This window comes from Novacetimonas pomaceti, from assembly GCF_003207955.1.
Lineage (GTDB): Bacteria > Pseudomonadota > Alphaproteobacteria > Acetobacterales > Acetobacteraceae > Novacetimonas > Novacetimonas pomaceti.
In genome coordinates this window covers 57,672-115,000 of sequence record NZ_NOXG01000006.1, presented here as the reverse complement: position 1 = coordinate 115,000, position 57,329 = coordinate 57,672, and the positions used below count along the sequence as shown (strand labels likewise).

Genomic DNA, 57,329 nt, shown 5'->3' with positions numbered 1-57,329 from the left:
GGTGTCACGTGGGCCGCGGCATGCGCGGCCGGGTCACGGGACAGCACATGCCGGCGCGTGGCGGACACGGCCTGCCGGGGCAGCATCGCCGCCATGGCGATTCCCGCCAGCAGCACGCGCCGGCGCACCGCGTCAGGCGGGGTCAGCGGCCCGGCGTCATCGCGCCCCGCGCCCGCCGGTCGTGACATGGGGGACGTGGATGATACGGCGGCCACCGGTCCGGCCGCCCGGTCGCCGGCGTGAATATCCGTGGAATATCCGGTACGCATGCTGCGATGTCGCCTCAAGTGGGATGAAAACCGTACGGTCGGCTGTGCATATCATCATATACACGCGCGCGTCAGCGGCATAAATATTCGCAAGGCTTGCAGGACGGACGCGCTTGCGCCATGGTGCGTAATAGTGATGGGCGCGCGACGTCCGGACGTCAGGCTGTCGGGATACCGCGCGTATCCGGCACCGCGTCCGATGGCGCAAATCCATCCGGCAGCCATCAGGCACGCGCCCGCAGCCTTTTCCGCCATGACCGATGTCACGGAAATGTCGCCCGGCGGATCATGCGCGCGGCCCAAGGCCACCGCACCGGCGCCCCCGATCGACAGGGGGCCGGATGACACGGACCCGTCGATATTTTCCACGAAGGCCCCGCCTGCCCTGGACGGGCGGGACAGGACCTTCCCCAAGATGACCGAGGATGGATTGATGACCACGGTGGACATATCCGCCGACGCAACAGGCACATGCATGTCATGGAACGGCGCGACGCCGGGCCACGATGCCACGCATGCCGTTGCCGTCGCGCGTGACGGCCACCAGGGGATCAACGCCGGATACGATCGTACCTTCATTGATGTTCCTGTCCGTTCCCATTCCCGTTCCCGCCGCCCATGGGGCGTTGCGCGGGGCGGACGCACGAACCGGACATACCGGAGTTTCCCTTTTAATGACCAAACGCATGCTGATCGACACGACCCACGCGGAAGAAACCCGCGTGGTCGTGATGGATGGTAACAGGCTTGAAGACTACGATGTCGAGGCATCGGCGAAAAAGCAGCTCAAGGGCAATATCTACCTCGCCAAGGTGATCCGGGTCGAACCCAGCCTGCAGGCCGCCTTTGTCGATTATGGCGGCAATCGCCACGGCTTCCTCGCCTTCAGCGAAATCCACCCCGATTATTACCAGATCCCCGTCGCCGACCGTGAAAAGCTGCTGGCGCTGCAGGAAGAAGAGCGCCGCGCGGAGGAAGCCCGCAACGCGCGCGAGGATGACGAGAAGACCGAGGGCGAGGACGACGCCACGGAAGAGGCCAGCCTGCGCGCGGACGACGCCGAGGGCGAGGATGCCGAACCCGAGACCGTGGGCGGCGAGAACGACACCGGCGACGAGCCCGAGGCCCAGCGCCGCATCGCGCGTTTCCTGCGTAATTACAAGATCCAGGAAGTCATCCGCCGCCGCCAGATCCTGCTGGTGCAGGTCGTCAAGGAAGAGCGCGGCAACAAGGGCGCGGCCCTGACCACCTATGTCTCGCTCGCCGGGCGTTACTGCGTGCTGATGCCCAACTCGCTGCGTGGCGGCGGGGTGTCGCGCAAGATCACGTCGGTGGCCGACCGCCGCCGCCTGCGTGACATCATCGCGGAACTGCAGATCCCCCACGGCATGGCGATGATCGTGCGCACCGCCGGGGCGCAGCGCCCCCGCGCCGAAATCATGCGCGACTGCGAATACCTGCTTCGGCTGTGGGACGACATTCGCGAACACACCCTCAAATCCGTGGCTCCGGCCCTGATTTACGAGGAAGCAAGCCTGATCAAGCGCGCGATCCGCGACATCTACACCCGCGAGATCAGCGAAATCCTGATCGATGGCGAGGCCGGATGGAAATCCGCGCGCGAATTCATGCGCATGCTCATGCCCCAGAACGCGCAGAAGGTGCGCCTGTGGCACGACCATGGGCAGACGCTGTTCTCCCACTACCGGGTGGAGGGACTGCTGGATTCGATGCTGTCGCCTTCGGTGCAGCTGCGTTCGGGCGGGTACCTCGTCATCAACCAGACCGAGGCCCTCGTTGCCATCGACGTGAACTCCGGCCGCGCGACGCGGGAACGCAATATCGAGGAAACGGCCCTTCGCACGAACCTCGAAGCCGCCGACGAAGTGGCGCGGCAGCTGCGCCTGCGTGACCTTGCCGGGCTGATCGTGATCGATTTCATCGACATGGAAAGCCGCAAGCATAACGGCATGGTCGAACGCCGCCTCAAGGAAGCGCTGCGCAACGACCGCGCGCGTATCCAGGTGGGCCATATCTCGCACTTCGGCCTGCTGGAAATGTCACGCCAGCGCCTGCGTCCCTCCATCGCGGAATCGACCTTTACCCCCTGCCCCCATTGCGAAGGCACCGGCATCATCCGCGGGGTGGAAAGTTCCGCGCTGCATGTCCTGCGCGCCATCGAGGACGAGGGGATGCAGCGCCGCGCCGCCGAAATCACGGTGCATGTCGCCCCGGAAATCGCGCTCTACATCTTCAACAACAAGCGCGACTGGCTGCATGAGATCGCGGAACGCCACAAGATGCACGTGGTGTTCACGACCGATTCCACGCTGCACGCGGCGGAATCGCGGATCGAGCGCACGCGTCCGCAGACGGCGCAGTTCGAGCCCGCCCCCGCCATCACGGCGGACCCCGAAAGCAGCCGGGCGGATACGGTCAGCGTACGCGAAATCCCGATCCACAACGAACCCCCCGCCGCCACTGCGGAGACCGAAGGCGAAGCCGCCGCGCCGGATGCCGGCGCGATGACGGACGAGGATACGGCATCTGGAACCGACCATCGCCGCCGTCGCCGTCGCCGTCGCCGTCGTGGCGGCGCGAACCGCGAGGCCACGACACAGCAGGGCATCGATACGGTGGAAGGCGAAGCCGCCGCCGCGCCGGAACCCGAACCCGTGGTCGAGGTGGGTTACAAGGGGCCGACGCCTGCCGATCCGTTTGGCGATGCGATCATCGACATCTTCGATGTGATCGAACAGACGACGACGCCCGCCGTCGAACCGGTGATCGAACCCGAAGCCCCTGTTGTGGTCATCGAGGCCGAAACGGTGGACGAACCGGCGGTCGAGGAAGAAAAGCCCCGGGAAGAAAAACCCCGGAGCACGCCGCGTCGCCGGACCCGTCGCGCCAGCCGCCCCGCCACGGCGGCACAGGCGGCCGTCACGGCGGAAACCCCGGTCGAAGCCGAAGCCCCGGCAGGGGAAGTCCCGACTGGGGAAGTCCCGGCCAAGGCGGAATCCGAAACCCCGGAACCCGTCGTAAAGGCGCAGCCCGAAGCGGAACCGACCCCGGCAGAGCCGGAAGCCGAGGCTGAGAAAAAGCCGCGCCGTCGTCGCACGACAACGCGCAAGGCCGCCACGACCACCCGCAGCCGCGCCAGGAAGGCGGAAGCCACCGAAGCCGGGCCGGCGGAAGCGGCTGCAGACGCGGCACCGGCGGAAACGCCGGCGGCAGAGCCCGCAGGGGACGCCGTGGTGGAAGAGGAAAAGCCTAGGCGCAGGCGGACCACCACGACGCGCACGGCCGCGACCAAGGCCCCCACGCGTCGTCGCGCCAGCACGGCCAAAACCGCGAAGGCAGCAGCGGACAGCGAGCCCGGAAGCGAAGAGGCCACGGCTGATGCGACAGCCCCCGTAGCGGAGGAAAAGCCCAAGGCCCGTCGCGTCACGCGCCGCAAGAAAGCCGAGGCCGAGACGCCAGCGGCCGAGCCTGTGGCGGAGGAAAAGGCACCGGTGCGCAAGGCCACGCGCACGCGCCGCAAGAAGGTGGAAACACCCGAAGCCGAAGCCCCCGCCGACAGCACCGTCACCGGCCTGCCGCCGCAGCCGGTGGATGTCGATCAGGCCCCGGCCCCGAAACGGCGCACCGGGTGGTGGAAGCGGTAATCGCCGCCCGCCACTTCAGGCTTCCATAACAGGACAGGCCCCGCACCTTCTGGCGCGGGGCCTGTTTTTTTATGTCGCGCGAAGCTGTTCATGCGTCCTGAAAACCGGCCTGTGGCATGGCGCAAGCGGTTATATTGATCGCCGGGACCATACCCACCTCTTCTCCATAACAATATACTTTGAATTTAAAAGTTATCTGTGATTGAGTGTTTCTGGTCATGGAATCGCCTTTCCACCTGTCCCGGCGCATGTCGGAACAGGCTTTCGGGGCAATGCGGATCCCGTTCGACATACCCATCCGCCCGGGCATGCAATCGCCCCTGCGTGGCGCCCTTGTTCAACCGGCTTTGGAGACAGGCCATGGAAATACCGCACAAGACCTCTCCCTCCGACGATCTTGCCTTCCTGCGCGCACTTGCGGAGGCAGGCCGTGACGTCCCCCTGACATGTGGTCCCTATTTCCTTGCCGCCGGCCTTGTCTTCGGCGCGGCCAGTTTCGTGGCATGGGGGATTTCACAGGCTTCCACGCATTTCGCGGCGATGGCGATCCAGCTGGTCTGGATGATCGCGGGCCTTGCCTATGTCCCCATCGTGTGGGTCCTGAACCGGCGCACCGATGCGGTGGCGGGGTCCACGGCAACCATCAACCGGGCAGTCGCCACCATATGGACGGGACTGAGCTGGGGCATCGTCACGATGTTCGTATGCAGCATGATCCTTTGCTGGCGTTACGATTCGCCCATGATCTGGGCGGCGTTCCCATCGACCATGCTTGCCCTTTATGGCGCGGGATGGGGGGCGACGGCCTTCATTTCACGCCAGGGATGGCTGAAACTGGTCACCGCCGGGTCCTTCCTTGCGGCCATCACGGTCGCGGCAGCCACGGGCAGCAGTTATACATTCCTGATTTACGGGGTGCTGCTGGTGGTCCTGATCGCCATTCCCGGCTGGGTCCTGATCCAGCGGAGGACACAGACAGCATGACCATGGAGGCCCCTTCCTTCGATATCGCGCGCATTGACGAGGTGATCCACGGACGTGTCCGGCTGGGGATCATGACCCTGCTCGTCACGCGCGGCGGGGTCGAATTCAAGGTCATGCGGCAACATCTGAACGTGACGGACGGCAACCTCTCGACACATCTGCGCAAGCTGGAGGAGGCCGGGTACGTGGCGCAGGAAAAGACCTTCGTCAACAGGCGTCCCCTGACCCGCATCGAACTGACCGCGAAGGGGCGCGACGCATTCATCCGCTATCTCGACGAAATGCGCGCCCTGCTCGGCACCGACAGCGTCACGACATGAGAACGCATCCGCTCCGGGAGACGACGCCGGATAGAACGGCATTCGTAACGGAACATTGACCGGAACATCTGCCGATCCCACTCTCCGGATCGGGGAAAACAGGTGCGCGGCCCGTCATGCGTCATCATAATGACAGACCAAGTAATACACTGAAATTATGAAAAGTTTTTGGTGAAGCTTTTTATAAAAATCTTCGAAAGACGTCACTTTTTAAACAAAAGGCAACACCCAAAAAAAAACTTCTGTTATTTTTACCTACAGATTATTTTCATCCCCGAACCGATTGGTCCATGGAGCACGCCAACATGTCAGCCCAGTCACAAAAAGCCTGGTTCGCCCCGAAAAGCTACGGATATGGCTCCGGCCTGCCCATCAGCTGGGAGGGATGGGTGGTATTCACGCTGTTCCTTGCCGTCACCATCCTTCCGTGGTTCGCCCTGTCGGTGATCCATCCCGACAATACGCATGCCATGGAATTCACGGTATGCCTGTCGCTGATCGATATCCTGGCCACGGTTGCTTTTGGCTATCTGTGCAAATCCAGGACCGCAGGCGGATGGAAATGGCGGTGGGGAAAGGACGCCCACTGACCGCGCCTTCCCGGCGGCTCAACGCGCGGGCGCGTCAGGCAGGGCGGGCGCCGTTTCCCAGCCAAGCCCGACGATCACCGCGCTGCGGCGGCCCATCCCGTCGAGGCGCAGGACAATGACATTCTGTTCCTCCAGATAGGTCAGCTGCCGCCGCGCCCGCCCCAGCGAATGGGTGCCATAGGCGCGCGCGATCGTCGCATCCGACGGGCAGGGCAGTTTTTCCAGCGCGCTGCGGGCGATCAGCAGGAAAATCCCCTGCACGTCCTCGGGCAGGGCCGATGCCATCTGTTCGGCCTGCATCCATGTCTCGGTCTGTGCCATGCGGGCATCCACACCGGCGCGCGCGGTCGCCAGGGCGCGGCGGAAGCGCGGCATGTCCAGCGCCTGACGGCCCATCCCCTCGATCCGGCAGCGGACGAGAAAATCCTGATACAACACATGGACCGGGCGGAAACCCGCTTCCTCATCCTGCAGGATGTCGGAAAGGATGGCGGCAAAACGCTCCTTCTGCTCCCTGGGGTCGATGTCAGGGGCGCTCTGGGCCTCGACCTCCGCCTCCGTGCGGGCCACGTCGGCATGCGCGGCCAGTTGGGCAAGGATGTCGGGCGGGGGCGTTGCGGGGCGCGGCGCGCGCGCGGGCAGTTCACGCTCCGGCACGGGGGTAAGGATCAGTTCGCGGATTTCCTCCGTCGGGACGGTGGGTTCGAACGGCATCAGGGCGGGACCGGCCGAGCGGCTTTCGGTTTCCACCGCCCCGATCCGCACCGCAAGCGGCCGTCGGCTGATGGCGGGGCCAAGGGCCACGAAACAGCCACGTTCCAGATCGCGGAAGCTTTCCGCCTGCCTGCGTTCCATGCCCAGCAGGTCGGCGGCGCGCATCATGTCGATATCCAGAAAGGTGCGCCCCATCAGGAAGTTGGAGGCCTCCGCCGCGACATTCTTGGCCAGCTTCGCCAGGCGCTGGGTTGCGATCACCCCGGCCAGCCCACGCTTGCGCCCACGACACATCAGGTTGGTCATCGCGCCGAGCGAGGCACGCCGCGCCTCGTCCGAGACTTCGCCAGCGGCGGCGGGCGCGAACATCTGCGCCTCGTCCACCACGACCACCACGGGATACCAGTATTCGCGCGGCACCTCGAACATGCCGCCAAGGAAGGCGGCGGCGCGACGCATCTGCACCTCGGCATCCACGCCCTCAAGGTTCAGCACGACGGAGGCACGATGCACGCGCATGCGTTCGCCCGCCGCCTGCAGCGCGGCCTCGGTATGTTCGGCGGCGTCGATGACCAGATGGCCGTAACGTTCGGCCAGGCTTACGAAATCCCCTTCCGGGTCGATGATCGCCTGCTGCACGAGGCGCGCGGACTGTTCCAGAAGGCGCCGCAGCAGGTGTGACTTTCCCGATCCTGAATTGCCCTGCACCAGCAGGCGCGTGGACAACAGTTCAGCAAGGTCCATCGTGACCGGGGCATCACCCGTGGTGGCCCCCCGTCGTTCCCCAATCGTGATCGCTACCGTCATGAGGCAGACGGATACAGCCCCTTGCGGGTATCCTGCAACCATTGCACCACGCCATGGGCCGCCAGGCGCCCCATCGCAATGCAGGCCTGCAGCAGGTAGCCGCCGGTCGGCGCCTCCCAGTCCACCATTTCCCCCGCGACGAACACGCCGGGCAGCCGGCGCAGCATCAGGCGGTCATCGACCCCGTCCCAGCGCACGCCACCCGCCACCGAAATCGCGCGGTCGATGTCATCGGTCCCCGTCAGGACCAGCGGCACGTCCTTTACCAGTCGCGCCAGCGCCGCCGGATCGCGCGGCAGGTCAACCCCGCCCCCCTCGCGCAGCAGGGCCACCGCCACCGGCGGCAGGCGCAGGGCCTTGCGCAGCAGGTTCGATACGCTTTCGCGCCCCCTTACCCGCGCCAGCCGCCGCGTCACCTGCGCGATATCCATTTCGGGACGCAGGTCGATGTGAAGGACCGCGCGTCCATGCGCCGCGATTTCGTCGCGCAGGGAAGCCGAGCACGCATACACCGCCCCTCCCTCGATCCCGTCACGCGTGATGACCGCCTCGCCCCGGGCGATGGTCCCCGTGCGCGTATGCAGCGCGATTGCATGCAGGGGACATCCCTCGAAGCGGGTGCGCATCATTTCCGACCAGGAAACGCGAAACCCGCAATTGGCGGGCCGGAACGCCGCGACATCGACGCCACGGGCCGCGACGATATCGCGCCATGCGCCATCCGCGCCCAGCCGCGCCCAGCTTGCCCCGCCTGTCGCCAGCACCAGCGCATCGGCGGGCAGGCGATCTTCCACGCCATCCGGACCGCACACGCGGACGCGGCCTTCGGCATCCCAGCCCAGCCAGCGGTGGCGCGTCATGATCCGCACGCCCATCCGTTCCAGCCGCGCCACCCACGCGCGCAGCAGGGGCGATGCCTTCATGGCCGTGGGAAAGACCCGGCCGCTGCTGCCGACGTAACAGGGCTGCCCCAGCCCGGCGGCCCAGCGACGCATGTCGTCGGGACCAAATACCGCAAGGGCGGCGGCAAGACGGGGCTGCGCCATGCCGTAACGCGTCATGAACCGCGCCATGGGTTCCGAATGCGTCAGGTTCAGCCCGCCCCGGCCCGCCATCATGAACTTGCGCCCCACGGTGGGACGCTGTTCCAGCACCCGCACCCGGCATCCCGCGGCGGCAAGCCCTTCGGCGGCGGCAAGCCCGGCCGGGCCGCCGCCGACCACGATCACCCGTGGCCCGTCGCCCCCGTGCGCCGGCATGATGTCAGATGATGTAGTCAAGCGGCGGCAACATCTGGTCCATCGTGAAGGCCGGCAGGGAGGAATGGCGCGTGCCCACCGCGCGCGCCGGGTTGCCCACGACGGTGGTATAGGGGGCGACCGATTCCAGCACGATGGACCCCGCGCCGATCTTGGCCCCTTCGCCGATTTCGATATTCCCCAGTATCTTGGCCCCCGCCCCGATCAGGACACCGCGACGGACCTTGGGATGCCGGTCGCCCACGTTCTTGCCCGTGCCGCCCAGCGTGACCCCCTGCAGGAGGGAGACATCATCCTCCAGCACCGAGGTCTCGCCGATCACGATGCCCGTGCCATGGTCGAACAGGATGCGCCGTCCCAGCCGCGCCGCCGGGTGGATGTCAACCGCGAACAGTTCCGAAGACCGGCTCTGCAGGTGCAGGGCAAGGTATTCGCGCCCGTTGTTCCACAGCCAGTGCGCGACGCGGTACCCCTGCACCGCGTGATACCCCTTGAAGAACAGGAAAGGCGTCGCGTAATTGCCCGTGGCGGGATCGCGTTCGCGGATGGCCACAAGATCGGCGGCGGCGGCGGCCACGATATCCGGATCGGCGGCAAAGACCTCCATCACCAGTTCCGCCAGCGCGTCGTCCGCCACGGAACGATCGCCCAGCTTGCGCCCGATCAGGGCCGCAAGGGCCGCCCCGAACGAGGCATGGTTGCGGATTCCCGTCGCCAGAAGCCCCTTGACCAGCGGATCGCAGCATCCGCACGCCCCTTCGACGATGTCGCGCCACAGGGCGTCGATATCGATCCCCGACAGCGTGGGCGGCATGACGGGCGGGCGGGCGGACTGGGTAAGGGAAGCGCCTGGAGGCTGACGTTCAGACATGTCGGAGCGTCCGGTTATGAAAAAATCAGGATGAAGGCACGATACGCGATAAGGCGGGCGCGTTACAGGCCCATGGCGTGCCGTGCAAAGGCCCGGCGCAGCGGCGTGATGCGGTTCACCCCCGCCAGCCCGACGTCACGCGCCAGGCGCAGCACGGGATTGTCGTTGCCGAACAGGCGTTCCAGCATGTCGGTCGCCGCCAGCATCAGCATGTTGGCCGGACGGCAGCGCGCCTGGTAATCGCGCAGCACCGATGCCTCGCCCACGTCGCCACCGCGCGCATGCACGCCCGCCAGCAGGTCCGACAGCGCGATCACGTCACGGAAGCCGAGGTTCAGCCCCTGCCCCGCGATGGGATGGATGCCATGGGCGGAATCCCCCACCAGCACCAGCCGCGTGTCGATATAACGCTGCGCGTACTGCGCCGACAGGGGATAGACCCAGCGTCGTCCCACCGGCGTCACCTCGCCCAGCCAGTCGCCCATGCGGCGGCGGATTTCATGGGCGAACGCCTCCGCCGGAAGCTCCGCCAGGCGATGGGCCAGCTTTTCCTCGTCCGTCCAGACCAGCGCGGACAGGTTGGGATGTTCCGCCGTCCCGGCCATCGGCAGCTGCGCGAAGGGGCCGGCAGGCAGGAAATGTTCCAGCGCGCGTCCTTCATGGGGGCGCTCATGCGCCACGGCGCACACGATTCCGCACTGGTGATACGGCAGGCGCGTCACCACGATCCCGGCCTGCGTGCGCAGGGGGCTGCGCCGTCCCTCCGCCGCGACGACCAGACGCGCCGAAATGGTGCGTCCGCTGCGCGTGGTGATGACCGCGCCCTCGGGCCTGCGCACGACCGTCGCCTCGTCCGGGGCAAGGACCGTAATGCCGGGCGTTGCATGCAGCGAGGCGTTGAGCGCGACGCGCAGCGCCCGCGCCTCGATCATGGAGCCGAAGGGTTCGGGCGCGTCGTCGCGCCCGAATTCAAGGAACAGGGGCGAAGGCCGCTGTCCCGGCCGACCGTCGGTGACGCGGATTTCGCGGATGTCGCACGCGGGCATCGGCAGGCGCGCCCATACGCCCGCCGCATCCAGCAGGCGGCGCGAACCCGCCGCGATGGCATAGGCGCGGCCGTCAAAGGCAGGATGTTCCATCGGCGGCAGGGCGGCACGGTCGATGATGACCACGCGCATCCCCTCCACCGCCAGCCGGCACGCCAGGGTCGCGCCCACGGGGCCCGCCCCCACAATGCAGACATCCGCCTCCATCGCGTCGCCCGGAATGGACGGGGTGGCTGTCATGTGTTCGCTCATCGTCTTCTTTGTCCTGTCAGTGGCCGCCGCGTGGGAACCGCCCGGTGCTGTGGCGTGTTCACGGGCAATGCAACGCAGATATGGCATGCAACGTATCAGGTGTCCAAACGCCGCGCGCCGGACCTTCGCCAGATCCCGGCGCAAGATGGCGACAGCGCGTAATCACGGATGACATGCTTCATGCACTCGCGGTATAAGAGGCGTGTCATCCGATGCCTGATGACGGTTGCACGGCCCGCAGACACAGGATTGGAGATACGGTGAGATGAAGCTTGTCACTGCCATCATCAAGCCATTCAAGCTCGACGACGTGCGCGAGGCGCTGACCCCGCTCGGGATTCAGGGACTCACCGTCTCCGAGGTCAAGGGATTCGGGCGGCAGAAGGGCCAGACCGAAATCTATCGCGGGGCGGAATACCACGTCAGCTTCCTGCCCAAGATCAAGATAGAGGTCGCGGTGTCGGACGACCTTGTCGAACAGACGGTGGAAACCATCGTGCAGGCCGCCCATACCGGCAAGATCGGCGATGGCAAGATTTTCATCATCCCGCTTGAAAGCGTGGTGCGCATCCGCACCCGTGAAACCGGCGACAGCGCGTTGTAGCGCATGACGCGCGGACCTTTGTATTTCAGTCAAAACCGGAGGACCATTTTTTCATGATTTTTTCCCGCCGTCATTACCTGGCCGCTGTCATGGCCATCGGCCTTCCCGCCGCCCTCGCCTTCTCGCCCGCCACCGGACATGCCCGTGAAACGTCCAAGGCCTGCCACCAGAAATTCGTGGCCGCCCGCACCGCAGGCACCCTGAACGGACAGACCTACAAGGCGTTCAAGGCCGCGCAGTGCGATGACACCGCCGCCACCCCCGCTGCCGCCGCCCCCGCCGAAGCGGCAAAGCCCCCCGTGGCGGCCACGGCCGCCGCAGCGCCAGCCGCACCCGCCGCCGCCAAGGTCGCGCCGGTTGCGACGAACGCCACCCTGCCCAGCGCCGTTTCCGCGAAATATGCCAAGGAAAGCGCGGGCAAGGCCCGGCTGCACACCTGCCTTGACCAGTATAATGCCAACAAGGCGACCAATGCGAATGGCGGCCTGCGCTGGATCGAGCGTGGGGGCGGGTACTACAGCGTGTGCAATACCCACCTGAAGGGCTGACACCTGTTGTCCAGCCAGCCCCTGCATGGCCCGCATCACCGGCAGGCAGGGGCTGGCGTGTCATGAAGACAACCTGAAGGACTGCCTGAAAAACAATAGAAGTTTTTGGGTGTCGCCTTTTTCAAAAAGGCGACGTCCTTTCGAAGCTTTTTGCAAAAAGCTTCACCAAAAACTTTCCTGACTTCAGGGGATTGCACGGACAGTATCCAGAACGTTGTTTCTATCGGTCCGGATATTTCCTGGCCGGGGACAAAGGGACATGCGGTTTCGCCCGCGTCCCGTGCGCGGAATCCTGGGCAGGGACCGCAGGCCGGACAAAGGCCTGTCCCGTGGCATAGGAAATCCAGACCCGATGGAGCGCGAACCAGTCGGAACCAAGCAGCATTTCCAGTCCCTCGCGCAGGGGGGCCACCGTCATGACGGTATTGCGTTCCAGTTCATGGCCGATCTGCAGGCTGCTGAAGCGATGCCAGTGATAGACATCCTCGTGCCCGTCAATGCCGCTGGTGATCCCGCCGGGATCGGTTTCAAGCTGTTCCGCGCGGACGCCAAGGCGCGCCGCCACTTCGGGCGAGACAATGCGTGAGCGCGCGCCGCTGTCAAGCAGCGCCTTCACCGGCTGTCCGTTAAGGCGGATATCCAGCATGAAGCGGTTTTCCTGCCGTTGCAGGGGAAGCGTATCGTACCATCCGGCCCATGCCGGGGGCTGCGCACAGGCGACGGAACCCGCATGCACTTCCCACAGACCCATCTGTCCGTTGGGGACATCCATGTCGAGGTCGAAATGCGACAGCACGTCCCCCCCGATCAGCCCGCCCACGGGCGGGGTTATCATGGGTTGTCCGGGCAGTACGCCCACAGGCGCGGACATGGCGCCGAAATCCACCCCGCCGATTCGCAGGTCCGGCACGATGGCGTTGGGCGTTGCATGGACTGTGCCGCCCGTTCCGTGCACCACCGTCTGTTGCGCCGGATCAAGGCCGAGGCGCAGGCGATGCACCATTTCGGGCGTCAGCAGGCCACCATCCGATCCCGTATCCACCAGCAGACTGAGTTCACGGCCCGCCACCTCCGCGACAATCGAAAGGTAACCGCCATCGTTGCGCAACGGGATCTGCGCGATATGCCTGCGTGAACATACGCGCCCTTCGTCCTGCGCCCATGCCGGATGCGCGGACACCGCCTGCGTGCCAGACAGCACGGCGGCGCACAGCGCGATGCCCCACGACCGGGCGCGGGGTCCAGGGGAACGCGACATCGCCATGCCTTACAGGCGGGTGGCGAACGAATCCGTCGCGTCCAGCAGGGCCGAGAGGATTCCGGGTTCGGACATGGCATGTCCCGCCGCGTCAACCAGCTGGAACGTGGCTTCGGGCCAGGCACGATGCAGGTCCCACGCGGTGCGCATGGGCGTGGCGATGTCATAGCGTCCCTGCACGATCACGGCCGGGATATGGCGGATCAGCCCGACATCACGGATCAGCTGTCCCTCCTCCAGCCATCCGCCATGGACGAAATAATGATTCTCGATCCGCGAAAATGCCGTGGCATAGCGGATGTCGGCATGCTGGCTGGCAATGTCGGGCATCGGCAGCAGGGTCAGGGTTTCGCCTTCCCACAGGCTCCATGCCAGGGCGGCGCGCGTGCGTTCCTCGCCATCGGGGCCGGTCAGGCGCCGGTGATAGGCCGCGATCATGTCGCCACGTTCCTGGGGCGGGATGGGGGCGATGAAACGTTCCCATTTGTCAGGGAACAGCCATGACGCCCCTTCCTGATAGTACCACTCGACCTCGGCGCGGCGCAGGGTGAAAATCCCGCGCAGCACCAGCGCCGTGACCCGGTCGGGATGCGTCTGGGCATAGGACAGCGCCAGCGTCGATCCCCAGGATCCGCCAAACACCATCCATGCCGGCGCGCCCGTCATTTCACGCAGGCGCTCGATATCGCCGACAAGGTGCCATGTCGTATTGTTTTCGAGCGAGGCATGCGGCTTGGAACGTCCGCATCCCCGCTGATCGAACAGCAGGATGCGGTAGCGCGCCGGGTCGAACATGCGGCGTTGCAGCGCCGAGCACCCGCCCCCCGGCCCCCCATGAAGGAATACGACAGGAATCCCGTCGGGATTGCCGCAAAGCTCCCAATAGACCCGGTGGCCATCCCCGGTATCGAGGTATCCATGGTCATACGGATCAATGGGCGGATAGGGCTGGCGGGGGAGCTGGCTCATGTCTTGAAAAACTCCGTTTTCCTGTGGCGGTAGCCTATATCCGCGCGCGGGGATGCGCACGCGTCCAGACGTCAAGCAGCCGTGACTCATCCGCAAGGGTATAGCGCTGCGTCGTGGACAGGCTGGCATGGCCCAGAAGTTCCTGGATCACGCGCAGATCGGCCCCGCCTTCCATCAGGTGGGTTGCAAATGAATGGCGCAGCGCGTGGGGGGTTGCATGTTCCGGCAGGCCCGCCATGTGCCGCCATGTCCGCATCGCGCGCTGCGCCACGGCAGGCTGCAGGCGGCCGCCCCGCACGCCGGGAAACAGCGGCGCATCGGGAAATGGCGCGGGGTGATGGCGCCGCCATTCCATCAGGCTGCGCCCCACCACGGGCAGGATCGGCACCATGCGTTCCTTGCCCCCCTTGCCCCGGATGCGCAGCACGCCCTCGTCCGCCCCGTCGCCCAGCGCCATGGCCCGGTCAAGGTCCGCGATATCAAGCGACAGAGCCTCCGAAATGCGCAGGCCGCAGCCATACAGCAGCAGGAACAGCGTCCCGTCGCGCACGCGCGCCATGGGCGTGTGCGCGATGTCGCCCACGCCCTGCGGTACCTCCAGCGCGTCTTCATGGTTCAGGGGCCGGGGCAGGGTCTTTTTCACGCGCGGGGCCGCCAGCAGGCCGGGCGCCGGGTTGTCCACGCCGTGATGCCGCGCGAGATAGCGGAAGAAGGAACGCAGTGCCGACACCCGGCGTGCGCGCGTGCGCGCGGCGCGGTCGCGGGTCGTGACGCGATGCCCCGGTCGCGGACGCAGGGCCTGGTCATGTTCGAACGCCAGCCATGCCCGCAGGTCGGCAAGGCTGATGCGGTCAAGCGCGGCGATATCCACCTCGCCCCCCAGATGGTTGCCGGCAAACGCGATGAAGCGTTGCAGGTCGCCGCGATATGCCTCGATCGTGCGGGGGGAGGCGCGGCGTTCGTCAGCCATCCAGTCCAGAAAACATGCACATGCCTGCGTGGCCATCATGTTGCGTCATCCTCCCCTGCCACGAACAGCCGCCCCCTGCCCTGCAACCTGCCAGCCCGGCGGCCCGTCGCGCCACCACCATGGCGTTCATGTTCCCATGTGCATCCCCATGCAACAGCAGACAAGACATCCGTGCCCCGCGACGCTAGAAAACCGCATGCCGCGCCGCAACCACACGCCTGACCTGATGGAGTCGCAACCGGGTTCGCCCGCCCCGTCGCCCACGGCGCGGCGGGTGCGGGTCATGCTGCCCCTGCCATTCGCGGGCGCGCTGGATTACCGCGCGCCAGCAGGCCTTGACCTGCAACCGGGCGATATCGTCAGCGTGCCGCTGGGCCGCCGTACCGAAACGGGCGTGGTGTGGGACATGGAACTGCGCCTGCCGCCCGAATTCATGCCGCCCCCCATGCCCCCGGTCGCAGCGGGCCGCCTGCGCGCGGTTGGCGGCCGCCTGGACCTGCCACCCATGCCCGCCCCCCTGCGACGCTTCATCGACTGGGTCGCGGCCTATACGCTGTCGCCGCCGGGCATGGTCCTGGCGATGGCGCTGCGCACCAGCACCACGGCGGCCGCCCCGCGCCCGGCGGCGGGGTGGAAGGTGGCCGGTGAAATCCCGCCCGGCCTGCGCCTGACGCCCGCGCGGCAGAAGGTCCTCGACATCGCGCGGGCCGGAACTCCCATGTCCACCACCGACCTGGCCACCCGCGCCGGGGTGGGCGCCAGCGTCGTGCGTGGCCTTGCGCAGGCGGGATGCCTGCATGAAGTGGTCCTTCCGGCGCCATGGGCGTTCGCGACGCCGGATCCCGCCCATGCCCCGCCGGTGCTGGAGGGGGAACAGGCCGACGTCGCCCGCGCCCTGCGCGATACGGTGGCGGAAGACCGCTTTTCGATCACGCTGCTCGAAGGGGTGACCGGATCGGGCAAGACGGAAATCTATATGGAGGCCATTGCCGCATGCCTTGAAAAGGGGCTGCAGGTGCTTGTGCTGCTGCCTGAAATCGCCCTGTCATCGCAGTGGACCGAACGTTTCGAACGGCGTTTCGGCACCGCGCCCGCGCTGTGGCATTCGGATCTGGGTCCGCGCCTGCGCCGGGTCACGTGGCGCGCCGTGGCCGATGGCGAGGCACACGTGGTTGTGGGCGCGCGGTCCGCCCTGTTCCTGCCGTTCGTGCGCCTTGGCCTTATCATCGTGGACGAGGAACACGAGACCTCCTTCAAGCAGGAAGAAGGCGTCACCTACAACGCCCGCGACATGGCGGTGGTGCGCGCGCGCATGGACAACGCGCCCATCATGCTGGTTTCCGCGACACCCAGCCTCGAGACACTGGCGAATGTCGGGGCCGGACGCTACCGCCACCTGCGCCTGGGCGCGCGACATGGCAATGCCTCCATGCCGCAGGTACGTACGCTCGACATGCGCGCCAGTCCGCCCGAACGCGGGCTGTTCCTGTCGCCTGTCCTGACCGACGCCATCGCCCGGACCATCGGGCGGCAGGAACAGGCGATGCTGTTCCTCAACCGGCGCGGGTACGCGCCGCTGACGCTGTGCCGCACCTGCGGGCACCGGATGCAGTGCCCGAACTGTACCGCGTGGCTGGTGGAACATCGCGCGCGGCGCATCCTGACATGCCATCACTGCGGCCATCACGAAGCGATGCCCCCCGCCTGCCCCTCGTGCAATGCCGAAGATAGCCTGACGCCCATCGGCCCCGGCGTCGAACGCATTACGGAAGAGGCGCGCGCGACCTTTCCCGACGCCCGCATCCTTGTGATGGCCAGCGACACGCTGCATGGTCCGGCGGCCACGGCCGAAGCGGTCGACCGCATTTCCCGGCGCGAGGTGGACCTGGTGATCGGCACGCAGATCGTCGCCAAGGGATGGCATTTCCCGCACCTGACGCTGGTGGGGATCGTCGATGCCGACCTCGGCCTTGGCGGTGGCGACCTGCGCGCGGCGGAACGCACGGTGCAGCTGCTGCATCAGGTGGCCGGCCGCGCCGGCCGGGCGGAGGCGCAGGGCCATGTCCTGCTGCAGAGCTATGTCCCGGACCACCCGGTGATGGAGGCCCTCGTCTCCGGCGATTTCGCAAGTTTCATGGAACAGGAAGCCGAACAGCGCAGGCCCGGATTCTGGCCGCCGTTCGGTCGCCTCGTCGCCCTGATCGTCAGCGCCGACACGCCGGAGGCCGCCGACATGACCGCCCGCGCGCTGGGGCACGAGGCCCCGCGCCTTGATGGTGTTCAGGTCCTTGGCCCCGCCCCGGCCCCGCTGGCGATCCTGCGCGGTCGCCATCGCCAGCGCCTTCTGCTGCGCGCGCGGCGCAATATCCCGGTCCAGCCGATCATGCGCGAATGGCTGTCGCGGGTGAAACCCGAACGCGGCGCGCGGGTGGACGTGGATATCGACCCGATTTCATTCCTGTAGCCGCGCCCCAGGGGGCCGCCTGAAAAGACAGACCAGAAAATACCCTGAAATCATAAAAGTTTTTGGTGAAGCTTTTTGCAAAAAGCTTCGAAAGACGTCGCCTTTTTAGATAAAAGGCGACACCCAAAAACTTTTGTTTTTAATCAAGGGACAGTTCTTCAGACAGCCGGTTAGCGCGCGTCCGACGCCTGCGTCATCCCCTTGCGCACCAGCCCGTCCACCGGACGCCCCGCCAGCGACAAGGCCACGGCTTCGGCCATGCGGATGCCATCGATGCCCGCCGAAAGGATGCCCCCGGCATATCCGGCGCCCTCGCCCGCCGGATAAAGCCCGTGCGTATTGATGCTCTGCCCGTCCGGACCGCGCGGGATGCGCAGGGGGGAGGACGTCCGGGTTTCAACCCCGGTCATCACCGCGTCGTTCATCGCGAATTCCGCCAGCTTGCGGTCAAAGGCAGGCAGCGCCTCGCGCAGGGCGGTGATCGCGAATTCCGGCAGGCAGGCGGACAGGTCGGTCGGCGTGACACCGGGCCGATAGGATGGCGTGACATCGCCAAGCGAGGTCGAAGGCCGGCCGGCAAGGAAATCCCCCACCGTCTGCGCCGGGGCGAAATAACGCCCCCCGCCCGCAAGGAACGCCTGGCGTTCCCAGTGCCGCTGGAACGCGATCCCCGCCAGCGGGCCACCGGGATAATCCACCTGCGGGCTGACCCCCACCACGATCCCGGCATTGGCGTTGCGTTCGGCGCGGGAATACTGGCTCATCCCGTTGGTGACGACCTGCCCTTCCTCCGACGTGGCGGCGACCACGGTGCCGCCGGGACACATGCAGAAGGAATAGACCGCGCGTCCGTTGGAGGCATGATGCACCAGCCGGTAATCTGCCGCCCCCAGCAGCGGATCTGGCGTGCGGGTGCCATAGCGCGCGACGTCGATGACCGATTGCGGGTGTTCGATGCGCACGCCGATGGAAAAGGGCTTGGCCTCCATCGCGACGCCCGAGGCATGCAGGCTGGTGAACGTGTCGCGGGCGCTGTGACCGATGGCGAGGATGACATGCGTGGATTCGATGACGTCACCATTGGTCAGGCGCACGCCTTTCACCCGGCGGACGCCGTCATGCGTTGCGACCAGCAGTTCGTCCACATGCGCGCCGAAATGGTATTCACCGCCCAGCGCCTCGATCTCCGCGCGGATATGCTCCACCATGGAGACGAGGCGGAACGTGCCGACATGCGGGTGGGAGATATAGAGGATCTCCTCCGGCGCACCGGCGCGCACGAACTCCTCCAGCACCTTGCGCCCGTAATGGCGGGGATCGCTGACCTGGCTGTACAGCTTGCCGTCGGAAAACGTGCCCGCGCCGCCTTCACCGAACTGCACGTTGCTTTCGGGATTGAGGATGGATTTACGCCACAGGGCGAACGTATCGACGGTGCGTTCGCGCACGACCTTGCCCCGTTCGACGATGATGGGACGCAATCCCATCTGCGCCATGACCAGCGCCGCCATCAGGCCACATGGCCCCGCCCCGATCACGACGGGGCGGCTGTATCCGGGGCGTGAGGCAAGGTCCGCCCCGTTTTCGATGCCGAAACGGTAGCGCGTATCCGGCGTGGCCGTGATGTCGCGCGCATCCGCGTGCGCCGCCAGCACCGCATCCGCGTCGCGCACGCGGCAGTCCACGGTATAGACCAGCATGATCCGTCCGCGCCGGCGCGCATCATGCCCACGGCGGAAGATCCGTACTTCCTCCAGCGCGTCGGGGGCGATGCCCAGGCGTGTCACGATGGCCTGTTCCAGCGCCGCGCGGTCATGGCCAAGGGGAAGGCGCAGTTCGGTAAGTCTGATCATCGGCAAGGGTCCATCGACAGGATGACGGTCCGGCAGGACGGGCGGACAAGATATGGCAAGGGCATATTATGACAGGGGCATATAACGGCAGGGGGCAAACACGCCGCGCCGCATGCAGATCGCCCATTGCCCATATGCGGCGCGCCTGCCATATCATGCCGACCCGGATGGGGCGAGAGTGCCCTGTCGCATTCGGGCATGACATGGCAATGCCGTTTCACATGCCCGATATGGTCCCATCCCCCCCGCGAGTTCCCGTTCCGCAGTCCGACCGCTGCCGGGGCAGAGCCTGAGGAAAGACCGTGCCAATGGGCGATAACCACCACGACGATTCGCACCATGACCACCACCATGACCACGCGTCCGGGGCAACGGCGTGCCAGCACGACCATGACGGACATGACCATGACGGGCACGAAGGACACGACCATGCCCACCATGGTTTCGGCCACCATCACGTCCATGCCCCCGCGTCGTACGGCCGGGCGTTTGCGCTGGGAATCGGGCTGAACCTTGTCTATGTCATCGCGGAGGCGATCTGGGGCATCGCATCGCACGCGCTGGCCCTGCTGGCGGACGCGGGGCACAACCTGTCGGACGTGCTGGCGCTGGGTGCGGCATGGCTTGCAGAAGTCCTGTCGCGGCGGTCCCCCACCTCCAATTTCACCTATGGGCTGCGGCGGTCGTCCATCCTCGCGGCACTTGGAAATGCCGTCGCCCTGCTTCTGGTGACGGGGGGCATCATCTGGGAATCGGTGCTGCGGCTGGTCCATCCCCACCCGGTCGCGGGCATGACGGTCATGGTCGTCGCGGCCATCGGCATTGCCGTCAACGGCCTGACGGCAATGCTGTTCGCCCGCAGCGGCAAGGGGGACCTGAACCTGCGCGCCGCCTTCGTGCACATGGCGTCCGACGCGCTGATGTCGCTGGCGGTCGTGGTGTCGGGCGGCCTTATCCTTATGACCGGCTGGCTGCGGATCGACCCGGTGGTCAGCCTGCTGGTGTCGGTTTCCATCGTGGCGGCGACATGGTCCCTGCTGCGCGATTCGCTGGACATGGCACTGGACCGGGTGCCACGGTCCATCGACCGCATGATGGTGGAATCCTACCTGCGTGGCCTGCCCGACATCGTGGACCTGCATGACCTGCACATCTGGCCCATCAGCACGACGGAAACCGCGCTGACGGTGCATCTGGTGCGCGACGAACATGCCCCGGCCATGAACAGCCGCATGCTGCATGACATCGCACGCGAACTGAAGACGCGCTTTGCGATCGTCCACCCCACCCTGCAGATGGAAACCCGCCACGACGCGACGCTGTGCGTCCTTGCGGAGGCGCACAGCGTATGAGCGAAGCCACGGCCACTACCGCCACGCCGTCGGCGGGTGGCGCATCACGCAACATGATCGCCTGGGTCACTCTGGGCGTCAGCATCGTCGCGCTGGCGATGAAATACGCCGCATGGCGCGCGACCGGCAGCGTGGCGCTGTATTCCGACACGCTGGAGACGATCATCAATGTCGTCGCCGCCGTGACGGGGCTGTGGGCGCTGCATGTCGCAAGCCTCCCGCCGGACGCCAACCACACCTATGGCCATTACAAGGCGGAATACCTGTCAGCCGTCGCCGAAGGGGTGCTGGTGGTCATGACCGCCATCACCATCGGGCACGAGGCATGGAAGGGATGGTTTTCGCCCCACCTTCCGACCAATTCCCTGATGGGCGTCCTTTTCAATGGCGGGGCGGGGGTGCTCAACCTCGCATGGGGGACGGTCATGATGGCGGCGGGACGGCGGCACCAGTCGCCCACCCTGATCGCGGGGGGGCAGCATGTGCTGTCCGACGTGTGGGCATCCGCGGCACTGGTCGCGGGCTTCATCCTGATCCCGCTGACGGGATGGGACCGGCTGGACAGCATCCTGGCGGGACTGATCGCGCTGAACGTCCTGCGCACGGGATGGGACATGATGCGCACGTCGATTTCCGGCCTGATGGACGCAGCCCCCGACCCGGAAACGTTGGCACGGATCCGCCAGATCATTTCGGCCAACGCCTCCGGCGCGATCGAGGCGCACGATATCCGCGCGCGCACCGTGGGCGCGATGACCTTCATCGAATTCCACCTTGTCGTCGCAAGCGACATGACGGTGGAAGACGCGCACCAGATCTGTGACCGGATCGAGGAAGCCCTGCGCGGCGACCTGGGCAGCGCGCTCATCAACATTCATGTTGAACCCGAGCGCAAGGCCAAGCATAACGGCGTCGTCGTCCTGCCCTGACGGCCCCCGGCCGTGGGAAAATCCCCCGCCGGCACGACGATGTGATACCGAAACCCTGCGACCGCACGGCGGTTCAGGGTCATTATGACGGCCATTCGCAACACCACCAGCCCCATGGATTCAGTCCCATGGATTTACAGGGGAAACCGATGTCCGGCGGGTGGCCCCCGCGCGGATCATCCGCGCCGGAAGGCGCCCGACAGACAGTAACGACCGGCGACCTCCGCCCTCCTGCCCGTCAGGATGGTTCCGGTTCCACGCATGACCTGAAAGCCCTGACCGGCGATGAAACCTGACCTTACCCCCGCCCGCAGGCGTCACCTGCGGCGTTCCGCACGGATCACCACGGAACAGTGGCGACGCAAGCTGGCATGCTGGAGCGCTGCCGTCATGGTGGGGATGGTGGCGGTCGGATTCGCCCTTGCGGCGGATACGGCGGCCAGCATCCGCACCCACCTGATCACATGGAACCCGTGGATCATGCTGGTTGTCACCCCCGGCGGCCTGGCGCTGTCGTCATGGCTGACACGGACATGGTTCCGGGGCGCGCAGGGCAGCGGCATCCCCCAGACCATCGCCACGCTGAACCTGACGAATTTCGCCGTCGTGGACCGGCTGCTGACGCTGCGCGTGGCGTTTGGCAAGATCGCGCTGACGACGCTCGGCCTGCTGGCGGGGGCGTCGATCGGCCGCGAAGGCCCCACGGTGCAGGTCGGCGCGGCCATCATGCATACCTGCGGGCGGTGGCTGAACCTGTCGACCGTCAGCATGCGTCGCGGCCTGATCCTTGCGGGCGGGGCATCGGGCGTGGCGGCCGCGTTCAACACGCCGCTGGCGGGCATCGTCTTCGCCATCGAGGAACTGAGCCATTCGTTCGAGCAGCGCACCAGCGGCACCATGCTGACCGGGGTGATCCTGTCGGGCGTGACCGCCATCGCGCTGGTGGGCAACTATACCTATTTCGGGCATACCGACGTCAGCGTGCCCATCGGCATAAGCTGGATCGCGGTGCTGACGTGCGGGATCCTTGGCGGTGTGGGCGGCGGGGTGTTTTCCGCCATCCTGATCCGCGCCACGGCGGGGCTTCCCGGTGCGCTGGGACGTTTCGCCAAGGGGCATCCCGTCGCCTTTGCCGCCGCATGCGGGCTGGCGCTGGCGATCCTGGGCATCGCGTCAGGCGGCATCACCTATGGCACGGGGTACTATCAGGCGCGCTCCGTCATCGACGGGCAGGCGCACTATCCCGCATCCTTCTTCATCCTGAAGTTCATCGCCACCATCATCTCCTACTGCTCCGGCATACCGGGGGGGCTGTTCGCGCCCTCGCTTGCCATCGGGGCCGGATTTGGCGGCTGGGTGGCGCAGTTCCTGCCCCATACCACGCCCGGGGCGGTCGTCCTGCTGGGCATGGTCGGGTATTTTTCAGCGGTGGTGCAGTCCCCGCTGACCGCGTCGGTCATCGTGATGGAAATGTGTGACAATCAGGAGGTGACGCTGGCGCTGCTGGCCACATCCTTCCTCGCCTATGGCGTATCGCGCATGATCTGCCACCACTCGCTCTACAGCGCGCTGGCGGAATCCTTCCTCGGCGGTGTTGCGAAACAGCAGCCCACGCCGCCGCGCAGGCCCGCTACGGGGCCTGGCATCGATGTCCCGCCCGTTCAGCAGGCGGAAATCCGGCGGTAATATTCAAGCCAGCGCCGCGTCACCGCCGCACGGGTATAGCTGGCCTCGTAATCCGCGTATCCCCCGGCAATGATGCGCGCGCGAAGGGACGCGTCGTCAAGGACGGCGCGCAGTGCGCCGCGCAATGCCCCGACATCGTCGATCGGCACCAGCATGCCATTTTCGCCATTGCGCACATGCGCGCGCGGCCCGGCGCTGGCGCACGCGACCAGCGGCGCGCGCGCCGACCAGGCATCAAGGATCACCGTCCCGAACGGTTCATAGCGGGAGGGCAGGACACACACATCCGCCGCCGCCAGCAGCGCGCCGCGATCCGTCCGCCACCCAAGGAAGCGGACACGCGATTCCACCCCCAGCCGCCGCGCCAGTTCCCCCAGCGCGTTGCGCAGCGGCCCTGTCCCGGCCATCCACAGGTAACAGTCCGGCAGGTCACGCAGGGCATGCAGCAGGGTTTCCAGTCCCTTGGCCTCATGCAGGCGCGACAGGCTCAGCAGCACGCGCGCATCCGCCGGCGTGTCCAGCGTCTGGCGTGACAGCGGGGCTGCGACCTCCACCGAGGGGAAGGTCGGGATATAGGCGACATGATCGTCCGCGATCCCGCGCGCGCGCATCGACCGCGCCATGTCGGGGGTGCATCCCACGAACCAGCGACAGTGCGAAAACGCGCGCAGGTCCTTGTAATTCCCGAACCAGCCGATGACCTGCGCCGCGGCACCCGCATCGCGAGGGGTCAGTTCGGCGGCGCGACGCAGCCAGCAATGCACGATATCGGGACGGTACCGCGCGATCACCCCGCCCATGCGGCGACGCTGCATCAGGGCAAAAGGCGGGCGCATGACATCGGTGATGACATCCACCCCCGCCGCACGCAGTTCGCGCACGCGCGGCGCGTCGGGACGCATCACCACGCATTGCGCCAGACCTGCCTGCTGCAGGCTGAGGATCACGTCCGTCGAATACAGCTCCGCCCCGCCATTTCCCCGGCCCGCCATGACATGCAGGACACGCACGGGGGGCACCACAGCGCCCGTGGCGTCCGTGGCGTCGTCCGGGCGCGCCATGTCGTTCAACGCGCGGACAGGTCCACGATCGCGATGCGTCCTTCCTCCGTCCCGAAGGCAAGGGCGCAGCCATCGTCGCTGAAGGCCAGCGCGGAAATGGGGCCGCCACCCGCCGTGCAGACCGGCAGGATCTTCTGCGCCGTGGTATCGGCCAGCAGCACGGTCCCGTCGGCAAAGCCCGCCGCGACGATATCATGGACGGGATGGGTCGCCACGCGGGTGCAGATCACGCCCGGCACACCACCCAGTTCCGCCGGCGCCTTGCCCATCGGGCCACCGCCAAAGAACGGCCACATCACCACGACGTCCGCGCCACTGGTCACAAGCCATTTGCCATTGCGGGTAAAGGCCATCGACGCCACCTTGGCGGGATAGCCGCTCATGCGCATGTTGTGCCCGTCCGACAGCCGCCATCCATGCAGTTCGGATTCCTGCATCGATGTCACCAGCGCCTCGCCCTCGGGGTGGATGACGACGCCGATATGGCTGCCCTTCCATTCCAGCTGGCGCGGCGTATCGACCTTTGCATGGACGAACCACATCGTCGCGCCATTGTAATGCGACGCGGCGATGCGCTTGCCCTTCGCGTCAAAGGTGATGCCGCTGACGGTAGAGGGATGGTCCAGCGTCTTGAGCGTCGTCTCTCCCGACGCATCGCGCAGTTCCACCTGACGGCCCGCGACAAAGGCGATCACGCCACCCTTTGTCGCGTCCTTCGGGTTGGCCCATGTCGCGACATGCTCGACCCAGCGGCGTCCCCGCACCAGTTCGCTGACCGTCCCGTCGGCGGCGATGCGGCGCAGGGTGTTGTCGTCCCCGCCCGTCAGGAATCCCCCCGGCGCGGCGTCCGCCGCCACGGACAGGACCGCGCCGTCATGGACGGTCGTCACCTGCCACGCATCGGCCTGCCCCCAGTCGGCGCGCGGGGCGACGATGATATCCCCCTCCCCCGTTACGAAGGCGACCTGCTGGCTGTCGCGCGAAATGGCGCAGCCGGTCACATGGGCGTCCAGCGTGCGGGTCGCGCCGCGCCGTTCCAGAAGGGAGACGGGCGCGGCCTCATTCATCCGGTCACTCATTTCGCACGGCAGCTTTCAAATCCGCGACGCAGCTGCGGACGGTTGAGGTTGCGTCCGATGAACACCAGACGGGATTCCGGCTTCTCGCCCTTTTTCCATGGCCCGATGAAACCGCCATCGGCCATCATATGCACCGCCTGGAACGCAAACCTCTGCGATTCCCCGGCATAGTTCAGGATGCCCTTGGCGCGCAGGATATCCGCCCCCTTCTCCTGAAGCAGCGCGCCGATCCATGCCTGGAACTTCGCCCCGTCAAGCGGTTCTTCCACCACGAAGGACATCGAGGTCACGTCCTCCTCGTGGTGATGTTCGCTCTCCTCCAGAAAACGCGGCGCCTGCTGGAGCGCGCGCTGCAGGTCAAATCCCCCCTGGTCCAGCACATCGCTGAGCGGGACATCCCCGCGCTGCGCGCGGTGCAGGCGGGCCACGCCATTGATCGCGCGGATACGCGATTCGATGGTCGCCAGCGCCACTTCGTCCACAAGGTCGGTCTTGTTGAGGATGATGACATCGGCAAAGGCGATCTGGTTCACCGCCTCCGGGCTTTCATTGAGCGTCTGGAGCACGTTGTAGGCATCGACCACGGTCACGACCGCATCCAGCCGCGTCTTGCCGCGCACGTCCTCGTCAACGAAAAAGGTCTGCGCGACGGGGGCGGGATCGGCAAGGCCGGTCGTCTCCACGATGATGCCGTCGAACTTGCCCCGCCGCTTCATCAGGTTGCCAAGGATACGGATCAGGTCACCGCGCACGGTGCAGCAGATGCAGCCGTTGTTCATTTCGAACACTTCCTCGTCCGCATCGACGACGAGGTCGTTATCCACGCCCAGTTCCCCGAATTCGTTGACCACGACCGCGTATTTGCGGCCATGTTCGGCGGTCAGGATGTGATTGAGCAGCGTCGTCTTTCCCGCGCCCAGAAATCCGGTCAGGACCGTGACCGGCACAAGCCGGTCGGTATCCGGCGATGCCTGCGTGGCGTCCGACATGGTGTACTCCATCAATCTGCGTAATTGTAATTCCTGCATATAGGCATACGGGGGCGCCTGTCACATACCCCCCCATGCAACAGGGTCATGCACGCGGCCCCAGACACGCGGCGCGGACCTGCCAGCGGATGGCCCGCGTCCGCGCAAGGTCGTACCGCCGCGCCTGTTCGCGCCCCCGCGCCGACAGCGCCACCCGCGCGGGGGACGAGGCCATCAGGTCCGACATCGCCCGGGCCAGCCCTTCCACCGGGGTGGGGGGCACCAGCAGCCCACCATCGCCCACCAGTCGCGCCAGCGCGCCATTGGGCGAGGCAATCAGGGCCGTTCCCGCCGCCATCGCTTCAAGCGCGCTGACGCCAAACGGCTCCGCCCAGCGGACGGGCATGACCATGATCGCCGCGCGTCCCATGGCCGCCAGCACGTCGGCATGGGGGCGGTATCCCACCATTTCCACGCCCGCCGCCTCGGCCTGCGGGCGAAGCGCGGCGATGAACGGGGTTTCATCGGCATCCGCGAAAAAACGGTCCGCGCCATACATCACGGCACGCCAGCCGGGACAGGCATGGCGCACCATTGCCCATGCCTGCACGAACAGGTCCGCCCCCTTGTCCGCCACGACCCGCCCGGCGAACATGACCACGCGCTCACGCCCTGCATCGGGCAGGCAGGTCGCGGGCACGATGGTCCCGTTGGGGGAAAAGGCGACATCCCCGGCGCATTGCGGGGGCAGTCCGTCCAGAAAACGTTCCCGCAGCCAGTGCGACACGGCGGCAACGCGCACGCGACGCAGCAGGGCACGCCGCGCGCGGGGCGTACGCGCGAAACGCATCCCCTGCGGATCGTTATGCAGCACCAGCAGGATCGGGACGGAGGGAAAACGCCGTCCGAGGAACAGGGCCATGTCGGGACGGTTATGCACCTCGATCAGATCAGGCGACACCGCATGACGCCTGATGGCGCGCGCGACGGCATGGGCATACCGCCACAATGTGCCGCCCGGCGGCCATATCCCGATCGGGGCAGGCACGAAATGTCCCCCCGGCAGGGGCGTTCCCGTTATCGGGACGCCCACGACCACGTCATCCGGCCCCGCCATGGCCGTGACCTGCAGGCCGATCGCACCAGCAGCATCGGTGGCATATCCCTCGCGCCGGGGCAGTACCGTCACGACCTTCATGGCTTTGGCCGATGGTGCAAAGAATGTTCCCAAAGCCATCCGCAAAACGCCGCCTTCTGGCGAAATGGCGGCATCTGGAAATTTCCGTTGTTTTTTATCAAAGGGTTATTTTCAGGTCAGATCCGAAAGCGCGCCTCAGGGAATATCCTCGAACCGGGCGTTGCGCCATTCCTTCGGCTCCGCCAGCGCGTCCTGGTACCACTGGTCCACCAGCGGATGCGCCCGCACCGCCTTCATGTAGGCTACAGATTCCGGGGAAGGCGTGACCCCATAGGACAGGAAGCGCGAGACGATGGGCGCGAACATCACGTCCGCCAGCGTGAATTGCGGGCCGAACAGGAACGCGCCGTCCTGCCCGAAATCAAGGCGCGCCTCCGTCCAGATGGCGTCGATACGCGCGATATCGGCGTCGATATCATCCGTCGTTCCATTTGCCAGTGGCCTTGCGTTACGGCCAACATTCATCGGCATGGCCGCGCGCAATGCCCGGAACCCGGCATGCATTTCCGCCGCGATGCTGCGGGCAAAGGCACGGGGACGCGGGGACGCGGGCCACAGGGACGGCACATGATCGGCGCAGTATTCGCAGATCGCGATGCTTTCCCATACCGCAACGCCCCGATGTTCCAGATAGGGCACCTTGCCGCTGGGGGAAATCGTCTTGATGGCCGACGTGTTGCCATCATTGGACAGGGGAATGACGACTTCCTCCACATCCAGTCCCGCCAGCCGTACCGCAAGCCAGCCCCGCAACGACCACGAGGAATAGCGCCGCGTCCCGATGACCAGTGATCCTTCAGACATGCCTTCGCCCTTTCGTACCGGTCAGACAGTCAGGCCACGGGATCATGCCGACGGATGAATCCCCCGCCCAGCACCCGCGTCCCGTCATACATCACACAGGCCTGCCCCGGGGCAGGCACCGCCGCTTCGTCAAGGAGGACCGATGCCCCGCCGTCGGGACCGCGCCAGACGGTCGCGGGCCGCACGTCCTCACGCGCGCGGATCTGCACCCCGCAGCGCAGCCCTTCCGCCGGCGCGTCAACCAGCCAGTTCATGTCCCGCAGCCGCAGTTCGCGCGTAACGCCCTGCGTGCGCGGACCGATGACCACGCGGCGGCGGGCGGGTTCGATCCCCACCACCATCTGGCGTTCGCCGCCATGCATCGTCGCATCGCCCAGCCGGCGGCTCTGCCCCACGGTGTACCGCGCGACGCCTTCATGCGCGCCGACCACGTTGCCGCGCAGATCCACGATCTCTCCCCCGCCGCCAGTTTCCGGACGCAGCTTTTCCACCAGCGCGGCATAGGAACCATCGGGGACGAAGCACAGGTCCTGGCTGTCGGGCTTTCCCGCCACCGCAAGGCCGAACTGCTCGGCCTGCGCGCGCACGGCATCCTTGTCCGGCATGTCGCCAAGTGGGAAGCGCAGGAAGCCAAGCTGCTGGAGCGTGGTGGCGAACAGGAACCATGACTGGTCGCGCGTCCGGTCCACCGGGCGGTGCAGTTCCACGCCATCCGGCCCTTCGATGCGGCGCACGTAATGGCCGGTGGCCATCGCATCGACACCCAGGTCGCGCGCCATGCCCAGAAGGTCGGTGAATTTCACGCCCTGATTGCACGCAACGCACGGAACCGGCGTTTCACCCCCGGCATAGGCATCGGCGAATTTTTCGATCACGCTGTCGCGGAAACGCCGTTCGGCGTCGATGACATAATGCGCGATCCCCAGACGGTCGGCCACGCGCCGCGCGTCATGGATGTCGCGCCCGGCGCAGCACGCCCCCTTGCGCGCGCTTTCACGCGAATCATAAAGCTGCAGGGTCGCCCCCACCACATCATGTCCCTCCGCGACAAGGCGGGCGGCGACAACCGAACTGTCCACCCCGCCGGACATGGCGACCAGGATACGCATGGGTCCGCTATACTTTCAGATCAGGGAACGACAACCGGGCCTTCCTGCCTATCGAAGGCAGGGACCCGACGTCAAAGGAATTATCAGCCCGCCCGCGTCAGGATGTGTGCGGCAGGCGCACCACGAGGCCATCGAGCGCCTCGGTCATCACGATCTGGCAGCCAAGGCGCGAGGTCTTTTCAAGCCCGAAGGCAAGATCGAGCATGTCTTCCTCATCCTCAGTCGGGGGCGTCAGCTTGTCCGCCCACTGCGGATCGACAACGACATGGCACGTCGCGCACGCCAGTGATCCCTCGCACGCGCCTTCGAGGTCAATTCCGTTCTTGTGCGCGATTTCCAGCACCGACAGCCCGATGGGGGCCGCGACCTCGCGCCGGGTGCCATCACGTTCGACAAAAACAATATGCGCCATCATTCCATCCTGAACACAGTTCCATGCCCGGACATCCCTGCCGGGCCGCTCTTCCCCGCGCTACGTGTCCCCTGCCGCCGCGCGGCACAGGATCGCCGCCGCACGATCCACATCGGCGCGTGAGGTATAGCGTCCCACCGCCAGACGCAAGCTTCGCGCGGCCTGCGCCGCGTCCAGCCCCATCGCCGTCAGGACATAGGAAGGCACCAGTTGCGCCGAAGAACACGCTGAGCCGGTGGACACACACAGTTCGGGCGCGCGTGCCATGATATCAAGGGCGGTGGCGTTGGCAAAACGCAGGTTCAGGTTGGACGCAAGGCGGTGTTCCATGCTGCCGTTGACCTCCAGCCCCGGACACCCGGCCCGCAGGAGGTGGAGCAGGCGGTCACGCAGCATGCGCATGCGCGCGCCGTCCGCCGCCATTTCCTGCATCGCGATGTGGCATGCCGCGCCAAAGCCGATCAGCAGCGGCGCGGGCAGCGTGCCCGACCGCAGGCCCCGTTCCTGCCCGCCGCCCGAAAACAGCGGCGTCAGGCGCACGCGCGGGCGACGGCGCACAAACAGCGCCCCCACCCCTTTTGGCCCGTACATCTTGTGCGCGGAGACCGAGGCGAGATCGAGGCCGCCCACATCCAGCGCGATCTTGCCCGCCGCCTGGGCAAGGTCGCTGTGCATCAGCGCGCCCGCCCGGCGCACCAGTGGCGCAAGGGCGGACAGGTCATGGATGACGCCCGTTTCATTGTTCGCCGCCATGATGCTGACCAGCAGGGTCGGCACCTCCAGCGCGCGATGCAGCGTATCGGGATCAAGTCGCCCGTCCGCCCCGACAGGCAGGATGACGGGCTCGCACCCTTCGGCGGCAAGGTCGCGGACGGATTCCAGCACGCATTTATGTTCGGTGGCGACCGTGATGACGCGGCGGCGGGTCGTGCCCATGGACAGCAGGTGACGCACCGCCCCCTTGATGGCGAGGTTATTGGCCTCCGTCGCGCCGGAGGTAAACACGATCTCCCGCACATCGGCGCCCAGCAGAGCGGCAACGCGCGCGCGCGCGATTTCCACGGCGGCCTGCGCGCGCTGGCCGGCCGCGTGATCGGCGCTGTGCGGATTGGCGAACTGCAGCGTGAACCACGGCAGCATCTCCTCCACCACGCGGGGATCGCAGGGCGTTGTCGCCTGATAATCGAGGTAGATTTCCCCATCCGGCAATGGCGTGTGCAGTTGCTGTGGCGTATCGAGCATTGTCATCCCTCATCCCGCCACGTCGCGCGGCCGGAACGTCCCGATGGCCGGGCATTGTGGTGGCGGGTATCATCATGGCCACAGGTGGGAACGCGACGCGCCATCATCTAGCCCCCGCGCGGGCGGGAAGGCGCGCGGCCATGTCGGCATAGGCGGCCATGAACGCCCCCACCTGTTCCGCCGTGACGGACCATGGCAGGGATACCCGGATGGCGCATCCGGCCAGATCGTCCATGCCCATCGCAACCAGGACATGCGAACGCGCCACCTTGCCCGAGGAACAGGCCGACCCGGCGGAGACGCAGAATCCCGCCATGTCCAGTGCGATCAGCTGCGTCTGCGCCCGCCTGTGGGGCAGGACAAGGCATGTGGTGTTGGGCAGTCGCGGCGCGTCACCGGAACATACCACCGCGCCACAACTGCGCGCCATCCGGTCGATATCATCGCGCCATCCTGCCATGCGGCCCTGATACGCCGGGTCGGCACAATCGCGTCGCGTCGCCACCAGGGCGGCCGCCATGCCCGCGATCGCCGGAAGGGCGGGCGTGCCACCCCGCCGGCCCTGTTCCTGCCCCCCGCCCGCCAGCATCGGCGGCAGGGCAAAAAAGCGATCGCCCGCCAGCACGAGCGCCCCGGCCCCTTTCGGGCCGCCGAATTTGTGGGCGGAGACGGCCATGCTGTCCGCCCCCAGTTCACGCAGGTCCACCGCCATGCGTCCCGCAGCCTGCACCGCGTCCACATGCAGGCGCGCGCCATGGGCGCGACACAGGCGCGCAATCTCCGCGATGGGCTGGATCACCCCCGTCTCGTTATTCGCCAGCATCACGCACACCAGCGGGGCATCATCCCCCGACGCGCGCGCCAGCATGGCCGCCAGCGCGTCGGCGCGGACGACCCCGTGCCCGTCAACGGGAATGACCTGCCCACCGCGCGCGCTGGCGGCCATGCGCACGGCGTCATGTTCCGTCGCGCCATACAGGATCGGTCGCCCCTGGCCCAGCGCATCGATCGCCAGCACGTTCGCCTCCGTCCCGCCGGAGGTCATGACGCAGTTTTCCGCCGTGGCGCCGAAAATGGCCGCCATTTCCTCCCGCGCGGTTTCCATGACCGCGCGCGCCGCGCGCCCGGCGCGGTGAACCGATGACGGGTTGCCACCGACCCGCGCCGCCGCCGTCATCGCCTCCAGCGCCTCCGGGCGGAGCGGTTCGGATGCGTTGGCATCCAGATAGTAGAAATCACCCGCGCCGCCGTTCATTTCAGTCCCCGATCCATATGTCGCCAGCAATACCACGACATTACTTTGTGGTTTAAGTTTACGATTTATCTGGCAATTTGTGAATTGGCCTCGCTATAAGCTGCGCATCCGACCTGGCGGCAGGGCCGCGCAGGGCCGAATGAGACGTGACGCTGGCAGTCGCACATCGGCAGCCGCGTCCCCGTACACGATCGCAATAGCGGAGCGTAGATCATGAGGCAGCATCCATGCAGGCAGTCCGCGCCGGCCCTTCATCCGCCAGCCATGACGGCATGCGCATGACACCCATACCTGCCGCAAATGCAATGCTTACCCGACAAAGAAACATTTTTAATCACTAGGCCACGTCAGCATTATCAGGCCCAATCGGTATATATCCGGGTCCGCACACAGTCATCATGGCATCCGGCACGACCGGATGCGGATATTCATTTTGGATTTACTGCCGCCATTGCAGCTGACATCACGGCCGCGTGGCGTTCCCCGGGGTGGTTCCGCCGCCCGTGGGGGCAATTGAACAGCCGCCTGTCCGATGCGGGGCATCGTTATCGGAAGGAATGAAACGCCAACCGCCCCGGCGCCATGCCATCAGGCCACCGGGCAACCATATGCGGGATCTTATATGCCTGAGGTCATGTTCGCCGGCCCTGACGGCCGCCTGGAAGGACGCTACCATCATTCAAGCGAGCCGAATGCGCCGCTTGCGCTGATCCTTCATCCGCACCCGCTGCATGGCGGCACCATGAACAACCGCATCACCTATGCGATGTATCGCGAGTTCGAAAAGATGGGCTTTTCGGTCATGCGCTACAACTCGCGCGGGGTGGGGCGTTCGCAGGGGCGCTATGACGGGGGAATCGGTGAAATCTCCGATGCCGCCGCCGCCCTCGACTGGATGCAGATGGTCAACCCGAACGCGCGCGGCCTGTGGATCGCGGGATATTCCTTCGGCGCGTTCGTGGGCATGCAGCTGCTGATGCGCCGCCCCGAAATCACCGGCTGGATCAGCGTCGCCCCGCCCGCCAACCATTACGATTTCGGCTTCCTCGCCCCGTGTCCCTGCGGGGGCCTGATGATCGCGGGCGATGCCGACGAACTGGTCCCCGAACCCGCCGTGCACAAGCTGGTGGACAAGCTGAACACCCAGAAGGGGGTCGAGGTCGATTACCGCATCTTCAAGGGTGCCGACCATATCTTTGCCAACCATGCCGATGAGGTCGCGGCCGCGCTGGAAGATCACGTCAGCACCGTGATGAACCGCCACGCGCTGGCCCTGGCCGCCGACTGAGCATTCGCCGTTGCGCACGCCGGCGATGCGCACGCTGGCGATGCCCGTGCGCGGTCGGCCTGTATCCGGTGGTGCGCCGGCATGTCGCGTCATGGCATGTCCCTGCTGCGCCTGTCCGGTCGCAAAACCGGACAGGCGGTAATGTCGCCCGTTATGTCCCTGCCGTGCCGAACGCATGAAACGCGCCCCGGTTTCATCGGCCATGGTTTCATCGGCTATAGTTTCATCACAGGGCGCGACCGTGCTAGACCCCGTCGCATATCCGCCGTCGCGGATCGGTGACAACCCGCAGATACAGTAGAGATCATGCCCAAAAGCGAATTCCTCCGCGAGGCCGAGGCACGTGGCTTCATCTTCCAGTGCACCGACATGGAGGCGCTTGACGCGGCCATGCAGGCCGGGCCGGTCGCGGGGTATATCGGGTTCGATCCCACCGCGGACAGCCTGCATGTCGGCAGCCTGATCCAGATCATGATGCTGCGGCTCCTGCAAAAGCATGGGCACCGCCCGGTTGCCCTACTGGGTGGCGGGACGGCGCGGATCGGCGATCCCTCCTTCCGTGAGGAGGCGCGCCAGCTCATGACGGCGGAAACGATCGCGCACAACCTGCACGGGATCGAGGGATGCCTGCGGCAGTTCCTGTCCTTTGACTCCACCGGTGGGGCCATGCTGGCGAACAATGCCGACTGGCTGGACCGGCTGTCCTATATCGACCTGCTGCGTGACGTGGGCGTCCATTTCTCGGTCAACCGGATGCTGTCATTCGATTCGGTCCGCAGCCGGCTGGAGCGCGAACAGGGGCTGACCTTCCTCGAATTCAACTACTCCATCCTGCAGTCCTATGACTTTCGCGAACTCAACGCGCGTCATGGCGTGACGCTGCAGATGGGGGGATCGGACCAGTGGGGCAACATCGTCTCGGGCATCGACCTCGTGCGCCGGATGAACCAGCAGCAGGTGTTCGGCCTGACGACCCCGCTGCTGACCACCAGTTCGGGCGCCAAGATGGGCAAGTCCGCGCGTGGTGCGGTCTGGCTGTCGGCTGCACGCCTGCCGGTGTTTGAATACTGGCAGTTCTGGCGCAATACGGAGGATGCGGATGTCGGGCGTTTCCTGCGCCTGTTCACCGACCTGCCGATCGAGGAATGCGACCGCCTTGCCGCCCTGCCCGGCGCGGGCATCAACGAGGCGAAAAAGGTCCTCGCCACCGAAGCGACGGCGCTGTGCCACGGTCGCGCGGCGGCGCAGGAAGCGGCCGAAGCCGCGCGCCGCACGTTCGAGGAAGGCGCGCTGAGCGCCGACGCGCTGCCCACCATCACCCTTCCCGCCGCCACCCTGCGCGAGGGCATCGCGGCGTTCCGCCTGCTCGCGGACAGCGGCCTTGTCGCCAGCAATGGCGAGGCACGGCGCCTGATCCGTGGGGGTGGCGCGCGCCTCAATGATGAGGTCATCGCGGACGAGGGGCGCGTGATCGGCGAAGGCGACCTGCATGACGGCGTCCTCAAGCTGTCATCGGGCAGGAAAAAGCACATCCTCGTCCGCCCGGCCTGAGCGGTGGCACCGGACAACGGATGAGGCATCCCCATTCCGCCCGCAGGCCAGGGCCGGGCGCGGCTGACAATGTGACCGACGACGTGGATGGGCGGCAGGCGGACCTGTTCGCGTCCCCCGCGCCACCGCGACGCGAACCGCCCGCGCCACCCGACCCGACATGTCCCCTGCCCGCCGTCGCGCCGGATCTGTGGGCGCGGCTGTCGCGTTCGGGATTCCGCGCCAGATTCCATCTCGACGACAGGGACCGGGCCTATCTGCGCCGGCAGGGGCTGCAGGCCGTATCCCGCCATGCCACCGAATTCATCGCGACCCGGCTTGCCCCCGCCCATCCGCATAAGGACGGGCGGCAGACACCCTGGCGGGGCCATCCGGTTTTCGTGGCCCAGCACGCCACGGGCACCTGCTGTCGTGGCTGTATCGAAAAATGGCATGGATTTACCAAGGGGCATGACCTGCAACCGACGCAGCAGGCCTATATCCTGGCGGTCATCCGTGGCTGGCTGATGCGCGAGGACCTGGCCTGCGCCCCAACGACTGATGCTCCCCCCGCTACGGACGAAGGTCCGCGGGCCGGCGTAGGGGCGGGCCGCACGCTGGCCCATACCGCGCCGTCATCGACCCATGCGACATAGGGGCGCGGCATCGGATTCGCCGTCTCCATCCGGCCACCGGGCGCATCCACGTCGCCATGCACACCGAATGTCCACATATGCAGCGGACAGACCAGCCGGTCATACATCACATATCCACCCGACAGCCGCGCGTTGCCATGGGGACAGCGATCGTCGAACACGCATGGCTGCCCGTCCTGTGTCGTCCATACCACCAGCGCGCGGCCCTGCGTCACGACGCGTTGTGGACGTTCACGCGCGGCATCGAGCGCGCAGAGCCTGACGGCATCGCCGAGCGCGTCCGGGGCACCTGTCATTTCCATCGCCTTCGCATCCTTTCCCACGATAAGGTATGATTTTACGCAACCCGGCAATGTCGTCTATCGTATCGTGACAGGCTTCCCGCCAAGGGCCGGGGCGGTTCCATCCCGCCCGGCCCCTGCACCGTCATCAACAGGATGAACCCACGCATGCCCGCAGTACCCAACCACGCAGAACTTCTGGACCGGCTTGGCGAGGTTGCGGTCCGGGTCGGGCTGAACATCGCCCATGGCCAGCAACTGCTGATCACCGCCCCGCTGGAGGCCGTGCCGCTGGTCCGGCGCATCACCGAACATGCCTATCGCGCCGGTGCGTCGCTGGTCAGCACCTTCTACACCGACGACGAAACCACGCTGGCGCGTTTCCGCCATGCGCCGGACGATGCATTCGACACGGCGGCGAAATGGCTGCATGACGGAATGGCCGATGCCTATCGCAATGGCGCGGCGCGTCTGGCGATTACCGGCGGAAATCCCATCCTGCTGGCGCGCGAAAACCATGAACGCGTCGCCCGCGCCTCCCGCGCGAATTCGCTGGCGGGTCGCGCGTCGATGGAACTGATCACGAATTTCGCCATCAACTGGAACATCGTGGCCTGCGCCACCCCCGCATGGGCCCAGCAGGTCTTTCCCGACCTGCCGGCCGATCAGGCGCTGGCGCGGCTGTGGGACGCCATCTTCGCCGCATCGCGCGTCACCGCCGACGATCCCGTGGCCGAATGGGCGCGGCATAACGAAATCCTGCACCGCCGGGCCGCGTGGCTGAATGAACGACGTTTCGCGGCGCTGCATTTCCGGGGGCCTGATACGGACCTTACGGTCGGGCTGGCGGATGGCCATGCCTGGGCGGGCGGATCGGAACCCGCGCGCAACGGCATCGTCTGCAACCCCAACATCCCGACGGAAGAGGTCTTTACCACCCCGCACGCCCGTCGCGTCAACGGCACGGTCCGCGCGACCAAACCCCTGTTCCATCAGGGAACGCTGATCGACGATATCGCCGTCCGTTTCGAGGAGGGCCGCATCGTGGAGGCCAGCGCCAGCGCCGGGCAGGAGGTGCTGACGCGCATACTCGATACCGACGAAGGCGCGCGCCGCCTGGGCGAGGTCGCGCTGGTTCCCGCGTCGTCCCCCATTTCCAGCAGCGGCATCCTGTTCCGCAACACGCTGTTCGATGAAAACGCGGCCAGCCATATCGCGTTGGGACAGTCCTATACCAAATGCATGCTCGACACCGACAGCCTGACAGAGGCGCAGCTGAGCGAGCGCGGCGCGAATTCCAGCTTCATCCATATCGACTGGATGATCGGATCAAACCGGATCGACGTGGATGCCATCACCCATGACGGCAGCCGCGAATCGTTGATGAAACAGGGGGAATGGACCAGCCAGCCATGACGTTCCGCACATACATCCTTGCCGCCGCCCTTGCGGTGGCCCTGCCTGCGCTGCCAGCGATGGCAGCGCCCGCACCCGCGGCGGCCCCGGCACAGGCACAGCCCGCGCCCGACCCGAAGGCGACGATGGCGCATGACATCAATGCCGCCGCGCAGTACCGCCTGCCTGACAATTTCTTTGCGATCATGATCCCGACCATCAAGGAGATCAAGGCGCGCAACGTTCCCCCGCCGGACACCAGCAACCTGTCCCTGTCGCAGACCATCGAACGCACGGCACAGACGGAACGCCTGATGCCGATCCTGCGCGACCATGGGCTGAGTGCTTCGGATTTCGTCATGGGCATCACCACATTCGGCATGACGACCGCCCTGATGCACCAGCAGGCCCCCAAGGGCGCGCCCGCGCTGAACCCCGCCAACGTGAAGCTGATCAACACCCACCCGCAGGAAACCCAGGCCCTGATTCAGGAAATGGGCGGCGAACTTTCCCAGCCCTGACGCCCTTCGCCCGCATCGCGCGTCAGCAGGGCAGCCGTGCGGGCGATCACCCTTTCCTGTAAAAACAGTTCCAGCGCGCGCTGGCGCCCCGCATCCCCCATGCGGCGGCGCAGCGACGCGTCGCGGGCAAGCCGCCCCAGCGCCGCCGACAGGGCCGCAACCTGCCCCGCCGGCACGCAAAAGCCGCTCACCCCTTCCACAATCTGTTCGCGGATGCCACGGATATTGCTGCCCACGACCGGCAGGCCACACAGCATCGCCTCGATCACCGTCATGGGAAGCCCCTCGAAATGGCTGGGCAGGACAAAGATGTCCGCCGCCGCCATCAGGTCCGCCACGTCGGCGCGATATCCAAGGCGCTTCAGCCGTGGCCCGAGTTCCGCCCCGGCCGCATCGAGGCACGCCCCCATGTCGGGACCATGATCGGTGGGCAGGCGCTCGCCCGCGATCCATAGCGTGGCTTCGGGCACGTCGCGCATCGCCGCCAGCAGTTCCGGGTATCCCTTGTGCCGCACCAGACGCGAAACCGCGAGGATGACGACATCATCCGCCGCAGCCCCCAGTTCGGCGCGCACCCTGCGGCGGGTCGGCGCATCGGGGCGAAAGACCTTCCCATCGCGTCCGTTGCCGATGGCCGTGGCATGCCGGTGTATGCCCAGCCGCCGCGCATCCCGCGCCTCCTCCTGCGAGACGGTGAGGTAGATATCGGTGATGCGTCCCGCCAGCCATTCCAGCACGAGCGCCAGCATCCGCCGCCATGCCGGTCCGGGCTGGTTGAACAGGAACCCGTGACAGGTATAGGCCACGCGCGGGACGCCACACAGCCACGCGGCAAAACGGCCCAGCAGGCCGCTGATGGGCATGTGGACATGTACCATGTCGGGCCGTTCCCGCCGGATCAGGCGGATCAGCGCCCCCAGCGCGCGCACCTGCGCCAGCGGGGAAAAGGAACGCGCCATGGCTACGGGTTCCACGCGAAAGCCATCGGCCCGCACGCCCGCCAGCAGCGGCCCTTCGGCGCAGGCCCCGACGACTTCATGTCCCTGGTCACGCAACCGGCGCATCAGCGGATGCAGGAAATGATACAGCGCGAAATCAACATTCGTGATTTCGAGGATTTTCATTCCCCGCCCGGGCGTCATTCGCGCTCCAGCCCCCAGCGGATCACGCTGCGCCTGCGGCCGGGCGGCACGTCCGCCGGCGCGGGAATATCCGGAATCCCGCTTCGCGCCGCAGGCGGGGCGTCAGGCATTTTTCCGGCCTCCTCCCCCTTGGCTACGGGGTCATCGACGCCAGCCGGCTGCCTGCGTCCGCCACCGGGTGTGACGCGCACGACAATCTGGGTGGAGGGCACCGGCCGCGTCCCGCCGGAATAGACGCTTTCCTCCACCGCGACTTCACCGCCCGTGGCGCGGAAACGCCATGTCTGCTCCCCCGCCTCCAGCACGACGGTGCCGTTCTGGGGATCGGGCTGGGCATAGACGGATGGATGCAGGTGCAGCCGCAGGACGAAGGCCAGTTCGCGTTCGCCCTCGATCGTTTCCTCGCCACGCAGCCCGTCGCCACCGCTTCCCAGATACAGCCGCCGGGAATAGGTCGCGCCCGCCGTTGGATAATATCCGTCATGCGACAGGGTGATCCAGTGCGCGCCTTCGCGCGTTGCATGCTCCACCTCCACATGGGCGGGGCGACGCGCCACGGTGCCGTCCTCATGAAAATCGGAGGAGGAAAGCCCCTCCACCTCAACGGTGGAATGGGCTGCCGTCTGGCGCAGCGCCTTTTTCCATTGCGGCAGCAGGCCACCGCCGCAATTGACGATCAGGCGCTGGCGCATGCACGAAAATTCCAGCGACAGCGTCCCCGCGTGCGCGTTGTGGTCATGGCCCGTGGGCGCGGGCGCGCCCGCGTCGATCAGCAGCAGCGAACGTCCCGCCTGCGCCCGCACGAATCCGCCATCAGGCATCGCATTGGCGACCACCCGCGTGCGCGTGGCCTGCGACAGCACCATCTCGATCAGGGTGGCGGTCCGTTCATGGCTGCCGTTGAACAGCGCCAGCCCCCCGTCGCCATGGCGCATGGCCCGCAGGACGGGGCTCATCTTGTCCAGCGCAAGGGCGACCGAATGGGGCAGCGCATGCTGGGCGGCCTGCATCATCGCGCGCATTTCCGCCAGTTCGCGCAACGCGCGCAGCTGTACCTCCGGACTGCGCTGGACATGCCAGCCATCGGGCAGGATCTGGCGTTCGACCTCCCCATCGATATAACGCCGGTACCGGCTGAGGAACCCGGTATATTCCGGCATGGCCACCGCCACCGCAAGCAGCCCCTTCAGCGCGGTCAGGGATTGCCAGTCATGGCATTCCGGCGGCAGCAGGGCGGCAATCGTGCGCCCCTCCACCAGCAGGCGCGCCATCAGGCGCTGGCGGAACTGGTCGCTGGCCGACGCGGCGAAGAAATCGTAATGACCCAGCCACGCCGCCACCCGCGCCCCCGCCACGGAACAGTCGCGCACCATGGGATGGGTGGGGGGATTGAGCAGCCAGTCATCCACCAGCGCGCGCGCACGCAGGCGCGCGGCATCGGTTCCCACCGCGCGCAGGTCGCGCAGCCAGCGGAAACTGTGCAGTCCCTCGCGAAACGCGGGTTCATATCCGGGGTTGTCCCACATTCCCGGCCCGACGGGATGGGTATATCCCGCCAGCGTCAGGCTGCCCTTGATGAGCATGGCGCCGATCCCGGCATCGCCCGGCCACAGGTCGCGGATGTTGTGGACCGGCGCGACAGGCACCCGCCCCTTGCCAACCAGCAGCGGCAGCCGGGCCATCGACAGACGCGCACCCTGTGCCAGCCGCTTCAGGACCATGTCGGATCCACCGCTCCGATGATGTGAACGCCCCTCACGCCGGGCGGGATGCCCCGCCTGTGCGCAGGGCATTGATGGCGCGGGCATAATCCTCCTGCCCGTAAACCGAGGTGCCGGCAATCAGGACATCCGCGCCCGCCTGCGTCGCAAGGGCGGCGGTTTCGGGCGTGATCCCGCCATCCACGCCAATGCGGATGTCACGTCCCGTGGCATCGGCCATTTCACGCAGGGTGCGGATTTTCCGAAGCTGGCTGGTCAGGAACTTCTGCCCCCCGAACCCCGGGTTGACCGTCATGACAAGGATCATGTCCACCAGGTCAAGCACCTCTTCCGCGGCCTCGGGCGGGGTGGCGGGACAGATCGCAAGTCCGGCCTTCACCCCATGGTCGCGCACGTGCTGCAGGGAACGGTGGGTATGCGGCCCGGCCTCCACATGGATATGGATATGATCGGCGCCCGCCTTGGCAAAGGCCGCGATATACGAATCGACCGGCGCGACCATCAGGTGCACGTCGAACGGCAGGCGCGAATGCGGACGCAGCGCGCTGACCAGCTGCGTGCCCATCGACAGGTTCGGGACGAAATGGCCATCCATCACATCCAGATGGAGCCAGTCCGCGCCCGCTTTTTCGACGGCAGCGACTTCGTCCGCCATGCGGGAAAAATCAGCCGACAGGACGCTCGGCGCGATAAGGGGAGAAGATAGAGCTGCCATACCTCTTTGATATCAGGAATATCGAAGACAGGCCATAGTTTTGCGAACCCCGCGCCCTTCCGCGTCAGGCCTTGCGAAAGCGCGCGGCGAAGAACCCGTCCATGCCGCCCTGCGCCGCCCACATGCCGGGATGCGTGCGCAGCCAGCCCTCCGCCGTGCGGGCCTGCGGCAGGAAGGACAGTTCCTCCGGCGTGAAGGGATCGGCGATCAGGCCCATTTCCTCCGCCGCGCGGGCGCAGGCGGGGCCTTCCTCCGGCTGGAGGGAACATACGGCATAGACCAGCCGTCCGCCGGGACGCAGCATGTCCCGCGCCGCCGCGATCAGGGCCTGCTGTCCCGCCGCCAGCCCAGCAAGGTCGCGCGGGCGCTTGATCCACATCGCGTCGGGGTGGCGGCGCACCGTGCCCGTCGCCGAACATGGCGCATCCAGCAGCACGGCATCGAGCGGCACGTCCGGCCGCCACTGCGTGGCGTCGCCGCGCACCGTCCTCACCCGGTCCTTCAGGCCCAGCCGCGCGAGGTTGGCGGCCAGGCGCTCCATCCTGCGGGCATCGCGTTCCACGGCGGTCACCTCCCCCCCGGCAAAGGCAAGCTGCGCGGTCTTGCCCCCCGGCGCCGCGCACAGGTCGGCCACGCGTTCCCCCGCCTTCACATCCAGCAGCCGCGCGGGCAGCGTGGCGGCCGCGTCCTGAACCCAGAACTCCCCTTCGGAAAATCCCGGCAGTTCCGTCACCCGCGTGCCGGCAGGGAACCGCACGGTGCCATTGGGCAGCACTTCGCCCCCCGGCGGCGGCAGGCAGCCGGGCCGCATCGACAGGTCGAGCGGCGGCTCCATCCCCAGCGCCGCCGCGATGGGACGCGCCATGCGCCCCCACGACGTCCACAGCCATGGCGGCACGTCGAGGCGTTCCTGGTCCAGCCCCTCCAGACAGGCATCGCCCTGCTGCGCGATGCGTCGCAGGACCGCATTCACCAGCCCGGCGAACGGCGCAAGCCCCCGCCTGCGCGCCAGCGCGACGGACGTCGCCACCGCCGCATGGACCGGCGTGCCCAGGAACAGGAGCTGCGCCACGCCAATCAGCAGGACGGCGCGCACGGGTTCGGGCGGTTCCTTTTTCAGGAAAGGCGACAGCACCTCCGTCGCGGTGCCCATGTGGCGCAGGACGGACGCGCCCAGACGATGGGCCGCGGCGCGGTCGCGCGGTTCCGCCTCCCGCGCCGTGGGGGAGTTTTCCATGGAGGTTTCAAGCATGCGCCGGTGTTCGATCACGCCGCTGACGATATCAAAGGCAATATCGCGGGTCGGGTCGGTCGCGGCGGCCCGCGCGCCACGCCCCCCCATGACGCGACGTCCGGACGAACGGGGTGCGGACGACGGCTGTTTCATTCTTTATCCTGCCCTGAAACTCGATACCAAGAAACTCAACCCTAAAACTCCGCGACGACGCGTGACCACGCCGGCATGGTCACGCACATGACACGCCGACGCCCGCGCCGCCACCCCGGCATACAGGTTTTTTGTCGATATGCCCCTTGTCGATATGCCCTGTCCGTTCGCGCGTCCCCCGCATTTGCCCCGCCATCTTCTCCCCATCGCATGATCGCGCGCCCCGCCCCCGATGGCACGCGGGCGCGCGACATGGTATCGGGACAGGTCCCATGTCCATCCCGCTCCATGCCGCCTCAATGCCGCGCGGAGCAGGGGCGGGAATGCGGGAACAAGGAATTTTCGATTTTTCCGATACAGGGGAAAGGGCGCATCGTGCAGGACACAACCATCCCGGCAGGGCCAGCGGGGAATGAAGCACCCGCGTCCCGCGCCACGGCGAGCCACGATATCGCACAGGCTCTTGCGACGGTGCGCGCGCGGATCGCGGCCGCGGCACGGCGCGCCGGACGCGATCCGGCGGACATCACGCTTGTCGCCGTCTCCAAGTTCCATCCACGTGAAAGCGTCGTCGCGGCGCTGCGGGCGGGACAGATGACCTTTGGCGAAAACCGCGTGCAGGAGGCCGCCGCCAAATTTCCCCCCCTGCGCGCGCAGTGGCCGGACCTGCGCCTGAACATCATCGGCGGCCTGCAGACCAACAAGGCGCTGGAGGCCGTGCGCATCGCCGACATGATCGAAAGCCTTGACCGCCCGTCCCTGTGCGATGCCATCGCGCGGGCGGCCGAGCGGACGGGCCGCCTGCCGAAACTGCTGGTGCAGGTCAATACCGGGGACGAGACGCAGAAATCCGGCGTCGCGATGGAAGGGGCCGATACCTTCATCACGACGGCAAAGGCGCGTTTTGGCGATGCGGTGGTCGGCCTGATGTGCATTCCCCCCCACGATCAGGACCCGATGCCGCATTTCCGCGCGCTGGCGGACCTTGCCGCGCGACACGGGCTGGCGGTGCTGTCCATGGGGATGTCCGCGGATTTCGAGCAGGCCATCGCGGCGGGCGCGACGCACGTGCGCGTCGGCAGCGCGATTTTCGGACCCCGCCCGGCCCATCCGGCCTGAAATCGCCTGACCTGAAATCGCCGGAATGGCACCCGCGCGGATACGGGCCTTGATGCCCCTCCCCCTTGTGGGTATGCGAAAGTACCGGGCATGATATTGCCTGTTTCTTGATATTCACTGCCGCGGAGCCGTCACGACATGACGCAACCCACGGGGCCAGACGCCCCCGGAAAACCGACGACGCCCGCCCATGGCACCCCTGCCGCGGACGGTAAGGCTTCGGACGGCAGGGCCACGGCCTCCCCCGTTCCGTCAAAAGTTACGGAATACGGCGCGGACCAGCACGAACATGCCGCGAACCCGGTGGGATTCGCGGCCCTGCTGGGCGTGCTGGGCGTTGTGTTCGGCGACATCGGCACCAGCCCGATTTACGCGCTGCGTTCGACCATCATGGTGGTGTCGCAGCACCACAGGATCGAGCCGTGGGAAATCCTCGGCGTCCTCAGCCTCATCATCTGGTCGCTGCTGCTGATCGTGACGGTGAAATACGTCATCCTCATCATGCGCGCCGACCATAACGGCGAAGGCGGCATCATTTCGCTGATGTCGATGGCGCAGCGCGTCGCCACGACCAACCGGCTTCGCGTGGCGTTGGGCATGGTGGGGATCGGCGGGGCGTGCCTGTTCTTTGGCGACGGCATGATCACCCCCGCGATTTCCGTGCTTTCGGCGGTGGAGGGGCTGGAGGTCAGCTTCCCCGCCGCGCGTGAACTGGTCATACCCATCGCGCTGGTCGTGCTGGTGGGGCTGTTTTCGGTCCAGTCCTATGGCACGGGCAAGGTGGGGACCATCTTCGGCCCCATCATGCTGGTGTGGTTCAGCCTTCTGGGTATCCTCGGGCTTACGCAGATCGTGCAGCATCCGGGCATCCTGCTGGCGGTGTCGCCCACCTATGCGGTGCAGTTCATCATCTATCACGGGTGGCTGTCATTCATCGCCCTTGGCTCCGTCGTGCTGTCGGTCACGGGGGCGGAGGCGCTGTATGCCGACATGGGGCATTTCGGCCGCCAGCCCATCCGCTATGCATGGCTGTTCTGCGTGCTGCCGTGCCTTGCGCTGAATTACCTGGGACAGGGCGCGCTGATCATCGCGGACCCGTCCAGCCTGACCAACCCGTTCTTCCTGCTTGGCCCGCACTGGCTGCAGGTGCCCATGATCATCCTGTCGACCTGCGCGACGGTGATCGCCAGCCAGGCCGGGATTTCGGGGGGCTTTTCCCTGTGCCGGCAGATCATCCAGCTTGGCTACCTGCCGCGCATGCGCATCACCCACACCAATGCGGAGGAAGAGGGCCAGATCTACCTGCCGGAGTTCAACCGCTTCCTGATGACCGGCGCGCTGCTCCTCGTGCTCAGCTTCCGCAGTTCCGACGCCCTGGCCTCCGCCTATGGCATCGCGGTGACGGGCACGTTCATGTGCACCTGCGTGCTGGCGATGGTGGTGTTCCGCCGCCTGTACCACTGGTCGCGCGCCGCCGCGATCACGACGTTCGGCGGCTTTTTCATCATCGACACGACCTTCTTCGCCTCCAACGCGATGAAAATCCCGCAGGGTGGCTGGGTGCCGGTGATGCTGGGCATCGTGCTGACGCTGATGATGACGACATGGAAGAAGGGCCGTCAGCTCATCATGAACCGGCAGAAGCAGGACAGCATGCCGATGAACTCCTTCCTTGCGCGGCTGCCGCAATCAAGGATCATCCGCGTGCCGGGAACGGCGGTGTACATGACCGCCACGCCGGATTTCGTGCCGGCGTGCCTTCTGCATAACCTCAAGCACAACAAGGTGCTGCATGATCACGTCCTGTTCGTGACGGTCCAGACCCTTGACCAGCCGGAGGCGGACCGTGGCCACCGTGTTGCGCTGCAGGAGCTTGCCCCCGACATGTATCGCATCATCCTGCGTTACGGTTTCATGGAAACGCCCAACCTGCCCCGCGCGCTGGAGGACCTGAAGGCAAGCGGGCTGGACTTCGACGCGCTGCAGGCCTCCTACTTCACCAGCCGCGAACTGCTGGTCCGATCCTCGGTGCCCAAGATGTCGCGCTGGCGCATGTCGCTGTTCCTGCTGATGGCACGCAACGCGACGCCCGCCACCGAATTCTTCCGCATCCCGCCCGACCGCGTGGTTGAGCTTGGCGTCCGCCTTGCCATCTGACGCGCCTTCGCACGTTCCCGCCCCGGCATCCTCCACCGGGACGGGCCTTGGGGCGGAGCAGACGCTGGCGCTTTATGTGCACTGGCCCTTCTGCCTGTCGAAATGCCCGTACTGCGACTTCAACAGCCATGTGCGCGACGTGATCCCGCAGGCGCGTTTCGGCAGTGCCCTGCGCCGCGAACTGCGGCACGAGGCGGGGCGCATCGGCCCCGACCGCGCGGGCCGGCCGGTGCTGGGTTCCATCTTTTTCGGCGGGGGCACGCCCTCCCTGATGGAACCCGCAACGCTGGCGGCCCTGCTGGAGGACGCGGGCGAACTGTTCCGCCTGTCCCCCGACATCGAAATCACGCTGGAGGCCAATCCCACCAGCGTGGAGACCGGCCGCCTGCGCGCCTTTCGCGATGGCGGGGTCAACCGCATTTCGGTGGGACTGCAAAGCCTGGACCCCGAGGCGCTGCGGTTCCTGGGCCGCGAACACAGCGTAACACAGGCCATCGCGGCGCTGGAGCAGGCGCGCGCGCTGTTCGGCCGCATTTCGTTCGACCTGATCTATGCCCGCCCGGGACAGTCGCTGCCGTCATGGCGGGCGGAACTGCGTCAGGCCCTCTCCCTCGTCTCGGACCACCTGTCGCTCTACCAGCTGACGATCGAGCCGGGCACCCGCTTCGAAAGCCTGTACCGGCAGAACCGTTTCCGCCTGCCTGACGATGAACTTGCGGCCCGCCTGTATGAGGAAACGGCCAGTGTCGCGGGACAGCACGGCCTGTCGGGATACGAGGTTTCGAACTATGCACGGCCGGGCGCGGAAAGCCGCCATAACATGACCTACTGGCGGTATGGCGACTATCTGGGGATCGGGCCGGGCGCGCATGGGCGCATGACGTCCGGCGGCGTCACCCATGCGACGCGCCGCCATCGCGCGCCCGAGCCATGGGCAAGGCGGGTGGAGGAAACCGGCAGCGGCCTGACCCATGAAGAGGCACTTGCCCCCCGCGAAAAAGCGCGGGAAATGCTGCTGATGGGACTGCGCCTGGATGAGGGAATCGCGGCCGGGCGTTTCGCCCGCCGCACGGGGATGAGCCTGCAGCAGGCAACGGACCCCGATATCCTGCGCGCGGCCCTTGATGAGGATTACCTGCAGTGGCGCGGGGGCGGAACACGCCTGCGCGCGACGGCGCAGGGACGCCTGCGCCTTGAAAGCCTGCTGGCGGCGCTGGTGGTATAGGAGGAGCGCGCCATGAAATGGCCAAGCCGGACTGTCTGGTCAGGGAAGGAAACCACCGCCGTGTCTTCTTCATTCATGTCGCCCCCGCCACGGGCCGCCGGCCTTTACGACAGGATTCACGACAGGGCACGCCATATGGGCCTGTGCCTGATGGGCGCGTTCGGCCTGTGGGCCGGGCTGCCGGCCGGATCGCATGCCGCCACACCGTCCGGCGCCGCACCGTCCCCCACCGGGCCGGAACTGGTGATCGAGGACAACGATTTCCTTGGCCCCGGCGGTTCGGACCAGCAGTCGATCATCCCGCTGCTGTTCAACCCGCATGTCCGCGTGCTGGGCTTTACGGTCGTCAGCGGCGACGGGTGGGAAAATGCGGAATCCGCCCACCTGCGCCGGTTCCTTGAAATCATCGGCCGCACGGACGTGCCGGTGGCCGACGGCGCGGTCTATCCGCTGGTCAACACGGTGGCCGCCCTGCGCGAACATGAGCACCAGTTTGGCACCATCCCGTGGAAGGGGGCATGGGGCGGGCTGGGCGCGATCGATTCCACCCCCGACCAGCAGCCGCCCCTTCCCCCGCTGAAGGAAGGCATGCCGCACATGCGGGCGGTAACGCAGAGCGCGGCGCAGTTCCTGATCGAACAGGTCCATGCCCATCCGCACCAGGTCACCATCGTCGCCGCCGGGCCGCTGACGAACCTTGCGCTGGCCATCCGGCTGGACCCGACCTTTGCCGAAACGGCGAAGAAGCTGATCTTCATGGGGGGCATGCTGGACACCAGCATGATGTCGGTGACGGGAAACGCGGATTTCGCCTCCGACTTCAACATGATTTTCGACCCCGAGGCCGCGCATATCGCCCTGACCGCGCCATGGGCGTCGGTCACGGTGGTCGGCAGCGTCTCGAACGACCTGATGATGTCGCGTGACTACCTCAGCCGCATCACGCGCAAGGCCACGCCCATGACGCGTTACCTGGCGCAGTATTACGAACCGCTGCCGATGTGGGACGAACTGACCAGCGCGATCGCCGCCGAACCGTCGCTGGTGACATCCAGCGTCGATGCCTTCATGGACATCGACCTGACCCACGGCCCGAATTACGGGCACGCCTATGTCTGGCCCGAACAGCTTGCGCCGAAAAAACAGGGGGTGCGGCTGGTGCATATCGTGCGCGGCGTGGACGCCACGCGTTTCCGCGACATCTTCGCGCAGGAAGCGCAGAGCGACATTACCCCCGCCCCGGCGCGTCCCTGAATGACGCGGGAGGTCCGGTAATGCTGCATATGGTCAAGCTGGCGGTGGGGGTCGGCAGTATCGCGGAACTGGCGCAACGCCAGCAGCCCAACCCGCCGGTGCCCGGCGACGGGCTGGACGGAACCGCCCCGTCGGGGCAGCCATGGCTGCGTACGCGGATGTATCCCCGCCGCGCGGGGGAAATACTGGAGGGCGGGTCGCTGTACCGCGTCATCGCCGGAATGATCATGTGCCGCCAGCGCATTACCGGCATCCGTCCCGACACCCGCGACGACGGGGTGGCCTGCGCCCTGATTACCCTCGACCCGCTGATCGTGCCGGTCGCGCCACGCAGCATGCGTCCCTTTCAGGGATGGCGTTACCTGCGTGCCGCCGACGCGCCGCCCGACCTTGGGCATTCCGACATGAATGGAGATATCCTTCCCGATGACATGCGTCGCGAACTGGCTGCGTTGTGCCTGATCTGAAACCCGACACCCCGTCCCCCCTGTCCGTTTTCCCTTCCGCCCCCCGCGCCGTCGCCCTTGCGGGCTGCATGGCCCTTGCGCTGGCGGGCTGCGCCTCCAACGCGCCCAGGGGCACCTCGCACTATTCGCGTTATTATTCCAGCAGCGGCGCCTATCGCGCGCCGGGACCGGCCGACGATCCATGGAAGCCCTATATCGAGGAGGCATCGAACCGCTTTGCCGTACCCCAGCCATGGATCCGCGCCGTCATCCAGAAGGAATCGGGCGGGCATGAATACATGGACGGCCATCCCATCACGTCCGCCAGTGGCGCGATGGGGCTGATGCAGCTGATGCCCCAGACCTATGGCGACATGCAGAAGCGCAACCACCTGGGATCGGACCCTTACGACCCGCGCAACAACATCCTTGCGGGCACCGCCTATATCCGCACGCTGTATGGACTGTACGGTGCGCCGGGTTTCCTTGCCGCCTACAATGCGGGGATCGAACGCCTCAACGACTATTTGGAGGACGGGCGCCCCCTGCCCAGCCAGACCGTGCGCTACCTGCGGATCATCACGCCCAACCTTGGCAATTCCGTCGCGCTGAGCGGTCCGCTTGCGATCTATGCCGGACCGGGACAGCCGGTGACGCGCACGCCGGTCGCGCTGGGCGGCCGTAACCAGCATGCCGTCCTGCAGTACGCGACCCTCAACCCGCCCGCGCCGACCCGCACGCCCGCCGCGCAGGCAACGACGCGCTGCGTGCAGGACCCGGACGCGGCGTACGATCCGTCGGCGCGCTGCACCGCCACGACCGTGACGGCATCCTCCGGCGCGGGGGTGAATTACGGCGCGTGGAGCGTGCAGGTGGGCGCCTTCTCTACCGAGGGGCAGGCCCGTTTCGCCACCACCATGGCGCGGCAGGGGGATTTCGCCGCCCTTCAGGGCGCACGCAGCATGGTGATCCCGGTCACCAGCGCGCGCGGGACGCCGATCTATCGCGCACGCCTGGCGGGGCTGTCGCAGGCGGCGGCGGGCAAGGCATGTTCCAGCCTGAAGAACCAGGGCCTGCTGTGCATCGTCATTCGCCCTGGGATGTAGGCGGCGGCAGGTTCTCAAGTGTTGCGGGCACATGCAGCGCCGGCAGCCGCACGCTGGCCTGATGCATCAGCATGACGGCGGAACTTCCCACCGAAAGGGTATAGGTCCCGGCGGGAACCGACCATGCCCCTGCGGTGGCGTCCCATTGCCCCAGCATGTGGGGATCGACCGGGATGCTGACATGCGCGGCATGTCCGGGCGTCAGCGCGATGCTGCGCCATCCGACCAGGCGCTTGACCCCTCCCGCCTCGGGCGGAGGGGTCAGGTAAAGCTGCGCCACGGCACGCACGGGATGGTCCGATGTATCCGTCACGCTGAAGGTCGCGCCCAGATGCGTCGTGTCCTCATGGGTGACGTGCACGTCGCCATATGACACCTCCCCGCCCACCGACAGGCCATAACCGAAGGGGAACAGCGGCGCGATATGGGCGCTTTCGAACGCATGGTAATCGGCATAGGCCATGCCGGGGGGATAGAATCCCCCCGTGAACGTCATCGGCAGATGGCCGGAGAAATCACGCGTCCCCGTCAGCATGGCCGCCAGCGGGGCGGCGTATTCATCATGCCATGACCATGCCTGGATCACGCTGTCCACCACATCCAGCCACGGCATCGCCCGGTCGGGGCTGTCGGACATCATGATGGTCACGACATGACCGCCCAGATCGGCCAGCGCGGTGATGAACGCATTGTCCGCGTCCCGATCCGTCAGCACCACGGCCCGCGCGACCTGTGCCGCCTGCGGCGGGGGCGGCGCGCCGCGGCTGACGATGCTCTGGCTGACCCGGATGCCATCATGTTGCAGGGCCGCGCCCAGCGCGGCGAGCGGGCCGGCCAGGTCCTGCGTCGCCAGCAGCAGGACAGGCCCGTTGCGGTCATCAAGGGGCAGGACCTGGTTTTCATTCTGCAGCAGGACCATCCCTTCGGCCCCGATATCGGCCATCAGCCCCTCCACCGGCGCGGGGCCTGCCGGGGCGGCCGCCTTCCTGTCGCGCGTGAAGGGTGGCGGGTGGTCCAGCACCCCGGTTCCGTACAGCGACGTCAGCACATGCTGCGCCATCTGGTCGATACGCGCGGGCTGCACCGCGCCGGAGGCCAGCGCGCGACGCAGTGGGGCGGCATACACGCCTTCGTCCGCGCCGCCCGCCTGTTCCATGTCCACGCCATCGGCCACGGCCGTCACGGGGGCCATGGGCACGCCATCCGTTCCCGCAAGCGCGCCGGGCATCGCCATCAGCATGCCGCCGAAATGCCACTGGTCGCGCAACATGCCCGCCAGCCCCGACAGCGCGCCACAGGCATGCACCATCCCCCCGCACGCAACCGCCCCGCCGCGCGCGGTTTCCAGCGCGACGGAAAGCCCCATCATGCTGGTGTTCATGAACTGTCCCACCCCGGCGGGCAGCGTGGCGGGCAGGGCGACGACCCCGTCGCCGCGCCCCTGTTCCTCCGCACGCAGGGCGGCAAAGACCGGCACGACATGCCCCGCCATCAGTCCCGACGCGACCATGCCCGCCGTCACCCCGGCAAGGAACGGATCCTCGCCCGCCTGCAGGCGGCCCGAAGGCAGCAGGTCCACCCCACCGACACGGACCATCGCCCGTCCCCGCCCCCATTCGTCATGCGCGCGCAGCACGCCCGCGCGATGGGCCAGCGCGGGATCCCAGCTTGCCGCAAGCGCGAGGAACGGCAGCTGCGGCATGGCGGAGGCAGGGGCATGCGGGTCATCGAAACGGGGCATGCGCAGGGCAGGCAGGCCCAGCCGTGGCACGCCGGGCCATGTCAGCAGTCCCGCGCCCGCGTCATTCCCCTCCGCCTGGGGGGCGGGAAAGGCCCGCAGGACCGAAAGTTTTTCCTCGGGCCGCATGCGCGCCACCATGTCGGCGGCACGCGCGGCCGACGTGGGCGAGGACGCGGCGGCCCATCCGGACGCCACGGGCACCGCCATGCCCCCCAGACAGGACAGCACCCCCAATGTCACTGCCATGATGTTCATGATGTCGGAAGTCGTGATGAATGTATGTCGCACCCTGCCCGCGGATCCTCCCTGTCATGCCTGCTGGTCCATGCCCGTGCCGCCATGGCGCATGGGGCCGGGACGACACATAGGTACTATCATCGGCGCCACAGTGCCATGACCCATGCCACGGCCCGGCAGGCATCCCCGTCATGATGGCGGCACAGAAAGTCGCCGCGTGACTTGGCGGGACCGGCGTGGCGGGATATGAAGGACAGCGTATCGACACAGGCAGGACCGTGGCCGATCGTTCCGGCATATCATGACGGGACGGGGAACACGGGGCCGAAATACCACATGCGGGGTCCATCCCCGGCGTCCACAGAGGCATCATGACCCTTCGTCCGCCATTTTCCGCCGCCCTTTGCCACTCTTCCCGCCACGTGGCGCGCAGGGGCCTGCCGGTCCTGATGCTTGGCGCCCTGCTGGCCGCGTGCTCCAGCGGGCCGCACGACGCCAGCGGCCTTGCCCGGCCCCAGAACAAGCTGCTGAAGGAAGATCGCGGGGCCACCGGCGGCAATGACCAGCTGGCCAAAAGCGGGGTCAACGCCTTCCTGTGGCGCGGGGCGATCGACACGCTGTCCTTCATGCCGTTCGCGTCGGCGGACGCGGTGGGCGGCGTGATCCTGACGGACTGGTACACCCCCCCCGCCACGCAGAACGAGCGTTTCAAGATTACCTGCTTCATCCTGTCGAGCGACCTGCGTTCCGATGCCGTGCGCGTTTCGGTGTTCCGCCAGGTGCAGCAGGACAACCAGTGGGTCGATACCCCGGTCGCCGCCAACACGGTTTCCGACATCACCTCCAAGATCCTGACCCGTGCGCGCCAGCTGCGTGCCGATAGCGGCCACTCGAACTGATTCCTCGCGCACCGGACCATGACCACGATGACTGATTCCCATCCTTCCGCCGACACGCCCGCCGCCTATGACTTTTCCACAGCCGAGCCGCTGTGGCAGGAAAAATGGGAACGCAGCGGCGTTTTCGACGTGCCCGACGTCCCCCCCGCCGACCGCCCGAAATATTACGTGCTGGAGATGTTCCCCTATCCGTCGGGGCAGCTTCACATGGGTCACGTGCGCAATTACACGCTGGGCGATGTCGTCGCGCGGTACAAGCGCGCGCAGGGATTCAGCGTCCTGCATCCGATGGGCTGGGACGCATTCGGGCTGCCGGCGGAAAATGCGGCGCGCGAACGCGGCGTGCATCCGGGCAAGTGGACGATGGACAACATCGCCGCGATGCGCACGACGCTCAAACAACTGGGCTTTTCCTTCAACTGGGACCGCGAAATCGCGACCTGCCTGCCGGAATATTACGGCAAGCAGCAGAAGCTGTTCCTCGACATGCTGGCCGCGGGACTGGTGGAACGGCGCGAAAGCTGGGTCAACTGGGACCCGGTGGACAATACCGTCCTGGCGAACGAACAGGTCGTTGACGGGCGCGGCTGGCGTTCGGGCGCGCTGATCGAACAGAAACAGCTGTCGCAGTGGTTCCTGAAAATCACGAAATTCGCGCCGCAGCTTCTGGACGGGCTGTCGCACCTGCCGCGCTGGCCCGAACGGGTGCGCACGATGCAGGAACGCTGGATCGGCCGGTCGGAGGGCGCGCGCGTGCGCTTCGGCCTGCATGAACCGCCTGCGGGCTTTGACGTCGACCTTGATTCGGTGGAGGTGTTCACCACCCGTCCCGACACCCTGTTCGGCATGTCCTTCCTTGCCATCGCGGCGGACCATCCGCTGGCGGCCAAGGTCGCGGCACGGAATGCGCAGGCCGCCGAGTTCATCGCGGAATGCCATCGCCTTGGCACCTCCGAAGAGGCCATTGAAACGGCGGAAAAGCGCGGGTTCGACACCGGGCTGCGGGTGTCCCATCCCTTCATGCCGGACAGGTCGTTCCCCATCTGGATCGCGAATTTCGTGCTGATGGAATATGGCACGGGCGCGGTGTTCGGATGCCCCTGCGGGGACCAGCGCGACCTTGATTTCGCCAACAAGTACCATCTGCCCTTCATCCCCGTCATCCTGCCGCCCGACGCGGACCCGCAGACCTTCAGCGTGACCACGAAGGCCACCGACGGGCAGGGCACGCTGTTCAATTCCGCCTTCCTCGACGGACTCGACATCCCCACCGCCAAGAAGGAGGCGATCGCCCGTCTCGAGGGGCTGGGCGTGGGACGCGGGGTGGTCAACTGGCGCCTGCGTGACTGGGGCATTTCGCGGCAGCGTTACTGGGGCTGCCCCATTCCCATCATCCACTGTGCCTCGTGCGGTGCGGTGCCTGTCCCTGACGATCAGCTTCCGGTGGTCCTGCCCGAGGATGTCACGTTCGACCGGCCGGGCAACCCGCTGGAAAACCACCCGACATGGAAACATGTCGCCTGTCCCAGATGCGGCCAGCCCGCCACGCGGGAGACGGATACCTGCGACACCTTCGTCGACAGTTCGTGGTATTTCGCCCGCTTCACCGCCCCGCACGCGGCCCAGCCGACCGTGATCCCGGCGGCCGACGGATGGCTGCCTGTCGATCAGTATATCGGCGGCATCGAACATGCGATCCTGCATCTGCTCTATGCCCGCTTCTTTACCCGGGCCATGCATGAAACCGGGCACCTGAACGTGGACGAGCCCTTTGCCGGGCTGTTCACGCAGGGGATGGTCAACCACGAAAGCTATCGCGACGCGGCGGGCAACTGGCTGTACCCGGACGAGGTCGAGCGCACGGCCACGGGCGCGGTCCGCCGCGACAACGGCACGCCGGTCACCGTGGGCCGTGTCGAGAAGATGTCCAAGTCCAAGCGCAACACCGTGGCCCCCGTGACGATCATCGAACGCTTTGGCGCGGACACCGCCCGGTGGTTCGTCCTGTCGGACAGCCCGCCGGAACGCGACATGGAATGGACGGAATCCGGCGTGGCCGGGGCGGCGCGTTTCCTGCAGCGCCTGTTCCGGGTCGTGCGCGCTGTCGCGGCGCAGGCCACGGCGGAAGCCACCTGCCCCGCGCAGGTCGCACCGGCCGCCGATACGCTGCGTCGCGCCACCCACCGCACCATCGCCGCCGTGACCGAGGCGCTGGAGGGGTTCAGCCCCAACGTCGCCGTCGCGCGCCTGCATGAACTGACATCGGCGCTGTCCGACGCGGAAAGGAACGCGGACGAGGCTGGCGTCGCCTTTGCCCGTCGCGAAGCCGCGCTGGCGCTGTGCCTTTTGTGCGCGCCGATGGTCCCCCATCAGGCCGAGGCCATGATGGCGCTGCTGGAACCCGGCGGCGCGGCCGTGGTCGAACGCGCATGGCCCAGGGCGGATCCTGCCCTGCTTGCCGCGAAGGAGGTCACGATCGCGGTGCAGATCATGGGCAAGCTGCGCGGCACGATCGCGGTGCCGCCGGACATGGCGGGCGACGATGTCATCGCCCGGGCCGAGGCCGAGCCGAATGTGGCCCGCCTGCTGGAAGGCGCGCGGATCGTCAAGCGCATCCATGTGCCGGGGCGCATCGTCAATTTCGTGATCGCGAAATAGATGCCCGGCCTTTCCTGTCGTTCCCGTTTCCGTTCACTTGCCGCCGTGGCCCTGCTGGCGATGGTGGGCGGCTGCGGCTTCTCGCCCATGTACAAGACGACAGGAAAGCACCTTGGCCCCGATGGACGGCCCACCGTGACCGATGTCGCGGCGGAGCTGCAGCAGGTCTATGTCCCGCGCATTACCGAACGCTATGGCCAGCAGCTGCGGCAGTTCCTGCAACAGGACCTGGGCGGGGCGGGGCCTGAAAATCCCACCCGCTACAGCCTGAGCATCCGCACCTACATGATGAACGAGGCGGTGGACATCCATTCCGACAATACCAGCGGCCGCACGCGCACAACCGCCTTTGCCCACTGGCAGCTTTATACCATCGGCGCGACCCCACACCTGCTGGCGCAGGGGGACGCGAACATCATCGACGGGGTCAACAATACCTATGAACAGTATTTTGCCCTGTCGCTAAACCTGGAAACCGTGCGCACCCGCGTCGCCAAGAACATGGCCGAGGAAATCACCCAGCAGGTGGCCATATGGTTCCGCACCCATGCGAAACCCGCGACGGACGGTTCGGACGCGGACCAGAACCAGCCCCGCTTCATTGATCCGGATTCCATGCCGAACGTCGACAACAACCAGATGCCCTCGCAGCGTCCCGGCCCCGACGGCCTGCCCGCGCTGGCGACGGGGCGGTCGAATTCGCAGCTGGATGACCAGAACAGCACCAGCACCTCCACCAGTGTCGGGTCCGACGTGCCTGATAATGTCAGCATCGGCGGCAACGGCGAAAACCAGTGAAGATCAGCCCGCGCGCGATTACCTCCACCCTGCGTGATCCCGGGGCGTGGCGCGTCCTGATGCTGCATGGCGAAGATGCCGGCCTGATCCGCGAACGCGCGACACAGGCGGCGCAGGTCATCACGCCCCAGCTGGACGATCCCTTCCGGGTCGCCATCCTTGGCCGCGACGCCCATGACCGCATTGCCGAAGAATGCACGGCGCTGTCGCTGGTGGGCGGACGTCGCGTCGTGTGGGTACGCGAAGGGCGCGACGGCCTGACAGCCACCCTGAAGGAATGCCTGGCGCAGCAGACCGATACGCTGCTCATCATCGAGGCGCCGGGGCTGGAATCCCGCTCCAGGCTGCGTGCCCTTCTGGAAAAGGCCCCCAATTGCGCCGTCATCGCCTGTTACCCGGAGGAAGGGCGCGCGCTGGAGGGCAGCATCCGCCAGATGCTTGGCGCGCTGGGGGTGCAAATCGACCCCGATGCGCTGGCATGGTTTGCCGAACGCGCCAGCCCCGATCGCGCGGCG

At 66.7% G+C, this 57,329-nt stretch carries 49 protein-coding genes and 1 pseudogene (2 of these 50 cut by a window edge); 25 read left to right on the top strand and 25 right to left on the bottom strand.

Annotated elements, in window-relative coordinates:
* Together CFR71_RS08120 and CFR71_RS08115 are read right to left on the bottom strand one after the other, a co-directional pair.
* On the bottom strand, positions 1 to 86 hold the start of the coding sequence (locus CFR71_RS08120) for an N-acetylmuramoyl-L-alanine amidase family protein (protein ID WP_239020315.1). The gene continues 766 nt to the left of window position 1, outside the view; the window shows 86 of its 852 coding nt (coding positions 1-86); it begins with the start codon at positions 84 to 86; the stop codon falls past the left edge of the window.
* A 237-nt stretch (positions 87 to 323) separates the two neighbouring features.
* On the bottom strand, positions 324 to 848 hold the full coding sequence (locus CFR71_RS08115) for a hypothetical protein (protein WP_133251104.1): 525 nt from the start codon (positions 846 to 848) through the stop codon (positions 324 to 326).
* A 95-nt stretch (positions 849 to 943) separates the two neighbouring features.
* On the opposite strand from CFR71_RS08115, the gene CFR71_RS08110 reads away from it, so the two are divergent.
* The 4 genes from CFR71_RS08110 to CFR71_RS08095 all read left to right on the top strand — a co-directional run bounded on the left by CFR71_RS08110 (position 944) and on the right by CFR71_RS08095 (position 5,828).
* Entirely contained in the window at positions 944 to 3,934 is a 2,991-nt protein-coding gene (locus CFR71_RS08110) for an Rne/Rng family ribonuclease (RefSeq protein ID WP_110529810.1), read from the top strand.
* Positions 3,935 to 4,294: 360 nt separating this feature from the next.
* Positions 4,295 to 4,918, top strand: coding sequence for a hypothetical protein (locus tag CFR71_RS08105; RefSeq protein ID WP_110529806.1), 624 nt, complete (start codon positions 4,295 to 4,297; stop codon positions 4,916 to 4,918).
* The gene (locus tag CFR71_RS08100; protein WP_110529803.1) at positions 4,915 to 5,238 is read left to right on the top strand and encodes a winged helix-turn-helix domain-containing protein; all 324 of its coding nucleotides are present in this window, start codon (positions 4,915 to 4,917) and stop codon (positions 5,236 to 5,238) included. The genes CFR71_RS08105 and CFR71_RS08100 overlap by 4 nt, the downstream gene beginning before the upstream one ends.
* A gap of 305 nt (positions 5,239 to 5,543) precedes the next feature.
* Positions 5,544 to 5,828: a hypothetical protein gene (locus CFR71_RS08095; protein ID WP_110529799.1), complete on the top strand. Its 285-nt coding sequence runs from the start codon at positions 5,544 to 5,546 to the stop codon at positions 5,826 to 5,828.
* Between the two features lie 18 nt (positions 5,829 to 5,846).
* On the opposite strand, the gene CFR71_RS08090 is transcribed toward CFR71_RS08095, so the two are convergent.
* From CFR71_RS08090 to CFR71_RS08075, 4 genes are all read right to left on the bottom strand, one after another.
* The gene (locus CFR71_RS08090; protein ID WP_110529796.1) at positions 5,847 to 7,349 is read right to left on the bottom strand and encodes an ATP-binding protein; all 1,503 of its coding nucleotides are present in this window, start codon (positions 7,347 to 7,349) and stop codon (positions 5,847 to 5,849) included.
* Positions 7,346 to 8,608 carry a TIGR03862 family flavoprotein gene (locus CFR71_RS08085; protein ID WP_110529791.1) on the bottom strand — a complete coding sequence of 421 codons (1,263 nt, stop codon included), beginning with the start codon at positions 8,606 to 8,608 and terminating at the stop codon, positions 7,346 to 7,348. The genes CFR71_RS08090 and CFR71_RS08085 overlap by 4 nt, the downstream gene beginning before the upstream one ends.
* A 4-nt stretch (positions 8,609 to 8,612) precedes the next feature.
* Positions 8,613 to 9,422 (bottom strand): serine O-acetyltransferase, encoded by an 810-nt coding sequence (gene cysE / locus CFR71_RS08080; RefSeq protein WP_239019203.1) that lies wholly within the window; start codon positions 9,420 to 9,422, stop codon positions 8,613 to 8,615.
* 119 nt (positions 9,423 to 9,541) lie between these two features.
* Complete coding sequence (locus CFR71_RS08075; protein ID WP_110529942.1) at positions 9,542 to 10,765, bottom strand: UbiH/UbiF/VisC/COQ6 family ubiquinone biosynthesis hydroxylase; 1,224 nt, start codon at positions 10,763 to 10,765, stop codon at positions 9,542 to 9,544.
* A gap of 277 nt (positions 10,766 to 11,042) precedes the next feature.
* Between CFR71_RS08075 and CFR71_RS08070 the strand changes: the two genes are divergently transcribed.
* Positions 11,043 to 11,381, top strand: coding sequence for a P-II family nitrogen regulator (locus CFR71_RS08070; protein ID WP_110529784.1), 339 nt, complete (start codon positions 11,043 to 11,045; stop codon positions 11,379 to 11,381).
* A 53-nt stretch (positions 11,382 to 11,434) separates the two neighbouring features.
* Positions 11,435 to 11,929: a hypothetical protein gene (locus CFR71_RS08065; protein WP_110529781.1), complete on the top strand. Its 495-nt coding sequence runs from the start codon at positions 11,435 to 11,437 to the stop codon at positions 11,927 to 11,929.
* A 220-nt stretch (positions 11,930 to 12,149) separates the two neighbouring features.
* Here CFR71_RS08065 and CFR71_RS08060 read toward each other — a convergent pair whose 3' ends face one another.
* From CFR71_RS08060 to CFR71_RS08050, 3 genes are read right to left on the bottom strand one after another with little or no spacing between them, the layout of a single operon-like run.
* Positions 12,150 to 13,187, bottom strand: a complete 1,038-nt coding sequence (locus CFR71_RS08060) for a retroviral-like aspartic protease family protein (RefSeq protein ID WP_239020310.1) — start codon at positions 13,185 to 13,187, stop codon at positions 12,150 to 12,152.
* Positions 13,188 to 13,196: 9 nt separating this feature from the next.
* A complete protein-coding gene (gene pip, locus CFR71_RS08055; RefSeq protein WP_110529777.1) occupies positions 13,197 to 14,156 on the bottom strand; it encodes a prolyl aminopeptidase in 960 nt (319 codons plus the stop codon).
* 34 nt (positions 14,157 to 14,190) lie between these two features.
* Positions 14,191 to 15,165, bottom strand: coding sequence for a tyrosine recombinase XerC (locus CFR71_RS08050; RefSeq protein ID WP_110529774.1), 975 nt, complete (start codon positions 15,163 to 15,165; stop codon positions 14,191 to 14,193).
* Between the two features lie 157 nt (positions 15,166 to 15,322).
* On the opposite strand from CFR71_RS08050, the gene CFR71_RS08045 reads away from it, so the two are divergent.
* Positions 15,323 to 17,590: a primosomal protein N' gene (locus tag CFR71_RS08045; protein ID WP_110529771.1), complete on the top strand. Its 2,268-nt coding sequence runs from the start codon at positions 15,323 to 15,325 to the stop codon at positions 17,588 to 17,590.
* A 170-nt stretch (positions 17,591 to 17,760) separates the two neighbouring features.
* Here CFR71_RS08045 and CFR71_RS08040 read toward each other — a convergent pair whose 3' ends face one another.
* Positions 17,761 to 19,443, bottom strand: coding sequence for an NAD(P)/FAD-dependent oxidoreductase (locus tag CFR71_RS08040; RefSeq protein ID WP_110529767.1), 1,683 nt, complete (start codon positions 19,441 to 19,443; stop codon positions 17,761 to 17,763).
* A gap of 308 nt (positions 19,444 to 19,751) precedes the next feature.
* On the opposite strand from CFR71_RS08040, the gene CFR71_RS08035 reads away from it, so the two are divergent.
* The 3 genes from CFR71_RS08035 to CFR71_RS08025 all read left to right on the top strand — a co-directional run bounded on the left by CFR71_RS08035 (position 19,752) and on the right by CFR71_RS08025 (position 23,410).
* The gene (locus tag CFR71_RS08035; protein WP_110529764.1) at positions 19,752 to 20,795 is read left to right on the top strand and encodes a cation diffusion facilitator family transporter; all 1,044 of its coding nucleotides are present in this window, start codon (positions 19,752 to 19,754) and stop codon (positions 20,793 to 20,795) included.
* A 53-nt stretch (positions 20,796 to 20,848) separates the two neighbouring features.
* Positions 20,849 to 21,724 carry a cation diffusion facilitator family transporter gene (locus CFR71_RS08030; protein ID WP_110529939.1) on the top strand — a complete coding sequence of 292 codons (876 nt, stop codon included), beginning with the start codon at positions 20,849 to 20,851 and terminating at the stop codon, positions 21,722 to 21,724.
* A gap of 285 nt (positions 21,725 to 22,009) precedes the next feature.
* Complete coding sequence (locus tag CFR71_RS08025; RefSeq protein ID WP_110529762.1) at positions 22,010 to 23,410, top strand: chloride channel protein; 1,401 nt, start codon at positions 22,010 to 22,012, stop codon at positions 23,408 to 23,410.
* On the opposite strand, the gene CFR71_RS08020 is transcribed toward CFR71_RS08025, so the two are convergent.
* The 9 genes from CFR71_RS08020 to CFR71_RS07980 form a co-directional block, all read right to left on the bottom strand.
* Positions 23,386 to 24,420: a glycosyltransferase gene (locus CFR71_RS08020; RefSeq protein ID WP_207781344.1), complete on the bottom strand. Its 1,035-nt coding sequence runs from the start codon at positions 24,418 to 24,420 to the stop codon at positions 23,386 to 23,388. The two genes, CFR71_RS08025 and CFR71_RS08020, sit on opposite strands and share 25 nt — an antisense overlap.
* A gap of 56 nt (positions 24,421 to 24,476) precedes the next feature.
* Complete coding sequence (locus CFR71_RS08015) at positions 24,477 to 25,550, bottom strand: WD40 repeat domain-containing protein (protein ID WP_110529758.1); 1,074 nt, start codon at positions 25,548 to 25,550, stop codon at positions 24,477 to 24,479.
* Positions 25,547 to 26,539, bottom strand: coding sequence for a CobW family GTP-binding protein (locus tag CFR71_RS08010; RefSeq protein ID WP_110529932.1), 993 nt, complete (start codon positions 26,537 to 26,539; stop codon positions 25,547 to 25,549). The genes CFR71_RS08015 and CFR71_RS08010 overlap by 4 nt, the downstream gene beginning before the upstream one ends.
* Before the next feature lie 85 nt (positions 26,540 to 26,624).
* Positions 26,625 to 27,716: a glycosyltransferase family 4 protein gene (locus CFR71_RS08005; protein WP_110529929.1), complete on the bottom strand. Its 1,092-nt coding sequence runs from the start codon at positions 27,714 to 27,716 to the stop codon at positions 26,625 to 26,627.
* A 135-nt stretch (positions 27,717 to 27,851) separates the two neighbouring features.
* Positions 27,852 to 28,520, bottom strand: coding sequence for a glutathione S-transferase family protein (locus tag CFR71_RS08000; RefSeq protein WP_110529754.1), 669 nt, complete (start codon positions 28,518 to 28,520; stop codon positions 27,852 to 27,854).
* Between the two features lie 29 nt (positions 28,521 to 28,549).
* On the bottom strand, positions 28,550 to 29,629 hold the full coding sequence (mnmA, locus tag CFR71_RS07995; protein ID WP_110529750.1) for a tRNA 2-thiouridine(34) synthase MnmA: 1,080 nt from the start codon (positions 29,627 to 29,629) through the stop codon (positions 28,550 to 28,552).
* Between the two features lie 97 nt (positions 29,630 to 29,726).
* Positions 29,727 to 30,041, bottom strand: coding sequence for a ferredoxin family 2Fe-2S iron-sulfur cluster binding protein (locus tag CFR71_RS07990; RefSeq protein ID WP_110529925.1), 315 nt, complete (start codon positions 30,039 to 30,041; stop codon positions 29,727 to 29,729).
* A gap of 60 nt (positions 30,042 to 30,101) precedes the next feature.
* Positions 30,102 to 31,289 (bottom strand): cysteine desulfurase family protein, encoded by a 1,188-nt coding sequence (locus tag CFR71_RS07985; RefSeq protein ID WP_239020309.1) that lies wholly within the window; start codon positions 31,287 to 31,289, stop codon positions 30,102 to 30,104.
* A gap of 97 nt (positions 31,290 to 31,386) precedes the next feature.
* Positions 31,387 to 32,538, bottom strand: coding sequence for a cysteine desulfurase family protein (locus CFR71_RS07980; RefSeq protein WP_110529747.1), 1,152 nt, complete (start codon positions 32,536 to 32,538; stop codon positions 31,387 to 31,389).
* Between the two features lie 622 nt (positions 32,539 to 33,160).
* On the opposite strand from CFR71_RS07980, the gene CFR71_RS07975 reads away from it, so the two are divergent.
* From CFR71_RS07975 to CFR71_RS16850, 3 genes and pseudogenes are all read left to right on the top strand, one after another.
* Positions 33,161 to 33,826: an alpha/beta hydrolase gene (locus CFR71_RS07975; RefSeq protein ID WP_110529744.1), complete on the top strand. Its 666-nt coding sequence runs from the start codon at positions 33,161 to 33,163 to the stop codon at positions 33,824 to 33,826.
* 306 nt (positions 33,827 to 34,132) lie between these two features.
* Positions 34,133 to 35,377: a tyrosine--tRNA ligase gene (gene tyrS, locus CFR71_RS07965; protein WP_110529738.1), complete on the top strand. Its 1,245-nt coding sequence runs from the start codon at positions 34,133 to 34,135 to the stop codon at positions 35,375 to 35,377.
* 20 nt (positions 35,378 to 35,397) lie between these two features.
* A pseudogene (locus CFR71_RS16850) lies at positions 35,398 to 35,892 on the top strand (DUF4186 domain-containing protein); the annotation flags it as partial.
* On the opposite strand, the gene CFR71_RS16845 reads toward CFR71_RS16850, so the two are convergent.
* Positions 35,853 to 36,308, bottom strand: coding sequence for a Rieske (2Fe-2S) protein (locus CFR71_RS16845; protein WP_110529918.1), 456 nt, complete (start codon positions 36,306 to 36,308; stop codon positions 35,853 to 35,855). The pseudogene CFR71_RS16850 and the gene CFR71_RS16845 sit on opposite strands and share 40 nt — an antisense overlap.
* 153 nt (positions 36,309 to 36,461) lie before the next feature.
* Between CFR71_RS16845 and CFR71_RS07950 the strand changes: the two genes are divergently transcribed.
* Together CFR71_RS07950 and CFR71_RS07945 are read left to right on the top strand one after the other, a co-directional pair.
* Positions 36,462 to 37,709, top strand: coding sequence for an aminopeptidase (locus CFR71_RS07950; RefSeq protein WP_110529732.1), 1,248 nt, complete (start codon positions 36,462 to 36,464; stop codon positions 37,707 to 37,709).
* Entirely contained in the window at positions 37,706 to 38,209 is a 504-nt protein-coding gene (locus CFR71_RS07945; protein ID WP_110529915.1) for a hypothetical protein, read from the top strand. The genes CFR71_RS07950 and CFR71_RS07945 overlap by 4 nt, the downstream gene beginning before the upstream one ends.
* Here the strand turns inward: CFR71_RS07945 and CFR71_RS07940 are convergent.
* The 4 genes from CFR71_RS07940 to CFR71_RS07925 all read right to left on the bottom strand — a co-directional run bounded on the left by CFR71_RS07940 (position 38,176) and on the right by CFR71_RS07925 (position 43,174).
* Positions 38,176 to 39,333, bottom strand: a complete 1,158-nt coding sequence (locus CFR71_RS07940) for a glycosyltransferase family 4 protein (RefSeq protein WP_110529728.1) — start codon at positions 39,331 to 39,333, stop codon at positions 38,176 to 38,178. The two genes, CFR71_RS07945 and CFR71_RS07940, sit on opposite strands and share 34 nt — an antisense overlap.
* A gap of 14 nt (positions 39,334 to 39,347) precedes the next feature.
* Positions 39,348 to 41,072, bottom strand: coding sequence for a heparinase II/III family protein (locus CFR71_RS07935; RefSeq protein ID WP_110529912.1), 1,725 nt, complete (start codon positions 41,070 to 41,072; stop codon positions 39,348 to 39,350).
* 34 nt (positions 41,073 to 41,106) lie between these two features.
* Positions 41,107 to 41,787, bottom strand: coding sequence for a ribulose-phosphate 3-epimerase (gene rpe, locus CFR71_RS07930; protein WP_110529725.1), 681 nt, complete (start codon positions 41,785 to 41,787; stop codon positions 41,107 to 41,109).
* Between the two features lie 64 nt (positions 41,788 to 41,851).
* Complete coding sequence (locus CFR71_RS07925) at positions 41,852 to 43,174, bottom strand: RsmB/NOP family class I SAM-dependent RNA methyltransferase (RefSeq protein ID WP_110529722.1); 1,323 nt, start codon at positions 43,172 to 43,174, stop codon at positions 41,852 to 41,854.
* Positions 43,175 to 43,624: 450 nt separating this feature from the next.
* Here CFR71_RS07925 and CFR71_RS07920 point away from each other — a divergent pair, with 450 nt between their 5' ends.
* From CFR71_RS07920 to CFR71_RS07895, 6 genes are all read left to right on the top strand, one after another.
* Positions 43,625 to 44,293, top strand: coding sequence for a YggS family pyridoxal phosphate-dependent enzyme (locus CFR71_RS07920; RefSeq protein ID WP_239020313.1), 669 nt, complete (start codon positions 43,625 to 43,627; stop codon positions 44,291 to 44,293).
* 138 nt (positions 44,294 to 44,431) lie between these two features.
* A complete protein-coding gene (locus CFR71_RS07915) occupies positions 44,432 to 46,450 on the top strand; it encodes a potassium transporter Kup (RefSeq protein WP_110529716.1) in 2,019 nt (672 codons plus the stop codon).
* Positions 46,451 to 46,514: 64 nt separating this feature from the next.
* Positions 46,515 to 47,675 carry a radical SAM family heme chaperone HemW gene (hemW, locus tag CFR71_RS07910; protein WP_110559302.1) on the top strand — a complete coding sequence of 387 codons (1,161 nt, stop codon included), beginning with the start codon at positions 46,515 to 46,517 and terminating at the stop codon, positions 47,673 to 47,675.
* A 150-nt stretch (positions 47,676 to 47,825) separates the two neighbouring features.
* Positions 47,826 to 48,929 (top strand): nucleoside hydrolase, encoded by a 1,104-nt coding sequence (locus tag CFR71_RS07905; protein WP_239020312.1) that lies wholly within the window; start codon positions 47,826 to 47,828, stop codon positions 48,927 to 48,929.
* Positions 48,930 to 48,949: 20 nt separating this feature from the next.
* Positions 48,950 to 49,396 carry a DUF1489 family protein gene (locus CFR71_RS07900; RefSeq protein WP_110529707.1) on the top strand — a complete coding sequence of 149 codons (447 nt, stop codon included), beginning with the start codon at positions 48,950 to 48,952 and terminating at the stop codon, positions 49,394 to 49,396.
* A gap of 68 nt (positions 49,397 to 49,464) precedes the next feature.
* Positions 49,465 to 50,481 (top strand): lytic transglycosylase domain-containing protein, encoded by a 1,017-nt coding sequence (locus CFR71_RS07895; protein WP_110529905.1) that lies wholly within the window; start codon positions 49,465 to 49,467, stop codon positions 50,479 to 50,481.
* Here CFR71_RS07895 and CFR71_RS07890 read toward each other — a convergent pair.
* Positions 50,462 to 52,510 (bottom strand): glycoside hydrolase family 3 C-terminal domain-containing protein, encoded by a 2,049-nt coding sequence (locus CFR71_RS07890; protein ID WP_239020308.1) that lies wholly within the window; start codon positions 52,508 to 52,510, stop codon positions 50,462 to 50,464. The two genes, CFR71_RS07895 and CFR71_RS07890, sit on opposite strands and share 20 nt — an antisense overlap.
* A 320-nt stretch (positions 52,511 to 52,830) precedes the next feature.
* Between CFR71_RS07890 and CFR71_RS07885 the strand changes: the two genes are divergently transcribed.
* The 4 genes in view from CFR71_RS07885 to holA are tightly spaced (at most 27 nt apart) and all read left to right on the top strand, a layout consistent with a single transcriptional unit that may run on beyond the window.
* Positions 52,831 to 53,358, top strand: coding sequence for a DUF3576 domain-containing protein (locus CFR71_RS07885; RefSeq protein ID WP_110529704.1), 528 nt, complete (start codon positions 52,831 to 52,833; stop codon positions 53,356 to 53,358).
* Between the two features lie 27 nt (positions 53,359 to 53,385).
* Positions 53,386 to 56,016, top strand: a complete 2,631-nt coding sequence (gene leuS / locus CFR71_RS07880) for a leucine--tRNA ligase (RefSeq protein ID WP_110529902.1) — start codon at positions 53,386 to 53,388, stop codon at positions 56,014 to 56,016.
* On the top strand, positions 56,017 to 56,814 hold the full coding sequence (locus CFR71_RS07875; RefSeq protein ID WP_110529701.1) for an LPS assembly lipoprotein LptE: 798 nt from the start codon (positions 56,017 to 56,019) through the stop codon (positions 56,812 to 56,814). It abuts the gene before it with no gap.
* A protein-coding gene (holA, locus tag CFR71_RS07870) for a DNA polymerase III subunit delta (protein ID WP_110529698.1) crosses the window boundary here: on the top strand, positions 56,811 to 57,329 show its 5' portion. It continues 507 nt past the right edge of the window; only the first 519 of its 1,026 coding nucleotides appear in the window; the start codon lies at positions 56,811 to 56,813; its stop codon lies beyond the right edge, outside the window. Before CFR71_RS07875 ends, holA begins: the two co-directional genes overlap by 4 nt.

What these genes read in the sequence shown, in the direction of transcription:
- CFR71_RS07985 (WP_239020309.1), bottom strand. Translation starts at nt 31,289, where the DNA reads ATGACAATGCTCGATACGCCACAGCAACTGCACACGCCATTGCCGGAT.
- cysE (WP_239019203.1), bottom strand. Translation starts at nt 9,422, where the DNA reads ATGCCGCCCACGCTGTCGGGGATCGATATCGACGCCCTGTGGCGCGAC.
- CFR71_RS07885 (WP_110529704.1), top strand. Translation starts at nt 52,831, where the DNA reads ATGACCCTTCGTCCGCCATTTTCCGCCGCCCTTTGCCACTCTTCCCGC.
- CFR71_RS07940 (WP_110529728.1), bottom strand. Translation starts at nt 39,333, where the DNA reads ATGAAAATCCTCGAAATCACGAATGTTGATTTCGCGCTGTATCATTTC.
- CFR71_RS08035 (WP_110529764.1), top strand. Translation starts at nt 19,752, where the DNA reads ATGGGCGATAACCACCACGACGATTCGCACCATGACCACCACCATGAC.
- CFR71_RS08105 (WP_110529806.1), top strand. Translation starts at nt 4,295, where the DNA reads ATGGAAATACCGCACAAGACCTCTCCCTCCGACGATCTTGCCTTCCTG.
- tyrS (WP_110529738.1), top strand. Translation starts at nt 34,133, where the DNA reads ATGCCCAAAAGCGAATTCCTCCGCGAGGCCGAGGCACGTGGCTTCATC.
- CFR71_RS07945 (WP_110529915.1), top strand. Translation starts at nt 37,706, where the DNA reads ATGACGTTCCGCACATACATCCTTGCCGCCGCCCTTGCGGTGGCCCTG.
- CFR71_RS08065 (WP_110529781.1), top strand. Translation starts at nt 11,435, where the DNA reads ATGATTTTTTCCCGCCGTCATTACCTGGCCGCTGTCATGGCCATCGGC.
- CFR71_RS08090 (WP_110529796.1), bottom strand. Translation starts at nt 7,349, where the DNA reads ATGACGGTAGCGATCACGATTGGGGAACGACGGGGGGCCACCACGGGT.
- CFR71_RS08110 (WP_110529810.1), top strand. Translation starts at nt 944, where the DNA reads ATGACCAAACGCATGCTGATCGACACGACCCACGCGGAAGAAACCCGC.
- CFR71_RS08040 (WP_110529767.1), bottom strand. Translation starts at nt 19,443, where the DNA reads ATGATCAGACTTACCGAACTGCGCCTTCCCCTTGGCCATGACCGCGCG.
- CFR71_RS07915 (WP_110529716.1), top strand. Translation starts at nt 44,432, where the DNA reads ATGACGCAACCCACGGGGCCAGACGCCCCCGGAAAACCGACGACGCCC.
- CFR71_RS07975 (WP_110529744.1), top strand. Translation starts at nt 33,161, where the DNA reads ATGCCTGAGGTCATGTTCGCCGGCCCTGACGGCCGCCTGGAAGGACGC.
- CFR71_RS16845 (WP_110529918.1), bottom strand. Translation starts at nt 36,308, where the DNA reads ATGACAGGTGCCCCGGACGCGCTCGGCGATGCCGTCAGGCTCTGCGCG.
- leuS (WP_110529902.1), top strand. Translation starts at nt 53,386, where the DNA reads ATGACTGATTCCCATCCTTCCGCCGACACGCCCGCCGCCTATGACTTT.
- CFR71_RS08115 (WP_133251104.1), bottom strand. Translation starts at nt 848, where the DNA reads ATGAAGGTACGATCGTATCCGGCGTTGATCCCCTGGTGGCCGTCACGC.
- CFR71_RS08030 (WP_110529939.1), top strand. Translation starts at nt 20,849, where the DNA reads ATGATCGCCTGGGTCACTCTGGGCGTCAGCATCGTCGCGCTGGCGATG.
- CFR71_RS08075 (WP_110529942.1), bottom strand. Translation starts at nt 10,765, where the DNA reads ATGACAGCCACCCCGTCCATTCCGGGCGACGCGATGGAGGCGGATGTC.
- pip (WP_110529777.1), bottom strand. Translation starts at nt 14,156, where the DNA reads ATGAGCCAGCTCCCCCGCCAGCCCTATCCGCCCATTGATCCGTATGAC.
- CFR71_RS07900 (WP_110529707.1), top strand. Translation starts at nt 48,950, where the DNA reads ATGCTGCATATGGTCAAGCTGGCGGTGGGGGTCGGCAGTATCGCGGAA.
- CFR71_RS08095 (WP_110529799.1), top strand. Translation starts at nt 5,544, where the DNA reads ATGTCAGCCCAGTCACAAAAAGCCTGGTTCGCCCCGAAAAGCTACGGA.
- CFR71_RS07895 (WP_110529905.1), top strand. Translation starts at nt 49,465, where the DNA reads ATGGCCCTTGCGCTGGCGGGCTGCGCCTCCAACGCGCCCAGGGGCACC.
- CFR71_RS08025 (WP_110529762.1), top strand. Translation starts at nt 22,010, where the DNA reads ATGAAACCTGACCTTACCCCCGCCCGCAGGCGTCACCTGCGGCGTTCC.
- CFR71_RS08085 (WP_110529791.1), bottom strand. Translation starts at nt 8,608, where the DNA reads ATGCCGGCGCACGGGGGCGACGGGCCACGGGTGATCGTGGTCGGCGGC.
- mnmA (WP_110529750.1), bottom strand. Translation starts at nt 29,629, where the DNA reads ATGCGTATCCTGGTCGCCATGTCCGGCGGGGTGGACAGTTCGGTTGTC.
- CFR71_RS08045 (WP_110529771.1), top strand. Translation starts at nt 15,323, where the DNA reads ATGCCGCGCCGCAACCACACGCCTGACCTGATGGAGTCGCAACCGGGT.
- CFR71_RS08005 (WP_110529929.1), bottom strand. Translation starts at nt 27,716, where the DNA reads ATGAAGGTCGTGACGGTACTGCCCCGGCGCGAGGGATATGCCACCGAT.
- CFR71_RS08050 (WP_110529774.1), bottom strand. Translation starts at nt 15,165, where the DNA reads ATGATGGCCACGCAGGCATGTGCATGTTTTCTGGACTGGATGGCTGAC.
- CFR71_RS08060 (WP_239020310.1), bottom strand. Translation starts at nt 13,187, where the DNA reads ATGTCGCGTTCCCCTGGACCCCGCGCCCGGTCGTGGGGCATCGCGCTG.
- CFR71_RS07925 (WP_110529722.1), bottom strand. Translation starts at nt 43,174, where the DNA reads ATGAAACAGCCGTCGTCCGCACCCCGTTCGTCCGGACGTCGCGTCATG.
- CFR71_RS08100 (WP_110529803.1), top strand. Translation starts at nt 4,915, where the DNA reads ATGACCATGGAGGCCCCTTCCTTCGATATCGCGCGCATTGACGAGGTG.
- CFR71_RS08070 (WP_110529784.1), top strand. Translation starts at nt 11,043, where the DNA reads ATGAAGCTTGTCACTGCCATCATCAAGCCATTCAAGCTCGACGACGTG.
- CFR71_RS08010 (WP_110529932.1), bottom strand. Translation starts at nt 26,539, where the DNA reads ATGTCGGACGCCACGCAGGCATCGCCGGATACCGACCGGCTTGTGCCG.
- CFR71_RS08015 (WP_110529758.1), bottom strand. Translation starts at nt 25,550, where the DNA reads ATGAGTGACCGGATGAATGAGGCCGCGCCCGTCTCCCTTCTGGAACGG.
- CFR71_RS08000 (WP_110529754.1), bottom strand. Translation starts at nt 28,520, where the DNA reads ATGTCTGAAGGATCACTGGTCATCGGGACGCGGCGCTATTCCTCGTGG.
- CFR71_RS07875 (WP_110529701.1), top strand. Translation starts at nt 56,017, where the DNA reads ATGCCCGGCCTTTCCTGTCGTTCCCGTTTCCGTTCACTTGCCGCCGTG.
- CFR71_RS07990 (WP_110529925.1), bottom strand. Translation starts at nt 30,041, where the DNA reads ATGGCGCATATTGTTTTTGTCGAACGTGATGGCACCCGGCGCGAGGTC.
- CFR71_RS07950 (WP_110529732.1), top strand. Translation starts at nt 36,462, where the DNA reads ATGCCCGCAGTACCCAACCACGCAGAACTTCTGGACCGGCTTGGCGAG.
- CFR71_RS07980 (WP_110529747.1), bottom strand. Translation starts at nt 32,538, where the DNA reads ATGAACGGCGGCGCGGGTGATTTCTACTATCTGGATGCCAACGCATCC.
- CFR71_RS07935 (WP_110529912.1), bottom strand. Translation starts at nt 41,072, where the DNA reads ATGGTCCTGAAGCGGCTGGCACAGGGTGCGCGTCTGTCGATGGCCCGG.
- CFR71_RS07905 (WP_239020312.1), top strand. Translation starts at nt 47,826, where the DNA reads ATGGGCGCGTTCGGCCTGTGGGCCGGGCTGCCGGCCGGATCGCATGCC.
- rpe (WP_110529725.1), bottom strand. Translation starts at nt 41,787, where the DNA reads ATGGCAGCTCTATCTTCTCCCCTTATCGCGCCGAGCGTCCTGTCGGCT.